Below are 56,500 nucleotides of genomic sequence, written 5' to 3'. Positions count from 1 at the left end.
TGCTCCCTGAACCGCGGCCGCGCCGAGGCGGCCATCAACGTCATACCGCCCATGGAGTGCCCCGCGAGCACGGCCTTCTCACCCGGCGCGAGCGTGGCCGCGAGCACCGCCTCCAGGTCGTCGGCGAGGGCTTCGGTGCTGCACGCGTCACTCGCGGGACTGCGCCCGTGTCCGCGCTGGTCGTACGCGATGACCCGGTGGTCGGCGGCGAGGTCCCGGATCTGGGCCGCCCAGAAGGCGGTCGAGCAGGTCCAGCCGTGCGCGAGGACGACGGCGGGCGCGTCCTCGGGGCCGTGCACCTCGACGTGCAGCCGCGCGCCGTCGGCGGAGTGCGCGATCAGTTCCCGGGCCGGCACGGGAGGCGCGTACGCCCCGTGCGCCTCATGCGTCAGTCGGCTCACGCGTCTGCCTCCACCTTCTTCTTGCGGGTGCTCTTCGTCCGCGGCTCGGGCGCGGCTCCGGGCTCGGCCCCTGGTGCGTTTTTCGGCGCGCGCAGCACGTCGTACTCCCCCAGGTCGACGCGGCGCGTGGCGCCCCGGAACTCGGTCGTCGTACCGGGCCACACGGTGGTGTTGACGCCGTTGGCGTCGAGGTACCAGCTGGTGCAGCCGCCGGTGTTCCACACCGTGCGCTTCATGCGCTCCTGGACCCGGCTGTTCCAGGCGTCCACGGCACCGGGGCGCGCGTCGAGCGCCGCGCGTCCCCCGAGGACGTCCAGCTGCCGCAGGAAGTCGGCCATGTAGTTCAGCTGGGACTCGATCATCAGGATCATCGAGGAGTTCCCGAGCCCGGTGTTCGGTCCGATGATCGTCATCCAGTTGGGGAAGCCGGCGGCGGTGGCGCCGCGGAGCGACTTCATGCCGGTCTCCCACGCCTGCGCGAGCGTCCTGCCGTCCGCCCCGACGACCCGCTCGGCGATCGGCATGTCGGTGACATGGAAGCCGGTCCCGAACACGATCGCGTCGACCTCCGCCCTGGTGCCGTCGGCGGCGACCAGCGTGGAACCGTCGATCTCGGCGAGTCCGGAGGCGACCACGTCCACATTCGGCCGGGTGAGCGCCGGGTAGTAGGCGTTCGACAGCAGGATCCGCTTGCAGCCGATCCGGTAGTCGGGCGTCAGCTTCTCCCGCAGCGCCGGATCCTTCACGGCGCGCGCGATGTTCCGCTTGGCCAGCCGCTCGACCACGCCCAGCTGATGGGGCCGCTTGGTGAACGCCTGCACCTGGAGTTCCCGGATGCCCCACAGGAGCCCTCGCCTGGCCTGCGTCGTGAACGGCAACTGCCGGTGCACCCACCGCTCTGCGCCGCCGATGGCCCGGTCGACCCGCGGCATCACCCACGGCGGGGTGCGCTGGAAAAGGGTCAGCCGGGCGACGTCCGGCTGGATCTCCGGGACGATCTGGATGGCCGAGGCCCCGGTGCCGACCATGGCCACCCGCTTGCCGCGCAGGTCGTAGTCGTGGTCCCAGCGGGCGGAGTGGAACACCTTCCCGGTGAAGGTGTCGATCCCCGGGATCCGCGGGATCTTGGGGTCGGAGAGCGGCCCGGTCGCGGACACCACGACATCCGCCGTCAGGAACCCGCTGCTCGTCTCGATCCGCCAGTGCAGCTTCTCCGCGTCCCAGGTCATCATCTTGACCTCGGAGTCGAACCGCAGATGCGGCCGAAGCCGGAAGACGTCCGCCACGTGCTCCAGGTACGCGCGAATGTGCTCCTGCCCGGAGAAGGTGCGCGGCCATTCGGGGTTGGGCGCGAACGAGAACGAGTACAGGTGCGACGGGACGTCACAGGCGCACCCGGGATAGCTGTTGTCGCGCCAGGTGCCGCCCACACCGCCGGCCCGCTCCAGGACCACGAAGTCGGTGATCCCTTCGCGGCGCAGCCGGACAGCGGCCCCCAGGCCGCCGAACCCGGACCCGATCACCGCCACCCGTACATGCTCGTGCTCGGTCATCCCGACGCCTCCCTAGCCCGCACGACCCCGCCAGTGAACACTGGCACAATCGGGAGAGTAGAACAGCTTCGTACTCATGGGTAGGGGTCGCGACCGGGAAAGTTACCGGGGGTACGACGTAGGGTGCCGACGTGGCGGAGAAGCGCGAGTACCGGATGGAGGAGCTGGCCGAGGAGGCCGGCATCACCGTGCGCACCCTGCGCTTCTACCGGGAGCGCAAACTCATACCGCCGCCCCGGCGGGAGGGCCGCATCGCCTGGTACGACGACACCCACCTGGCCCGCCTGCGCACCATCTCGGCGCTGCTGGAACGCGGCCACACCCTGAACGGCATCGCGGAACTCGCCGAGGCCTTCGACCACGGCCGTGACGTGGGCGAACTGCTCGGCCTCGGCGAGCCCACCGAGGAGACCCCGGTCCGGCTCTCCCCCGAGGAACTGGCCGACGTGTTCGCCGGCCAGGCGACCCCGGAGAACCTCGCCGCGGCGCTCGACCTCGGCTATCTCGGCACGGACGGCGGCGAGATCGTGCACATCAGCCGCCGCCTGCTCGACGTCTCGGCCGCCCTGGTCCGCGAGGGCATACCGCTCGCGGACGTCCTGACGGCGGCCCGCCGCGTACGCGACCACACCGAGGCACTCGCCGAACTCTTCACCACCCTGGTCCTCACCGAGAACCGCACCCCCGACGACCTCCAACGCCTGCGCCCCCTGGCGAAGAGCGTGGTGGAGGCAGAACTGTCGATGGCCCTGGACCGGCGGCTGCGGGACCCCCGGACATAGGGATCCCGTCACGGCGACCGGATCACCCGGAGGTGGTGGACGACGGGCTGCTCAGAGGTCGTAGACCACCGTGACCGGCGCGTGGTCGGACCAGCGCTCGTCGTGCGTCGCCGCGCGCTCCACGAATCCCTTGACCGCCTTGCCCGCGAGCCCGGGAGTGGTGATCTGGAGGTCGATCCTCCAACCTGAATCGTTGTCGAAGGCCCGTCCCCGGTACGACCACCACGAGTACGGGCCCTCGGCGTCCGGATGCAGGGCGCGTACGACGTCGACGTAACCGCCGTCGCCCGCGTCGAGGACGTGCCCCAGCCACTCCCGCTCCTCGGGCAGGAAGCCGGAGTTCTTCCGGTTGGCGCGCCAGTTCTTGAGGTCGGCCTCCTGGTGGGCGATGTTCCAGTCGCCGCAGACGACGACCTCGCGCCCGTCGGCGGCGGCCCGCTCCCTCAGCTCCTTGAGGTAGGTGAGGAACTCGTCCATGAACCGGACCTTCTCGTCCTGCCGCTCGGTCCCGACCTCGCCCGAGGGCAGATAGAGGCTCGCGACGGTGACACCGGGCAGGTCCGCCTCGACGTACCGCCCGGAGGAGTCGAACTCCTCGGACCCGAAGCCGATCCGGACGCGGTCGGGCTCACGGCGTGTGTAAAGGGACACACCCGCGCGGCCCTTGGCGGCGGCGGGGGCGTGCACGACATGCCACCCCTCCGGCGCGCCCGCCTCCGCGGGGAGCTGGCCCGGCTCGGCCCGCACCTCCTGGAGGCACAACACGTCCGCGGAGGTCTCCGCGAGCCACTCCACGAAACCCTTCTTCGCGGCGGCCCGGAGCCCGTTCACATTCACAGAGGTCACAGTCAGCACTGGGGCACGATACTTAATCGGTACGGTCTGCCAGAACTCGATCAACGAGAGCGACGCGGCCGCCCACTCGCCCGCTATCGCATAGATGTACGGTACTACGCATGAATTTCCGCCCGGTCCCCTTCGACCACCCCGACGCCATCAAGCTCAACGATCAGGTTCAGGCCGAATACGCCGTGCGATACGGCGACGACGGCGATGCCACGCATCTGGACGCGCGGATGTTCGCCCCGCCGCTCGGCCTCTATCTGATCGCGTACGACGAGCGGGACCGCCCGGTGGCCACGGGCGGCTGGCGCGCCCAGAACGAGAACGCCGAGGGCTACTCGGACGGAGACGCCGAGCTCAAGCGCATGTACGTGATCCCCGAGGCCCGCGGACTCGGCCTCGCCCGGCGCATCCTGGCCGCCCTGGAGGACGACGCCCGCGCGGCCGGCCGCGTCCGCCTGGTCCTGGAGACCGGCGCCAAGCAGCCCGAGGCGGTCGCCCTCTACGCGTCGAGCGGCTACGAGCCGTGCGTCAAATTCGGCTACTACCGCTTCCACGAACTGAGCCTCTGCTACGCCAAAGCCCTCTAGTCATCGGGGCGGTGTTCATCCGGCGGCGCCCCGGAGACCGAGCGCGCCTGGAGGCCGACCCGATGTCCACGACCCGACCCTTACGGAACGTACGGCTGAGAGCGAGCGCGGCGGCGGGAGGACTGGCCGTCGCGCTCGCCCTGGCCGGCTGCACCGGCGGCCGTGGCGGCTCCGCTCAGCCCGACCCCGAACTGTCGCCGGCTCCGGCTTCCTCGCCGGCTTCCGCCCCGCGGGAATCGCCGGTCTCCGACCGCATCCAGTACCTGCCCGGCGAGTCCGTCACCAAGGCTCCGGACATACCCGGCAGCAGGGTCGTCTCGAAGGTCGCGAACGCCCACGGCAACGCGGAGATCGACGTGCCCGCCGGAGTCGGGCCCGGATCCCTGTGGATCGCCGTGAACTGCGAGGGCCGGGGAACGATGAACGTGTCGGCGGAACCGACCGGATTGAGCTTCCCGGTCACGTGCGCCGCCGGAAAGGTCAGCGGCATCCTCAACCGAATGGATCTTGAGCACGGGCACAGCCACGACCACGCGACGGTGACCGTGACGGCCCCGTCCGGTATTCGCTGGGCCCTCACCCTCGGACACTGACCGAGGGGAACCGCCGGCCCCGGGACCACCGACGGGAGTGTCACCGTCGGCTCCAGGGCACGGCAAGAGGCCCGCTCCCACTGCTGGGAACGGGCCTCTTGGCTGCGGTGGACCTGTGGGGATTTGAACCCCAGACCCCCTCGATGCGAACGAGGTGCGCTACCAGACTGCGCCACAGGCCCTTGCAACGAGTGAAACTCTAGCATCCCGATCGAGGTGCTTGGAAATCCGTTCCGGGCTGGTCAGCCGGGCCCTCGAGAGCACCCGGCGACGCACCCGTCACTCGTTGGCCGCACGCGGCCGTTCCCCGTCCTCGTACTGGTCGAACAACGGCGTACGCCCGCGTTCGCGGGCGCGCCGCGCGGACGCCGCGCGCCGGGCGTCACTGCGCGTGCCGTCCGCGGCGTCGGCGTCGTCCGAACCGTCGGAGAGTTCCTCACCGACCTGCTCCGCCTCGGGCGCGCTCGGCTCGACCGCGCTGGACCGCGCCGAACTCCACGCGTCCGGCGCCCCCAGATCGACGCTGGACGTCGCCCGGGGCGCGACCGGTGCGGTCACATAGGTCGGCAGGGGAACCGGCACCGGGTCCCAGCTGTCCCCCTGGGCGGGACCGCACTGACGCTCGCGCTGCTGGTCGACCCACTCGGCGTGGTCGGTCTGCTCGACAAGGGCGCGACGGTCGGCGGCGAGTGCCGAGAGGCCGGGATCGGTGTCGGACCCGGGGCCCTCCGCCGGTTCGGCCGCCCCGGGTTCGGCGGACGTCCGCCGGCGAGGCTGTCGCTCCCTGAGCCGCTGCGCCGCGGCCTCCGCCCGGCGGCGGTCCATGGTGTAGGTGAAGCGCCGTCGCTCCTGGGCGCGCAGGTGCACGATGTACGAGCTCAGCATCACGGCCGGCACGCCGGGCGCCCACAGGAAGGCGAGCCCGCCGACTGCTGCCACGATCGCGCCGAGCGTGAAAGCGAGGAACAGCATGACCGTCGTACGCCGACGGCGCGCGAGGACCTTCGTACGCCGGGCCCGCGCCGCAGCCTCCGCCGAGACTGCCCGGCGTGCGCCCGGCGTGCGGTCCGCCGCGGACGGAGCGGCCTGCTGGGGCGCGGACTTGACCGAGGGTCTCGGCGCGGACGCGGATGTGCCCGACTGGTGCGGTACGGACCGGGCGGCGCCCGAGGTCTCGTACGTGCCGCTCTCCCTGCCGGCCGCGCGCCCGCCCGGCTTCGGCTCCGTCTGGACCGGCTCCGGCGCCTGAACCCGTTCCTCCACACGCGGACGGTGCTGGGCCGCCGCCTGGGGCCGGGCCGGAGGCACGGCGAAGGCCCGGACGTCCACCGAGTCGGTGACGTCGTCCGGGTCGGCGCTGGGCTCCTCCTCCTCGGCGGAGCGCGCGCGCAGGTCCTTGGCGTATCGACGCTCCATGCCCGCCCGTCCGGACAGCAGCCGGATGGCGGTGCTGAAGCGTTCCGTCGGACGGGCTTCGTTCAGCTCGTCCTGCCTACGGAGCCACATCGGCACCAAGTAGGCGGCCCAGGCCCCGACGATGACTGCGTAGATGAGGCCGCTGCTGCTCACGCCTCACACGGTAGAGGGGTTTGTGTGAGGCCATCTGCCAATTGAGCCGGTGTGTCGCACGATCCGGCTGATATTTCGAGCTTTTTTTGTGACCGATGCGATCAACGGGCCTCCGTGAGCGCGAATTTAATGCCCCGAGACGATCGTCCGCCGATCATTTTCGAACACCTATTTCATTTTCCGGCGTTGCCGGGCTTGCTCGAGTTCTGCGAGCCTGCCTGCTCCGATCCCATCCGACCGGACCGGTTCGGCGCCGAACGCGTCCGGCGCCAGCGCGCGAGCAGACCCTCGGGCACTTCCTCCGCGGTGAGCGCGAAGACGAGATGGTCCCGCCAGGCGCCGTCGATGTGGAGATAGCGCGGGCGCAGCCCTTCCTCGCGGAATCCGAGTTTTTCCACGACCCTGCGGCTGGGCCCGTTCTCGGGGCGAATACAGACTTCGATGCGGTGCAGTCCGACGGTACGGAAGCAGTGGTCGCTCACCAGCGCCACGGCCGTCGGCATCACTCCGCGCCCCGCCACCGACTGGTCCACCCAGTAGCCGACGTGCCCGGAGCACATCGAGCCCCAGGTGATTCCGGCCACGGTCAACTGACCGACCAGCCGCCCCTGGTACTCGATCACGAAGGGCAGCATCCGGCCCGCGTTGGCCTCGGCGCGCAGGTGGCGGACCATCTGCCGGTACGTCGGCCGGTGCGCGATGGGACCGCTCGGGGTGGGCGGCGGGATGGTCGCCTCCCAGGGACGCAGCCAGTCACGGTTGCGCCGGTTCACCTCACGCCAGGCCCGCTGGTCGCGCAGCCTTATCGGCCGGAGGACGACATCGCCGTCCACCAGCTCGACCGGCCAGGATGGGCTGTTCAGCTCACACCCCCACTGCCGCTGGGTCTCTGGTGGTCGCCGCCGCGGATCTGGTCGACGGCGTGGATCAGGAGGGGTTCCAGAACGGCCAGTCCGTCCTTCACCCCGCCGGTGGAGCCCGGCAGGTTGACGATCAGGGTCCCCGCGGCGACTCCGGCGAGCCCCCGGGAGAGCGCCGCCGTCGGCACCTTGTCCCTTCCGAACGCTCTGATGGCCTCCGGAATGCCCGGGATCTCGCGGTCGAGCACCCGCAGGGTCGCTTCGGGGGTGCGGTCGGTGGGCGAGATTCCCGTACCGCCGGTGGTCAGGATGACGTCGTAGCCCGCCTCGACTCCGGCGCGCAGCGCCGCCTCCACGGGGTCCCCGTCGGGGACGACCCGCGGCCCGTCGACCGCGAAGCCGAACTCCGCGAGGCCCGCGGCGATCAGGGGCCCACCCTTGTCCTCGTAGACGCCGGCGGCGGCCCGGTTGGAGGCCGTGACGACCAGAGCCCTGTAGAGCGCCGGGAGGGCCCCGCCGATGACGGTGCCGCCGCTCATGCCCGGCTCCAGTGGCCCGACTTCCCGCCTGTCTTCTCTTCCACCCGTACGTCCGTGATGACCGCCCCCTTGTCGACAGCCTTGACCATGTCGATCACGGTGAGGGCCGCCACGCTGACCGCGGTGAGGGCTTCCATCTCGACGCCCGTGCGGTCGGTCGTCTTCACGGTGGCGAGGATCTCGACGGCGTCGTCCGCGACCGACAGGTCAATCTTGACACCGGACACCGACAACGGGTGGCACAGCGGGATCAAATCCGGCGTGCGCTTGGCTCCCATGATCCCCGCGATGCGGGCGGTGGCGAGGGCGTCGCCCTTGGGGACTCCCTCGCCGCGCAGCAGCTCCACGACACGTGGCGAGACCAGGACACGGCCGCTCGCGCGCGCCGTGCGGGCGGTCACGTCCTTCCCGGACACGTCGACCATGCGGGCGGCGCCGACCTCGTCGATGTGCGTCAGTCGGTCCTGCACAGGGGGTCCGGAGGTCTCCCCCCGGGACGGAACAGTCATGTGCGTGGGCGCTCCCGGTCTGGGCCCGTCGCGGTACGGCGCGTGGGCCTGGTGTGCGCGACACGTTACCGCCCGCCAGTCCACCGTTCCGCCTCCGTAAGGAGCTGTGCGCCCCTTGCGTGATCCGGGCGCCCGGCGGTGGCCCTCTTCCCCCGTCCGGCCGCTCAGCCGAGCAGCACGACCTCGACCTCGGCGCCGGGCTCGACCGAGGTGTCGCCCTCGGGGACGACGATCAGCGCGTCGGCGTGCGCGAGGGCCGCGACCAGGTGGGATCCGGCGCCGCCGACGGGCGTCACGGCGCCGTCCGCGTACGTCCCGCGCAGGAACTGCCGACGGCCCTTCGGCGAGGTCAGCGCCTTGTCCGCGGAAAGGGTCGCCCTGGTCGTGGGCCGGTGGACGTCCTTCAGTCCCATCAGGGTGCGGATCGCGGGGCGCACGAAGAGTTCGAAGGAGACGTACGACGACACGGGGTTGCCCGGGAGCGCGAGCAGCGGTGTGTGGTCGGGGCCGATGGAGCCGAAGCCCTGGGGCTTGCCGGGCTGCATGGCGAGGGTGCGGAAGTCGATGCCGCTGCCCGCCTCGTCCTCGTCGCCGACCGACGACAGCGCCTCCTTGACGACGTCGTAGGCGCCGACGCTCACTCCGCCGGTCGTGACCAGCAGGTCCGCGCGGACGAGCTGGTCCTCGATGGTCGAGCGCAGCGTCTCGGCGTCGTCCGCGACCGCGCCGACCCGGTAGGCGATGGCTCCCGCGTCGCGGGCGGCCGCGCACAGGGCGAAGCTGTTGGAGTCGTAGATCTGGCCGGTGCTCAACTCCTCGTCGGGCTGGACGAGTTCGCTGCCGGTGGACAGGACGACCACGCGGGGGCGGGGGTGCACCCGCACGGTGCCGCGGCCGATCGCGGCGAGCAGCCCGATCTGCGGCGGGCCGAGGACGGTGCCCGCTTCGAGGGCGCGGTCGCCCGCCTTCACATCGCTGCCTTTCGCGCGTACGTGCGCGCGTGGCTCGGCCTGGCGGTGGACGTGCACCTGTCCGTAGGAACCCTCGGGGGACGCGCTGTGCGCGCGCATCCTGGAGACCGGGCCCTCGCCGAGGCCTCCGTCCGTCCACTCGACGGGGACGACGGCTTCGGCGCCGGGCGGCAGCGGGGCGCCGGTCATGATGCGGGCGGCCTGGCCGGGGCCCACGTAGGGCTGCTCGGCCTGGCCGGCCGCGACATCGCCGACGACCGTCAGGACCGCCGGGTATTCCTCGCTCGCGCCCGCCACATCCGCGACCCGGACCGCGTACCCGTCCATCGAGCTGTTGTCGAACGGCGGCAGGGAGACCGGCACCATGACGTCCTCGACCAGGACGCAGCCCTGGGCGTCGAGGAGTTGCAGCTCGATGGGTTCGAGGGGGCGGACGGTCGTGAGGATGTCCTCCAGGTGGTCGTCCACCGACCAGAGGTGATCCTGGCCGGTGGTGCGGGTCGCGGCGCTGCTCAAAGTCCCTACATCTCCTCGGCTACGTAACTGCGGAGCCAGGTCCGGAAGTCCGGGCCCAGGTCTTCACGTTCGCATGCGAGTCTGACAATGGCACGCAGGTAGTCGCCGCGGTCGCCGGTGTCATAGCGGCGGCCCTTGAAGACGACGCCGTGCACGGGGCCGCCGACCTTCTCGTCCTGGGCGAGCTGCTGGAGGGCGTCGGTGAGCTGGATCTCGCCGCCGCGGCCCGGCTCGGTCTTGCGGAGTATGTCGAAGATGTGCGGGTCCAGGACGTAGCGGCCGATGACGGCGTAGTTGCTGGGCGCGTCGGCCGGGTCCGGCTTCTCGACCAGTCCGGTCACCCTGACCAGGTCGCCCTTGCCGGTGGTCTCGACGGCGGCGCATCCGTAGAGGTGGATCTGCTCGGGCGCGACCTCCATGAGCGCGATGACGCTGCCGCCGTGCTGTTCCTGGACCTCGACCATGCGGGCGAGCAGGGGGTCGCGGGGGTCGATCAGGTCGTCGCCGAGGAGGACGGCGAAGGGCTCGTGGCCGACGTGCGGGGCGGCGCACAGGACGGCGTGGCCCAGGCCCTTGGGGTCGCCCTGGCGCACGTAGTGCATGGTCGCGAGGTCGCTGGACTCCTGGACCTTGGCGAGCCGGTCGGCGTCGCCCTTCTTCTGAAGGGCGGACTCCAGCTCGTAGTTGCGGTCGAAGTGGTCCTCCAGGGGCCGCTTGTTGCGGCCCGTGATCATCAGGACGTCGTCGAGACCCGCCGACGCGGCCTCTTCGACCACGTACTGGATCGCCGGCTTGTCGACGACCGGCAGCATCTCCTTGGGAGTGGCCTTGGTCGCCGGCAGGAACCGGGTGCCGAGGCCTGCCGCGGGGATGACAGCCTTACTGATCCTGGGGCGTGACTCAGTCATGTCCGCAACCATAACCGGTGACTTTGTGCAGAATCTGTGTCCCCGGTCAATTCGCTGTCATATGAGCGGATTGAGAGAACTGTGGAGTCACCTGTGAGCGACGTCCGACGTGAACCAGAGCCTGACAAGCGAATGTTGCGGCGAGGATTCCTGTTGGTGAGAAATGGGTTGACGGCCGATGACGTGCGGGAAACCGCCGCCTCCCTCGCCGCCCGCGCCCTGGACCTGCCCGAACTGGCGCACGCCGGCACGGTGGCGGCCTACGTCTCCGTGGGGAGCGAGCCGGGCACCCTCGCGCTCCTGGACGCGCTCCGCGCGCGGGGGGTGCGCGTCCTCCTGCCGGTCCTGCTGGCGGACAACGATCTGGACTGGGGGGCGTACACCGGAGCGGAGTCCCTCGAACCAGTCCGACACGGCGGGAAGATGGCCCTCTTGGAGCCCCTGGGCGAGCGGCTGGGGCCGGCGGCCGTCCAGGACGCGGACGCCGTTCTGCTGCCCGGTCTCGCCGTCGACGCGCGCGGAATGCGGCTGGGGCGCGGCGGAGGCTCGTACGACCGTGTACTGGCCCGCCTGGAGCGCTCGGGCGCCGATCCCGCACTGGTGGTGCTCCTGTACGACACCGAGGTCGTCGAGCGCATCCCGGAGGAGGCGCACGACCGGCCCGTCCACGCCGTGGTGACCCCCTCCGGTGTGCGCCGCTTCCGCTGACCGGCGACAGGCCGAAGAACGGCGGACGGCGGACGCGAAGTGGCCCTCCACGCACGCGTGGAGGGCCACTTTCGTCAGGCACCGCTTCAGGGCGTCAGGATCTCGACGCCCGTCGGAGCGTCACGGTTTCAGGACCAGGGTGTCGGTCGTCTTCTTGTCGACGGCGTTCTTGGTGAAGGCCCACGGCAGGAGTTCGCCCTTGGCCCACTTCTCCGTCTGGTCGGTGTAGTGGGCGCTGTAGGCGTGCCCCGAGGCGCCCGAGAGGTTTATCCACTTGGACTTGTCGAGGTCTTGGAGGTTGACGACCATCCGCATCGAGGGGACCCAGACCACTCCGTAGCCACCCGCCGCGTTCCAGCCGGTCGCGTTGACCGTCGCCTCGCCGCCGCTGAGTTTCCAGGGGCCCCGGTTGAGCATGTACTGCAGGAAGCTGGGGCCTTCGGTACCGAGGGTCTGGTTCTTCAGGAACAGGCGGTGCAGCCGGCCCCAGCTCCAGGTGTCCATGTCCTTGCCGAGCTTGGCGGTCAGCTCCCAGCGGGCGTCCTTCATGGCCCGGCCGAACAGGTCGTCCCGGGTTTCGGTCGCCTTGTCGGTGCGCGTCCTGGGCGACTTCCACCAGTCGTTGTTCTCGTCGTCGATGATCTTGCGGACGACCTCGAACCAGCGGTCGCCGCCGTCCGGCTGCGCCTGGTCCGCCTCGCGCTCGCCGCACTCGCGCACCGTCTGGTTCGCGTCCGCGGGACCGGTGGTGTCGATCCGGTCGACCCACAGGCACTGGCCCTTGACCCGCAGTTCCTTGGGCAGCTTGTTGCCGAAGGCGAGCTTCAGGATGTTGCGCCAGGTGGCGTTGAAGTAGGCGGCGGCAGCGGAGTCGGAGTCCTGGGTGTAGTCCCAGCCCTCCAGGAGCTTCTGCGCGTCACGGACGTTCTTGTCGGCCACGTCGATCTTGAGCAGCTTGGGCACGATCAGCTTGGCGATCTCGCTGCTGTTGTCGAGCTGCATCTGGCGCATGTCATCGGTCGAGATCTTGGCGCCGCCCCTGGTCTTCGACTCGATCAGGTCGGTGATCCGCTGGCTGCGGGTGCCGTAGCCCCAGTCCGTGGTGAGCGTGTAGGGGTACTTGTCCGGCTCGACGACCGCCTGGTTGGCGGTCACGATGTAGCCGCGCTTGGGGTTGTACTCGTACGGCAGGGCGGACTGCTTGATGTAGCCGGTCCAGCGGTACTTGGAGTCCCAGCCGGGCGAGGGCAGTGAGCCGTCGTCGCCCTTGGCGCGCGTGGGGATCTTGCCGGGCAACTGGTAGCCGATGTTGCCGCCGGCGCCGGCGCCGTCGGCGTAGACCAGGTTCTGGGACGGTACCTCGAAGGACGCGGCCGCCTTGCGGAAGTCGGTCCAGTTCGACGCCTTGTCCATCTCGAAGACGGCGTCCATGGTGTTGCCCGGATCCAGCGCGGTCCAGCGCAGCGCTATCGCGTAGCCGTCGCCGCGGTCGGGCGCCCCGGCTTCGACCGTGGCCTTCTTGCCGACCTGGACCAGTTCGTCGTCCCGGTCGGAGAGCAGCGGCATCCCGTCGTCGGTCTGCCGGACGACGATCGTCTTGGCGTCGCCGCCCGCGACCTTGATCGTTTCCTTGCGGGTCGTGAAGGGCAGCACCTTGCCGTCGTACGCGTAGCCCTCGCCGGTGATCTTCTCCAGGTAGAGGTCGGTGACGTCGACCCCGGAGTTGGTCATGCCCCAGGCCATGTGCGCGTTGTGGCCGATGACCACGCCGGGCATGCCCGCGAAGGTGTAGCCGGTGACGTCGTACTGGCAGGTGGCGGAGACGGCGGTGCAGTGCAGGCCCATCTGGTACCAGACCGAGGGCAGCGAGGCCGACAGGTGCGGGTCGTTGGCCAGCAGGGGCTTGCCGGTGATGGTGTGGCTTCCCGCGACGACCCAGGAGTTGGAGCCGATGCCGTTGCCGTTCACGCCGACGGCGGTGGGCAGGCCGTCGAGGACCTTGTAGAGCCCCGAGAGCTGGCTCTGGAACCCGGTGGGCGCCGCGGTGTTGCCGGTGAGCCCGGTGCCCGCCGTGGACGTCGAGGTGGTGTCGGTCTGGCTGTACGTCCCGGTGGCACTGTCGTACGAGCCCGTACGGACGATCGTCTTGTTCCGGCTGTACGGGTAGTCCGGGTACAGGTCCGCGATCTGCTTCGGGCCGAGCCGGCTCGTCATCAGGGAGCGGTCGATCTCTTCCTGCATGTTGCCGCGCAGGTCCCAGGCCATCGCCTTGAGCCAGGCCACCGAGTCGACCGGGGTCCACTCCGTCGGCTTGTAGTCGTTGGTGAAGCCGAGGGCCGCGTACTCCAGGGAGATGTCCTTGCCGTCCTTGCCCTTCAGGTAGGCGTTGACTCCCTTGGCGTACGACTGGAGGTACTTCTTCGTGGAGGCCGACAGCTTGGTGTCGTACTCCTTCTTCGCGACCCGGTCCCAGCCCAGCGTGCGCAGGAACTCGTCGTTCTTGACCTGGCCCTCGCCGAACATCTCGGACAGTCGGCCCGAGGTCATGTGGCGGCGCACGTCCATCTCGTAGAACCGGTCCTGCGCCTGGACGAAGCCCTGGGCCATGAACAGGTCCTCGTCGGACGAGGCGTAGATCTGCGGGATCCCGTTGCCGTCGCGCTGCACGGTCACGGGCCCCGACAGGCCGTCGAGCTGGATGGAGCCCTTGGTCTGCGGGAAGGAGGCACGCACAGTGCTGATGCTCCAGTACGCGCCGAAGGCGATGCCTCCGATGATGGCGAGAACCAGGACAATCAAGAACAGTCGGGCTTTGCGCCCCTTCTTCCTGCCGGACTTGCCGGGCTGTTGGCCGGAAGAGGCGGTGGTGTTGGGGGGCATCGCTGTCCTTGCTGTCCTAACGCGAGCGGCAGGCGGTCCTGGAGTGCTGGGGCAACCATAGGCGCAGGGCCAACCGCGCCTTGACGCGGAGTAGGAAACCGGGAAGCACGACCGTTCGATCTTGCCTCCGGGAACGTCAAGAAAGCGTCAAGAGTTAGGTAAGGTAACGAAGTACTTGCACTGAAGTGGCCGGCTTCCGGTGCTCAGATCCGGAGGCCGTCCGCGGCGGGACCGGATCGGCGAGAAAGGAACAGCCCCTGACTGTCCACCACCTCAACCAGCTCCTGCTCGTGTGCTCGCTCGTCCTGCTCTTCGCGGTCGCGGCGGTCCGGATCTCCTCACGCAGCGGGCTTCCCACGCTGCTCGTGTACCTGGGGATCGGCGTCGCGATCGGCCAGGACGGAGTCGGCGACGTCCACTTCAGCAACGCCGAGCTGACCCAGGTCATCGGGTACGCGGCCCTGGTCGTGATCCTGGCCGAAGGCGGTCTCGGCACGAAGTGGAAGGAGATCAGACCGGCCCTGCCGGCGGCCTCCTCGCTGGCGGTGGTGGGCGTCGCGGTGAGCGTCGGCGTCACGGCGACGGCCGCGCACTATCTGATCGGCCTGGAGTGGCGGCAGGCGCTCATCATCGGGGCGGTCGTCTCCTCGACGGACGCCGCGGCGGTCTTCTCGGTCCTGCGGAAAATCCCCCTCCCCGCGCGCGTGACGGGCATCCTGGAGGCCGAGTCGGGCTTCAACGACGCCCCGGTGGTCATCCTCGTCGTCGCGTTCTCCACCGCGGGACCGGTGGAGCACTGGTACGCGCTGCTCGGCGAGATAGCGCTGGAGCTGGCCATCGGCGCCGCCATCGGTCTCGCGGTCGGCTGGCTGGGCGCGTACGGCCTGCGGCACGTGGCGCTGCCGGCGTCCGGCCTCTACCCGATCGCGGTGATGGCGATCGCGGTCGTCGCGTACGCGGCCGGCGCGCTCGCCCACGGCAGCGGCTTCCTCGCCGTCTACCTCGCCTCCATGCTTCTCGGCAACGCGAAACTGCCCCACTCGCCCGCCACCCGCGGCTTCGCCGAGGGGCTCGGCTGGATCGCCCAGATCGGCATGTTCGTGCTGCTCGGCCTGCTGGTCACCCCGCACGAGATGGGCGACGACATCTGGCCCGCGCTCGTCATAGGCCTGGTCCTGACCATGGTGGCGCGGCCGCTGAGCGTCGTCGTCAGCCTGCTGCCGTTCCGCATCCCGTGGCAGGAGCAGACACTGCTGTCCTGGGCGGGGCTGCGCGGCGCGGTACCCATCATCCTGGCGACGATCCCGATGGTGAGCGGCATCGCCGAGAGCAAGCGGATCTTCAACATCGTCTTCGTCCTGGTCGTCGTCTACACCCTCATCCAGGGCCCGACCCTGCCCTGGCTGGCCCGCAAACTCCGCCTCGGGGAGTCCCCCGGGGCAGCCGACCTGGGCATCGAATCGGCGCCCCTGGAGCGACTGCGCGGCCATCTGCTGTCCGTCGCGATCCCCAAGGGGTCGCGTATGCACGGCGTCGAGGTGGGCGAGCTGCGGCTGCCCCCGGGCGCGGCGGTCACCCTCGTCGTCCGCGACGCGAAGTCCTTCGTACCGATGCCCACGACGGTGCTGCGGCTCGGCGACGAACTGCTGGTGGTGGCGACCGACCCGGTCCGGGACGCGGCCGAGAGGCGGCTGCGCGCGGTGGGCCAGGGCGGCAAGCTCGCCGACTGGCTGGGCATCGGCGACGGCGGGACGGAACACCGGACGAGGCACCGGACAGGCCTTTGACACGGCACCGGACGGACTCCTGCGGGACACCGGACGCGCTTCTTACGAGACACCGACCAGGGTTTTAAGAAGCGAGAGACATTCACAGGCGCACGAACCCGTGGTGCTCATTTTCACAGGCCCGGCGACACCCGCCCCCTGTACGATGAAGGCACACCTTGATCGAACCAACTCTGCCTGACGCAGAGCTGGCGCGACCGTATGGCGGCCGTGACGTCCTCCCGCAGGGGGCGCCGGTATCTACCGCAGATCCGCGCAAGAGGACAGCTCTCGGCGCCCCCGCACGGGCGCGCTACCAGGCGGCAGAAAGGCACGGGCCGTGGCATCCACGGTCACCTCCCGTCCTGGATACGGACAGCTGCTGCGCACCCGCGGCGCGTGGACGTTCCTGCTTCCCGGCTTCGCCGCTCGCCAGCCGTTCGCCATGCTGACGATCTCCATCGTGCTGCTCGTGCAGCACACCACCGGCTCGTACGGGGCGGCCGGCGCGGTCGCCGCCGTCACCGGTGTCGCCATGGCGCTCTTCGCGCCCTTCACCGGGCGTCTGGCCGACCGGCACGGACAGCGGGCCGTCCTGCTGCCCGGCGTCCTCGTGCACGCCGTGTCCGGCTTCTCCCTGACCGCGCTCGCGCTGGCGGACGCTCCCTTGTGGGCGCTTTTCGCGGCCGCCGTACCGACCGGCGCCTCGGTGCCGCAGGTCGGCCCCATGGTGCGGGCCCGCTGGGGCGTGAAGCTTCAGGGCTCGCCCCTGATGTCGACCGCGGCGGCCTTCGAGTCCGTCACGGACGAGCTGACCTTCGTCTTCGGCCCGCTGCTCGCCACAGCGCTGTGCACGGCCGTCGACCCCTCCGCGGGCCTGCTGACCGAGGCCTCGCTGACTCTGATCGGCGGTCTGCTGTTCGCCGCGCAGAGGAGCACACAGCCCTCGGTCGCCGTCGACGGGCACGCGCGCGCGGAGCACGGTTCCGCTCTGCGGATCCCCGGCGTACGCGTTCTGATCATGACCTTCCTCGGCATCGGCTCCGTCTTCGGCGGCATGCAGGTCTCGCTGGCCGCGTACAGCCAGTCGATCGGCGAGCCCGGCTTGAACGGTGTCCTGTACGGCGTCTTCGCGGCGGGCAACATGGTCTCCGGCATCGTCTGCGGCGCCATCGCCTGGAGGGTGGCCCCGCAGCGACGGCTCGTCCTCGGGTACGCCGCGCTCGCGCTGGCCGCCTCCGGACTGTGGGCGGCGAACTCGGTGATCGTGCTCGCCGGCCTCGGCCTTGTGGTCGGCATGTGCATCGCCCCGACCCTGATCACCGGCTACACCCTGGTCGAGAGCCTCGTTCCGCAGGGCGCCCGCACGGAGGCCTTCACGTGGCTCACCGGCGCCGTCGCGCTCGGCCAGGCGGCGGCCGTCACCGTCGCCGGACAGCTGGAGGACAGGCTCTGGGGCGGCGCCGGATTCCTGGTGCCGATGGCCGGTACGGCACTGGCTCTGGCGACCCTGGTGGCACTGCGTTCACGCCTCGCCACACAGGCCACGAGCCGTGCTGTCGCACGTGGCGTCGGTCACCGCGTGCCGGTGACAGTGGACTGATCTCGCGGAATACGTCAGTATGGACCGTCGTTAGCACTCACTGAGTGAGAGTGCCAGGAGGAAGACAAGTGCCGACCTACCAGTACCAGTGCACCGAGTGCGGCGAGGGCCTCGAGGCGGTGCAGAAGTTCACCGATGACGCCCTGACCGAATGCCCCAACTGCAGCGGCCGCCTGAAGAAGGTTTTCTCGGCCGTCGGCATTGTCTTCAAGGGCTCCGGCTTCTACCGCAATGACAGCCGCGGCTCCTCGTCGAGCAGCTCGCCGGCGTCGAAGCCGTCGACGTCCACGTCCGCGTCGGACTCGAAGTCCTCGTCGTCGACGTCCACGTCGTCGTCCTCGGACGCGAAGTCGTCGGGCACTGGCTCGTCCAGCAGCTCCGCCGCTTAAGGCCTCCTCGGTCCGCCGGGGCTGCCGTCCCGGCCCAGCCGTCTCCGCGAGGCCCCACAGGCTCGTTTCCACAGGACCCCGTCGTCGTACGACGACGGGGTCTTTGGCGTCCCCCCGGTCCCGGCTAGGGTGCCGTTCATGGCGAACACGGAGAACCCACAGAACCCGGCCGGGGAGCAGTCGACGGCCTTGGCCGAGATCGGTGTCATCGGCGGCTCGGGCTTCTACTCCTTCCTCGACGACGTGACCGAGCTGCAGGTGGACACCCCTTACGGACCACCCAGCGACTCCTTGTTCGTCGGCGAGATCGCCGGTCGGCGGGTCGCCTTCCTCCCCCGCCACGGCCGCGGGCACCATCTGCCGCCGCACCGCATCAACTACCGGGCCAACCTGTGGGCGCTGCGTTCCGTCGGTGCCCGCCAGATCCTCGGCCCGTGCGCCGTGGGCGGACTGCGTCCGGAGTACGGGCCCGGAACCCTGCTCGTTCCGGACCAGTTCGTGGACCGTACGAAGTCACGGCCGCAGTCCTACTTCGACGGGCTGCCGCTGCCGGACGGCTCGGTGCCGAACGTGGTGCACGTGTCGCTGGCCGACCCGTACTGCCCCGTCGGACGCGAGGTCGCCCTGCAGGCGGCGCGCGGGCGGGACTGGGAACCGGTGGACGGCGGCACGCTCGTGGTCATAGAGGGTCCGCGGTTCTCCACCCGGGCCGAATCGCTCTGGCACCAGGCGCAGGGCTGGTCGGTGGTCGGCATGACCGGGCACCCCGAGGCCGCGCTCGCCCGTGAACTGGAGCTCTGCTACACGTCGTTGACGCTGGTCACCGACCTCGACGCGGGGGCCGAGAGCGGCGAGGGCGTCTCGCACGACGAGGTGCTGAAGGTGTTCGCTGCGAATGTGGACCGGTTGCGGGGCGTGCTCTTCGACGCGGTCGCCGGACTGCCGGCCGGCGGAGCGCGGGACTGCCTGTGCACGACGGCCCTGGGCGGGATGGATCCCGGCTTCGAGCTGCCGTAGCGGCGGCGGCAGGCGGCAGGCGGCACCGCAGGGCGGTCGCCGTGGTCCCCGCCGCCTCGGTGGTCCTCACCATCTCGGCGACTCGGTGATGGTGATCCTCACCCTCGCGGTGACCCTCGCCGACGCCCTGGGCCCCACCGTCGCGACGGTGGCGATCCTCGGGCTCCTCGGGCCGGAACGCGGGCGGAACCTCCCATTCGGGTGAGGGAGTTGTCCACAATCCCTCGGTGATCCACGGGCTCCAGCGGACTTCGCCGCGAGACCTCATCGTGGGATCGCAAGCCGGTCCCTCGTCGCAGGTGGTGGTCACCATGGCACAGCTCTCTCAACTCATCCGCCCGCCCGGCGCGGACGCGCCTCCGACCTGCGAGGTGCCGCAGTTCGCGCCCGTGCGTATTCGGGGCGGACAGTATCGGCTGCGACTCCTCGCGCGGCACAGGAGGCGGGCGGTCGCCGCCGGCCTGGCGATGACGGCGGCCGCCCTCGTGGCGGCCGGCCCGGGTGACGCCGAGCGGGCGCGCGGACATCCGGCATCCACGCCCCCTGCCGCGTCCGCCTCCACCAAGGCTTCCGCGCCCGTACGCGGGCCGGCCGCGGTCGAGACGGTGAGGGCGCCGGTCCGGATCGCGGACGGAGCCACGGTCAGCCTGTTGCGCCCCGGCGACCGGGTCGACGTGGTCGCCGCGGACAGCGGCGGCGAGGCGCGGGTGGTCGCGACCGGGGCGCGGGTCACCGGGGTTCCGGACGTCGGGACCACCGACACCGGAGCGCTGGTCGTCCTCTCCGTCCCGCGCACGACGGCCGCACGGCTGGCCGGCGCCGGCACCACATCACGGCTGGCGGTGACGCTGCGATGAGTGACGAAATCGTGTCAAGTCCCTCGTTCGAGCTACCCAGTTGGACAGGCCCGGCACGCCCTGCCGTAGGTTGCGGAGCTGTTTGTTCCACAACCTGTGCGGAGGGGCCTCCCAGTGAGCGAAAACAAGCAGCCCAGCGTGTGGGAGGGCTTCAAGGCCTTTCTGATGCGTGGCAACGTCATCGACCTGGCCGTCGCCGTGGTCATCGGCGCGGCCTTCACCAACATCGTCAACTCCGTGGTGAAGGGCATCATCAGCCCGCTGGTCGGCGCTGTCGGCACGAAGAACCTCGACAACTACAGCTCCTGCCTGGAGAGCCCGTGCCAAGGCAGCGGGGCGACCGCCACGGGCATCCGCATCATGTGGGGCTCGGTGCTGGGCGCCACGCTCAGCTTCGTGATCACTGCCGCGGTCGTCTACTTCCTGATGGTTCTGCCGATGGCCAAGCTCCTGGCCCGGCAGGCCGCTCGCCAGAAGGCGAAGGAAGGCACGCGCGAGGTCATCGAGGTGTCCGAGCTGGAGGTGCTGAAGGAGATCCGCGACGCGCTGGTCGCCCAGCGCGGTCCGGGACGCCGCGAGTACTGACGGCGAAGCTGTGGGCCGGCGCCCGGAAACCCGGGGGACGCCGGCTCCGGAAGACCGGGGGCCGGGAATCCGGGGGCCACAAGGCCAGGGCCCGGGCTCAGATGTGGTGGGGCGGCTTCTCGTCGAGGAAGCGCTTCAGGTCGGCGGCACTGTCACCGGTGCTGTCGGCCCGCTCACCCCACCCACGGTCCGTATCGTCCGAGGACTGCTGGCTCAACGGATCGTCGAAGACCAGCGCCGGCTTCGGATCGCGCGGTTCGGGGGCGGGGGCGGGACTCATGCCCCAAGGGTACGCCGCGAGGGTGGCGGCCCACCCCGGCTCGGCCGGGCGCTTCGGCGCCGCGCCGGACGTGCGACCAGCAGGAGCGGTTGGGCGGCACTGGGCCCCGGTCGGGGACCCGGCACCGGATCGTCGCGAGCAGTCCCAAGGGTCCTCCGGCCTGGCGGGTTCGGAGCCCCATGACACCCCTGACCTGGCATCCCGTCGGACCTCCGCCCCCAAGACGCCTTGTGAACGCATTCACAAGAATTTCCGGGACTTTTCTGCTGTGCTTGGCCGTATGACGTCCCGTTCCACACCGGAGTCCCCGGCGACACCACGGCCCACAAGGCGCCGGCCGCTGCGCAGAATGACCGCTCGCGGCCGTGACGAGGCGCACCGGGTCGCGTCGCCGCTGGAGCTCCTGTTCGACCTGTGTTTCGTGGTGGCCATCGCCCAGGCGGGCGCCCAACTGGTGCGAGCCGTGGCGGAGGGTCACGCGGGTGAGGGCATCCTCAACTACGCGATGATCTTCTTTGCCATCTGGTGGGCGTGAACCAACGGAACAACAGGTTACCGCAGGGCAGTTGACCAGCGCAGATGAACGCGAAAGGCCCCGCCCATGCGCCACGGGGGAGGCACACGAACGGGGCCAGGACCCGCACCCCTCGCGCCGGTCGGTGGCAGTCACGAGAGGCACGGGAGATCAGCGGACGGGGCTATGCCCGTGCGTCTTGTGCACCCGCATAGCCGACAGCGTGGCCAGCGCGAGCAACGGATCATCCATGCGCGTGCTTGCGCTGATTCCGCCTCGGAGCGACGCGCAGACAACACAGGAGCTTGGATCAACCGGGCCGGGGCGCGGTTCCCTCAGCCATCGGTCAACGTCCTTCAATTCCGTCTCCCCTTGGCTTGGCAGCGCGCGCACTGAAACGGGCACGGGGGCGGCTCGGAATCCGGCGGGAAATAGATCACCCCGGAGCGGGTATCCAGCGCACCGCCGGAGTTCGTCCACCAACCCTCGGGAGAGTCCGCGTACGGCCCGTCAGGATCGCCCATGAGGCTGATTAGCTCAGGCTCGGGTAAGGCACTCAGACGGGCTCTGACGCGCTTTGCCGGGGCAGTCACGCCGGGCACTCCACATGCCGGTACTGAACAGCGGGACCGGCCGACGTTCGGTCATGGGCAATCCGGCGCACCCGCTCAAGGCTCTTGATCGGCCTCGCGCAATTCGCGCACCTCGAACCGGCCGGGGCGTAAGTCGTGTACTCGGTCTGTCGTGCGTCCGTGTCCGCCATGGTCGCTGTCCCCTCGCGTGGTCCGATGACATCCACGCTAGGAACGGCGAGACCTCAACTCACAGCCGATTGCACGAGATTGCACGGCAATCATGAGAGCCGGTCCATGGCATCCGTGATCAGCGCACGCGCGTTCGCCCCGTAAACGGCCAGCGCTGCCAACTCCGCGAACGCTTCCGCGTACATGGCTACCTCGCTGGGTTGGGTGAGCGTGAGATATCCAGAGATCAACTCGACGTTGACTTGTGCCGTGTCGTAGACCCAAAAACCCTCGGCGGGCCAGCGCTCACGATCCGGCCGCATAGGCACAACTCCCAAACTGACATTCGGAAGTGAAGCGACCGACACGAGGTGACCGAGCTGCCCGGCCATAACCTCAGCGCCACCGATTCCAGCGCGCAACACCGACTCTTCAACGAGGAATGCGAATCGCCGATCACCCTCGTACAACACACGTTGCCGTTCCATTCGGGCGGCCACCGCGTCGGCCACGTCGTCCACCAGGCCGCGCCGTCGCTGGATCGCTTGCAATGCCGCTGTCGTGTACGGCCGAGTCTGGATCATTCCGGGCACGAGCCACGAGGAATACGACCGGAACCGGCGGGTGCGCTGATACAGCGGTAGGCGTGCCTCCTGAGCCTGTTTGAGCCCGACCCTTTCCATGCGCCGCCAACCGACCCACATTCCCTCGGCCGTCCGCAGCGAGGCAATCAGATCTTCGGTTTGTTCCTCGGCCCCGCACGCGCGGCACCATGCCCGAATATCGTCAGCGGACGGGGGCGTGCGCGCATTCATGATCCGCGACGACTTGGACCGGCTCCATTCGCAGCGATCTGCGATATCGGCACCGGTCAGGCCAGCATCCCGGCAGAGTTCCGCGAGACGATCCGCGAGAGCCTGCCGGGCCTGCTGAGCACTGGAGTACGGAGAGACAGCCATGGTGCGTACCGATCAGACGGGCCGGTAATCCGCGTGGGGAATTGCTCGCTCCCACGCTGCCTCATACGCCGTGGCGTACTGCTTGGCTAGTGCCGGATCGTGCAGCACTTCCATACGCGGGCCGGTCCACTGCCCCTCTCCGCTGAAGTGGTGGAGGATCACTGTTTCCTCATCCATGACCCACCCGTCAAGCGTGGGCAGGAGCAATTCACGAGCCAGCGAGCGGGGCAACCAACGCACATTTTCGCCCGCCGCAACGTTGGTGAACGTGCCGTCATATTCGTACCGCACGTAGTCACTCAGCGGCTCGGAGACGACACGCAACCGACGCATGACAACCCCTCGGCCGGTCGTTTCGGCAACCACGTCCAGCCAGGAACGCCACCACGAATCACGGTCGGCCGGGTCGTACCGGTGCCCCTTCTGCCAGCGGATGAATTCCGGATCATCGCGCATGTAGCTGTCCCGCATTTCGAGGTGCATCGCCGAGCGCTGCGCTTTTGCCAGGCACTCACGTACCGCTGTTGCCACCGTTTACCTCACTGTCCGGGCGCGGGATGAACTGGAGCATGTTTGCGGGCAGCCGAATCACGGTCTCGTGGTCCGGGACGTCCGTTGAATGGCCGGGCACCGACCCAACTTCCTGCGCCTGCCGGACAGTCGCGTCATCGGCCTTCCATGACTGGATGATCAAGTCTCCGGTTTCCTCCTCTACCCAAATCGTGGGCGAACCGTCGTCCGGGGTGTTCGGCCAAATCCCCAGGAACCTTAGGGCCATTGGGCACTCCTCGACTGAGTCGGTTGCATCCTGTTGCATGAGCGTCACCCCTACGCGTGATCAGCGCAAGGGGGCGCGGGCGGCGGTCCGTCGGGCGAGACAAGATGATCTGATGACCCGTCAGAAACAGTCAGGTCTAGCGGCTCGCGGTCTGGAAGTGCCCGAAACCCCTTGGAATCGAAGGGGCCGAAAACCCTTGGGATTACTGGCCAGACGGCACATGACACCCTCAGCCGGCCGGAATCCACGCCTTTCTTTCGAAAGCCCTCCGGAAATACCGAAAGCCCCGCACCGGCCACCGATAAGGCAGCGGGTACGGGGCAGGCACCTAGTGACGTCACCTGGTGGTCAAGCGGCCATTGCGAGGTATCGGCGGCCGGTCCGTTCGGACACTCCGAAATGGTCGGCCATCATGCGGCCGGTCACGGGTCGGCCATCCCGCGAACCGAGAACGGCCAAGGCCGCGCGTACGTCCTCAGCAGTCGGCGGAGTGACCGGCAATTCCTCCTCGGCGTCCGCCTCGCTGTCGGCAAAGTCCTGCCATAGGTCAGCGTCCGGCCAGCTATCGGGCAGGCTCTCAGCGCCTCTCTGCGGCCCGTCCGGACCACGCCCCGAGGAATCGGCCAGCGTGACCGGCTCGGCGCCTCCAGTGACCGCAGGTGGCTTCCGGTGCATTCGCCAAACGGTCAGCGGGAACACGGCGTGCAGACCGGCGGACACCCACGTATCGACAGCGGACAGAGATTCCGTCGTAAGGACACCGGCCACATTCGCGGCCACGGCAACGGCCACAGCGAGGGCGACGTCACGGCCCGTCCGGACAGCCCAAATCATGAATAGGTCAACGGCCACGGGAACGGCCGGAGCAACGGTCTCGGGCACACCATGCGACAGAGCTAGGTCACGCTCCACAGCGAAGGAAATCACCATGGCCGCAGCAAGGGCGAGGCAGCGGACAACCCCGGTAATCGACAGTCTCTTAAACATGCTGCTCCTTCCGCGCCTCGGCGGTAAACGCATCCCATGCCGCAGCCATTTGGGAAGCGAAACGTACTCGGTCTATTCCCGCTCGCGCGGACTCGCGGCGGTATTCGGCGGCCTTGCGTTCGTGGATTCTCTGCAACGTCAACTCGTGACGGGAAACCATTTCGGCCACCTCGGCACGCCATCCGTCGTCAATCGCGTCAGTCCCAAACATCGTCCATGCCGTCATCCTCGCTCAGCGCAGTCACAGTGATTCGCGCGGCAGCGGACGGAGAAAGACCTAGCTCAACTCGCGCGGCACGCAGGATTCCCGCGTAAGTGTTAACCACCGTCGTAGCCGGATTCTTGACGAGCACGTTGTTTGCGCCGACGACGAGCAGGCCGTCACGGCTAATGAATCGCTCGGCCTCCCACATGCGAGCCTGCGCCGTGCAGAACGACACAACGACTTCCCGCTGTGCGTCAGTGATTCGAGTAGCGGCAGACAGCGCGGGAACGATCCGAGACCAGATATCCGACGCGTCCGCCTTCACCTTGTCGGCACCCGGGCCGTCACCAATCACGGTGGACCAATCCGGCTCGGTTAGGTCACTCGGCGAAAGGGCTAGCCGGTCGGAATGGCGGTCGGGGCGATACGTTCCCTCGCGCTTGTGCTGGTCGATTGGCTTAGCGAGCGTCATAGGGTCCCTCCAGGGGATGAAAGGCGCAGGTGGCGCCACAGAAAAGGCTTAGAACTGCCATCGCGTAAGTTCTCCTCCCTGTCGACTGTTTAGGGAGGCGGTAGGGGGACCCTCCCCAGGGGGTGGGGGGTGTCAGCGCGCGGGAACGTGCGCCTATCCGTCCCGCGAATGTGCAGGCACTCACCCGAGCCGCGCTCAACCTGTGCAGGCAAGCACTCATGCCCTTGCACACATCAACACCCCTTGAATGCAACGGCACTTGATGCGTATGCGTACTCCGGATGAGCAGCGGATGGATCGCCGACAACTCACGGCAAGACAGCGAGAGATGATCGGCCGAACGGCAAAGCCTCGCGCGGAATTCCGAACAGCATCACGCATCATGCGCTGTAGCTGTAGCTGTAGCTGTAGCTGTAGCTGTAGCTGTAGGCGCACGCGTTATGCCATGCGCATAGCTCAGCGAATACCGCAGGCATGCACTGTGCTCGGGCCAGGCAGCCGCGAGAGCACACGAGGTACCCACCTGCAAAGGGGGTGCTAACGCCGACGAGGGGGCATACCCACTGGTCAGATAGGGGGCCAGAAATCGCCGGCTCAGGCCCCCATCTAGCGACCGCAAACGATCACGCACACTCGGCGAGCCAGCGCGTCAGGCAGTCGCCACAGAGAGGCTTTCGCCATCCATCGGCGTCCGGGTCGTTGCCTCGCGCGATTAGTGCACGACGACTGATCGGGTAATGGGCGAGTCGTTGTGCAGGCTCCCCGCAGCGCTCACAGAATGGGCGCCACGAGGAACCGAGAATGCCTCGCCTCACGACGGGGGAATCGTCGGCGGGTCGATCGGGCGGCCCGCAGCGTCGAGAGGAGTCACGTCGCAACCGACTAGCTCACCGCTCCGCGCGCCGCCATAAACGCGCACGTAGTCGACGCCCCGCCGGACATGGACACCCTGATACCCAGCGGGGAGCCTGTCACTCCACGCAGGCGAACCATCGGCGAGCCGAGGGAACCAGGGGTAATCGCCGTTCGGCCCGGGGTCTAGGGAGTCGTGCATTACGCCTCGCCACCGTTCACGTACGCCTCGCGCTTCGCGTCCAGACCATCGGCGAACTCGGCCGCAATCTCCCGGGCGCGCTGTTCGGTCACGAGATCAAAGACTTCAACGATGGAATTTACGTAAGCGATGTTGTGCGAGATCTCCGCATTCTCGCCCAAGTGATGCTTGGCCCGTGACGCGGTATCCACGATGTGGCGCGTCTTGTAAGCGTGCGCCTGAAATTCAATGAATGCCGCGAACCATGGCTCCTCAGACAGGAGTGCAACAAGCCGCGCACGCGCCTCCCGTTCCGCCTTTTCGTTCGCGTTGGCCTCAGCAAGCCAATTCGCCTTGACCCCTAGGGCATACTCGCGGGCCCTTCCATCGCGCTCAGCGGCGATCTGCGCGGCTCTCGCCGACTCCTCGGCCTCCAGGGCAGCGAGTTCCTGCTGTGCCTTCTCAGCGGCCGCACGTGCCTTCTGAATCTTTGCGTCGGTCATCAGTTTCCCTTGAGGTTGTCGTAAGCGGCGGCGATACGGTCGGCACCCCTGGAATTGAAGGGGTCGGACACGTCGCGGCCGAGTGCGGCAGCAGCACGCTTACCGTTTTCATAGAAACTCAAGGACATTCGCGTGTTCGGGCTCAACTGCCCACCGCTAGCCGAAAGTTCGGCCGCCTTCTCTAGCTCCGCGCTGTAGTTCCAGGCTTCCGCGCGGTCACGCAGGACACGCGCAAGAGTCTGGTCGGTCATCCCGGAAAGCATCTGGTCGTCAGTGGTCATGAATCCTCCTTGATAGCTAGACCGGTGAAATACCTTCGCCGATCGGTTCGAAAGTGTCGGTATCCAGCGCTACGCACGAGCCGCACAAATGGGCTGAGCGGGACCGGGCCGACGCCGTTTTTGCCTGCCCACCGATTTACAGCGTTGATCAGGTCGATTTGGTCAACGGCTGAGCGGCGATCATCGGTCGTAACCGCGCGCAGGGCATCGAACACAACAGCGCGGAACGCAGCATCGTTGTGCATTACGAAACCTTCCTGGAGACGACAAAACCCCCTCGCCCACTCTCCGTTACAGAGTGAGCAAGGGGGTTTATCTAGCGAGCGCCACACCGCCTAAGCGCGCGTGGAATCTGACTCGCCAAGCATCATGGGAACGCGGGTAACGGCCGCGTACGACAGCACCTAGTAACGTCACTAGGTGATCAGCGAAGGGCCGGGCAATTGCTTACCCGGACCAACTCGATTCGCTGTCGAGTAGAGGTGTTTGCCTCTACTGGCCAGAGAGTGTGTTGGTTAACCACGAAACGACTTGAAGCGCACATAAGCTCAAGGGGCGTTACCGAGTTGTATCCCGATTCACCTCGGGCTCTCAGCGCCTCTCTACGGGCCCCCGAGGAATGCCTAGACGCGAGGGTGCAGCGGGCCAGAGATCGTCGCTCAGCGGGCCGCACAGAGCCTTTCAGCTAGGCCGCGCGCTTCCGCTGCCGGTACGCCTTCTTCCGATGCGCGTCCGAGCAATAGCGGCGGGCCCGGCCGGTCCCGTCCCAACCCGCGTTATCCCCGCATCCGTCGAGCTGGCACACAGCGTCCTCGCGCGCCTCGTATCCGGCGTCTCGTGCCTGCGCTGCGCAGTTCTCAGAGCAATACCGCTGGCCGCCGTTCCGGGGGTCGAATACGTCGCCGCAGCGCTCACAGTCCTTACCCATGCGCTTTGCTCGCTGCTCAGCGGCCGTGAGGCTCCTAGCGCGTCTGTGTGCTTGTCGGCACCGGTCGGAGCAATACCGCTTTTGTCGGCCGGATAGTGGGGTGTCGCAAACGTCGCAGCTTGGATCTTCAAAGATCACTGTTTATTACTCCTCCAAGGGGGTGGGACGAAGCTCGATGTAGACGACCGCGTTCGTCGTTTACTAGTAGAGGCTCTACAGGTATATCTAGAATGTAGTTCATTTCTACACAACTGCATTTATAGAGTTTCTGTATTAGCTCTCAGCCCCTCGCTGCTCCCGCTGTTTCCTCGCCTGATAGGCCGCCCGGTCCCGGCAACGCTTCCCGCAGTAGAGAGCGGCGCGGCCCGGCTGGCCCGGCTCCCTGTGAGGAATCGGGTTCTTACACGCGGGAAGTGCGCATTCCTGGCCGGTCAGAACAGACTCAACGATGCCTAGGGCTGTCGCTAGGTGCTCGTACGTGTAAGCAAGAGAGCGGGAAGGGGTGCGCGTAGCTTGGCCGCTTAGCCCCTCGCTCGCCTCGCGGTGCGCTGCTCGTAGGGCTGTAAGCAACTCGGTGTAGTTCGGAATTTCCATGCTTTCAATCTCCGTTCATTCGGCGGAATCACCGACCGGGTGTCCGCGCTTTCGGCGTAACTGGGTTTGGGCCGTCAGTGCTTTCGGCGCAACTGGGTGCGGCTCTCAGTGCTTTCGGCGTAATCAAGGCAAATGAAAACCCCGCCATCTCTGACGGGGTGCTCTTTAGGCAGCTTCCGCAATGAGCAGCGCGAGGCGGGCCGCTTGCCGATCCGTGGAGTTGCCACGGTTGGCCCGGAAAGCGCGTACGAGTCGGCCGCGCTGTGTGTCCCTCTCGCTCGCCCATGAGTCCATGCGGGCCGAAAGCGTCTCTAGGTCAAGGGTGTTTGTGATGGGCACCGCGCAACCTCCCTGTTGTCTCTCCTGTTGCGTGGGTTCCAGAGAGGGAGTTGGTTAAGTGATGGAATCTGACGCACCGTCAGATAATTGGGATGGACGCCCCGTGTGGCCACACGGGGCTCTCGCGGTGCTCCCGAGCAACAAAGCGGCGGGAACGGCTCAGACGGGCGCCAGCGGCTTTCCCTGGGGGCCGTGCGGCTAACCCTCGGCGCTGGCCAGTCGCTAAAGCCGCCGTGCGGCCATCTGCGGGTACGGGAAAGGCCCGGCGGGGAGTTATCCCACCGGGCCTCTCAGAGCCTCTCAGCGCTGCCTACAGGGGCTTACAATCCCTCGGCCTCACGGTGCTGCCGCGTCCGCTCAACCAACCCCATGGCGCTGTCTATCGCTGCCAGCGCGGCCGGGTCCTTTGCATCCCGCCATTCGACCTTGAGCCGGTCATGAATCGGCGTCCGATCACCCTTGTACTTGGCCGGGGTGATGGTCACCGACTTGATGGCAGCTTGCAGGAGCGCGCGCCGCCCCTCGATTCCCTCGCTGTCCCAAATCGCCGTCAGCGCCTCGGCATCCATCAGCGGGGAAAGGTCAGCTTCCTTGCTGAGTTCGGCCAACTCCGCTTTCAGCACCTCGATTTGGCTCCCGAGTTGCTGCATGAGGTAAGCGTAATCCTCCTCGCTCATCCTTCCGATTACGTGGAACTCTTTACGCAGCCGCATCTCACGGCCTACGGCGCTTTCCAGTGCTGCCGACACCTTCCGCTTGCGCGCTTCCTTGGCCGGGTCCTGGTAGCTGAGCCAGCGCCGGGCAATCTTCTGGATGGTTTCCGACTCGGGCGACAGGTTGAGAATGTGCCGAGTCCAGAGCTGCGTAACCGCGTCCTCGGCCCGCTCGCGCTGTGTCGCCGCACCGGTGCAGACAGATGGCCCCTGCATTGCACGAGTGCGGCAGTTGTAGTTACGGCCCCCGTTGCCCATGATTCCGGCGCAGTGCGGGCACTTGAAGAGATCCGTAAGGATCGTGACCGGCTGACGGATTCCTCGGCGCTTGTCTCCGATTGCAGAACCAGAGCCAGCGCGGGACCGGCCGGAGATCAGCGCGCGAATCTTCAGGAGTTCGTCATACGTGACGACGCCCTCCCCGCATTCCACGGGGTGCCCCTTGGCGTTCATGAGAGGTTCCGACTCGCGCCGGTATTTGTCCGTGGGGTTTCCGTCCTCGTCCAGCACGCGTTCCCGGTTCGGCACGAGACCGGCCCAGGAAACAGACATGGACATGTGGATGATGGTTTGCGCGCGCCACTTCTTACCGTGCCGCGTCGTGATCTTCTCGCTGTTCAGTTCCTCGGCAATGCTGGCAGGGGTACGGGCAGCGAGCAGGAGTTCAGCGATGCGGCGAGAGTGCTTGTATTCGGCGTTTCGCCGCAGCTTTCCGGAACCCTTGGGCGACTCCAGACCGAACGGCGTCACACCGCCCGGCCACCGCCCGTCAGCTTTGTGCGCTGCCGTACCCATTGCCGTGCGCACCGCGATTGACTTTGCCTCTTCCTCGGCCCGGTCGGCGAGGATGGAAAACACGATTTTCATTCCGGGCTGTGCCGAGTCCAGCCCTTCCGAGGTGACGACGATCCGTGCGTGCTTCACGTTGAATTCGTCGATGATCAGCACCACGGCACCGATACCCCGGCGCGAAAGTCGGTCGGTGCGCCACACGTAGAGCGTTTTCGACAAACCTTGCTTCACAGCGGATACGGCGCTTTCGAATTCCTCGCGCCGGACGTGCGCCTTACTCGCCGACTTCTGCTCGAACCAGACGTGCCGGATCTGCTTGCCTTCCTCGCGCGCCTTCCGGCAGATATCCCGCAGGTGGCCGCGCAGTGCCGACACGGTGTCCTTTGCTTTCGACCGCCTGATGTACGCCTCTGCCAGGTCGGACGGCTCGCCGGTAGCCGGTTCCCACAGCCCGAGGAGCTTGAGTTCGTCGTCCTCGAAACCGAGGGCACGCAGCGCGGGGAGGTCTTGCCGTTCCATCTGTCATCCGTTCGCCGAAGGTGACCGCCCTCGGCCTGCGGTGCCCGGGTCCCCTTGGGGTTTCCGAGCGATTCCGTTAAGAACCGCAGGTCAGAGCGGTGTTGCTCCGTTGGCTCACGGGTGGGCCTGGATGAACTTCAGCTGGTTCGCGTCGGCTTACGACAATGACGACGTGCTCTACCGGGTCGTCACGCTGGTGCAGATCGCAGGCGTCCTGGTGCTCGCGGCCGGGGTGTCCAGAGCGTTCGAGAGCCATGACTTCCTGGTCGTCTGGATCGGCTACGTGATCATGCGGTTCGCGATGATCGCGCAATGGCTACGGGTGGCACGGTCCGCCGAGGGAGCCGAGAGAACCATGGCGCTGCGGTACGCGGGCGGCGTGCTGCTGTGCCAGGTCGGCTGGCTGGGCCTGTTGTTCACGCCGGAGGCGGGCGTCCCGTGGGTGTTCCTGGTGGTGGCCGTCGCCGAGCTCTGCGTCCCGCTGTTCGCGGAGAAGGACTTCACCACGTCCTGGCATCCGCACCACATCTCCGAGCGGTACGGACTGTTCACGATCATCGTGCTGGGCGAGACGATCGCCGCCGCCACCGTCGCGGTGAAGTCGGCCGTCGACGAGCACGACGCGCTGGGCGAGCTGCTGCCCATCGCCGCGGGCGGACTGCTGATCGTGTTCTCCGCCTGGTGGATCTACTTCGTCGTGCCGATCCACGGCCATCTCCGATCCAACGGGCAGGCGTTCCTCTGGGGGTACGGCCACTATCTGATCTTCGCGTCGGCTGCCGCGATCGGCGCGGGTCTGGAGGTCGCGGTGGAGCAGACGGTCGGCACGGCACACATCTCGGCACTCTCGGCGTCCGCCGCGGTGACGCTGCCGACCGCGCTGTACTTCCTCGCCGTCTGGGCGCTGCACTCCCGCCACTTCAAGGTCGGCATCGCCCAGCAGCTCGTCCTGCCGACCACCGCGCTGCTCGTCATCCTGTGCACCTTCCTGGGCGACTGGGCGGTACTCGCCGCGGGCATCGTCTCGGCGCTGGCTGTGGCGGTCGGGGTGGTGATGACGACGCGGATGGTGACGCGGGAAGCGGCGGACGGCGCGGCAAGGGGCGCGTAGAGAGACGAGCAGGGGGCGGGCGCATGGGAGACGAGCAGGGGCGCACAGGGAGGACGGCGCGCCGCCGGAGTCGGCGCCCGATCCCGGTGCGGACGGCTGCCGCTCCGGGGCCCGTGGCCGGGGAACACTGGACGCATGACAGTTGACGCTCTGACAGATGTCGCGGGTCTGCGGGTGGGGCACGCGACGCGTACCGGGGACGGTTGGCTCACGGGGACGACGGTGGTGCTCGCTCCCGAGGGAGGCGTGATCGCCGCCGTGGACGTGCGCGGCGGCGGGCCCGGCACGAAGGAGACGGACGCGCTCGATCCGCGCAATCTCGTGCAGAAGATCGAGGCGGTCGTGCTGACCGGCGGCAGCGCGTACGGGCTGGACTCGGCGTCGGGCGTGATGGCGTGGCTGGAGGAGCGGGGACGCGGAGTGCGCGTGGGGCCGGACCCCACGCACGTCGTGCCCGTCGTGCCCGCCGCCTGCGTCTTCGATCTCGGGCGTGGCGGCGACTTCCGGTCACGGCCGGACGCTTCCACCGGACGCGCCGCGGTCGAGGCGGCCGACGCGAGTGCGCTGCGCGCGCCGGTGCGCGAGGGAGGCGTGGGCGCCGGCACCGGGGCGGTGGTCGGGCAGCTCAAGGGCGGGGTCGGGACGGCGAGCGCGGTGCTGGAGTCCGGCATCACGGTGGCCGCACTGGTGGTGGCCAACGCGGTGGGCTCGGTGGTGGAACCGGAAACGGGGGCACTGTACGGGGATTTGGCGCGAGGACGGACGGCGTGTCCGTCCGCCCCGGTGCGCGAGGCCGCCCGGCGACGGCTCGCGGGCGCCGCCGCGAGGAACGCGCCGCCTCCGTTGAACACCACGCTCGCCGTCGTCGCCACCGACGCCGGTCTGACCCGGGCGCAGGCGCAGAAGCTCGCGGGGACGGCCCACGACGGGATCGCGCGGGCCGTGCGGCCGGTGCATCTGCTGAACGACGGGGACACGGTGTTCGCGCTGGCCACGGGCGCGCGGCCGCTCGCCGCCGAGAACCCCCTGGCGCTCAACGAGATCCTCGCGGCGGGCGCGGACCTCGTGACGCGCGCGATCGTGCGCGCTGTGCGTGCCGCGGAGTCGGTGGACGGGCCGGGCGGTGCGTGGCCGTCGTACGAAGAGCTCTACGGAGAGAGCTAGTTGGGCGATCGCCCCGCCCGGTTCACTCGCGGAATGATGTTCGGCCCGGGTGATGGTGATCGGCTCGGGGTGACGGGAACCCGTTGAGTCGCCACTCGCGTCCTCTTCACGTAATGGTGCGGATCACGACTCGCTCGTCGGAACGTCGTAGCGGTCGGGAACTGTTCCGACAAGACCGTCGTGCCGGACAATGGGCTCAACGGCTTGAACCTTTCGTGGAGCGCGTGGACCGCGGGAAGTGCCGTCTGACGAGGGCCTTTTGACGTCCGTGCGGGCCGTGCGGGAACTTGCCGCGCGACCCGCCCGTTTTCCGTCCGTACGTTTTCTCGGTTCGCGGACATGATGTCCGACCGAGGGGCTACGGTATGCACCCACAAGGTGACATGCAGCAACGCCGGGAGAAACCTTGAGCGTTCCGTACGAGACAGCAGCGTACGAACCACCCGAGTCGCCCGAGTCTCCGGAGGAGCATCTCGCACGACTTCTGGGCCGCGCCCTGAACTCGTTCGAGCTGCCCGACGAGGCGATACGGCGACTCGACTGCGCGCTGGCGCACGACAGCTCGCTGCACTCCGCGCACCACAGCGCGGGGCTGCACCGGGAGACGTACCGGCACACATGGCTGCTCGCCGACGGTTCCGCCGTCACGCTGTGGGAACTCGTGCACAACACGGCGACCGGTCGCGACGCACAGCACGAGGTCTACGTCGACGAGGAGGAGTTGCGCGCCGCCACGGCCCGGCTCCCCCTCCCTCCGGACGCACCGGACTTCGAGCTGCCCGTGTTCGTGCAGTTGTCGGCGATCCCCGAGCCCCGTCACACCTACGTGCCCGACGACTCCGCCGATCACGCGCGCCGGCTTCTGCGGCGCGCGGAGAATCCGGACCGGCCGGGCGCCGACCTCACGACCCTCCTGCTCCGGGAGGCGTTCGCGCACCAGATCACGCAGGCCTTCGGGCGCCCCTGCCGCGCCGGTCAGGCGGGGCTGTGCTTCTCGCTCTACGAGCACGCGTTCCTGCTGCGCGACGGGCAGGAGATCTCCCTGTGGGAGGTCGAGCACACGGCGACGCCGGACCGGCGGCACATGTGCGAGGTGTACGCGACGGAGGACGCCGCCCGGGACGCGATGGAACGGCGCGCGGCACGACTGGGCTGAAGACGGAAGGGGCCCCGGCACCTGAGGTGCCGGGGCCCCTTCCGTCTTGGACCTCCGCGACGAGCGTGGTGGTGGCGGACCTCTGGTTGATTGCCCCTCAGGCCGGCACGGCAACGAGCCGCCGGGCGGGGCTCAGCCGATGAGTTCCGGCTTCCGGTCCTCGTCCTGATCCTGCTTCGGGTCCTCGTCCTGGTCCTGAATCCGGTCCTGGGCGTCCGTCCCGTCATCCGCGCCCTCCACATGCTGTGCCGGCCGCTTCGGCAGGGCGAACATCAGCAGGAAGATGACGGTCAGCACCGCGGCCACCCAACCCAGCGCGTGCTCGAAGGCGTTGGCGAAGGCCGGGCCCACCTGGGCGGGGGTCATACGGTCGCTGATCTCGCCGAAGAAGACGACTGAGACCAGGCCGAGGCCGAGCGCGTTGCCCATCTGCTGCACGGTGTTGATCAGCCCCGACGCCGAGCCCGCGTGCTCGCGCGGAACCTCCGAGAGCACCGCGTCCGTCAGCGGGGCGACGATGAAGCCCATGCCCGCGCCCATGACCACCAGCGGAAGGGCCATCTGCCAGGAGGCGATGGACATGCCGAACCGGTCGGACTCCCAGATGTAGAGCAGCACACCGAGCGCCATGAGCAGGGCGCCCGCCTGGAGTACCTTGCGCCCGAAGCGCGGAACCAGCAGCTGCACGGACATGCCCGCCGCGGCCGAGACGGCGATCGAGAACGGCACCCCGGTCAGCCCGGCCCGCAGCGCGCTCCAGCCCAGCCCGATCTGCATGTACAGCGTCCAGACCAGGAAGAAGATGCCGAGCGCGACACCGAAGACGGTCTGCACGGCGATGCCCGCCGCGAAGCTCTTGACCTTGAACAGCGACAGCTCGACCAGCGGCGAACCGTCCCGCGCCGTCTTCCACTTCTCGTACGCCACCAGCGCCGCGAAGACGACGAGGGAGCCGGCCATCGACGCGTACCCCCACAGCGGCCAGTGCAGCTCACGGCCGCGGGTCAGTGGGTAGAGCAGCATCAGCAGGCCGAGGGTGACGAGGGCGACGCCGACGAGGTCGAGCTTGAGGGCCTTCGGGGCCTTGGAGTCGCTGATGAAGCGGCGGCCCAGGATCAGCGCGACGATACCGACGGGCAGGTTGATGAGGAAGATCGGCCGCCACTCCAGGCCGAAGAGGTTCCACTCGGTGAGCAGCGCGCCGAGGAGCGGACCCGAGACCGCGCCCAGACCGACGATCGCGCCGAAGAGGCCGAAGACCTTGCCGCGCTCGTGCGCAGGGAAGGTGGCGTGCACGATCGACAGCACCTGCGGCACCATCATCGCGGCCATGGCGCCCTGCAGAATGCGCGAGGCGACGAGCATCTCCGGGTTCGCCGCGAAGCCGCACAGCGCCGACGCGATCGTGAAACCGGCGATGCCGATCAGGAACAACCGCTTGCGGCCGTGGATGTCGCCGAGCCGCCCACCGGTGATGAGTCCCGCGGCGAAGGCCAGCGCGTAGCCCGCGGTGATCCACTGGATCTGGCTGAACGTGGCGCCCGCGTCCCGCTGGATCGACGGGATCGCGATGTTGACGATCGTGACGTCGACCAGGTCCATGAAGGCCGCGGTCATCACGATGGCGAGAGCGAACCAGCGCCGTCGGTCGGCCGCCGCGCCGGGTTCCGGGCTGCTGAGAGCTGTCTCAGAGATGTCGGTGGAGGTCATGTCGTAAAGGTAGGCGCCGATTAGGTCAGATCATGTCCTAGTTCTGCGGCACCCTGGAAAACATGACGACCGACACACCGGCCAGGCTTCTCCAGCTCCTCTCCCTCCTCCAGACGCCCCGCGAGTGGCCCGGCGGCGAGCTGTCCGAGCGCCTCGGGGTGTCCCGTCGCACGGTCCGCCGCGACATCGACCGGCTCCGCGAGCTGGGCTATCCGGTGCAGGCGACCAAGGGCGCGGACGGCGGCTACCGGCTGGTGGCGGGCAAGGCGATGCCGCCGCTCGTCCTCGACGACGAGGAGGCCGTGGCCATCGCGGTGGGCCTGCGGGCCGGCGCCGGGCACGCCGTCGCGGGCGTGGACGAGGCCTCCGTACGGGCCCTCGCCAAGCTGGAGCAGGTGCTGCCGTCCCGGCTGCGCCATCGCGTGTCCACGCTTCAGGCCGCGACCACACCCCTGACCAGCGGAGACGGGGCGAGCATCGCACCCGAGACGCTGACCGTGATGGCGTCGAGCGTCGCGGGACAGGAGCGGCTGCGGTTCGCCTACCGTTCCGGGGACGGAACACCGTCGCGGCGGCTGACCGAGCCGTACCGGCTGGTCTCCACCGGCCGGCGCTGGTACCTCGTCGCGTACGACCTCGACCGCGAGGACTGGCGGACGTTCCGCGTCGACCGGGTCACCGAGCCCTTCCCGACGGGGGCGCGGTTCGCACCCCGCGAACTGCCGACCGGGAACGCCGCCGAATTCCTGCGGCAGTCGATGTACCGGCGGCAGGACACGTACACGTTCGACGTCACCTTCGCCGCGCCGGCCGACTTCGTCGCTGCGCGCGTGCCCGCGTGGGTCGGCGTGCCCGAGCCGATCGACGAGCACAGCTGCCGCCTGCGCGCCGCCGCCGGCGACTCGGTGGAATGGCTGGCAGTGCGCATCGCGATGGTCGACTGCGAGTTCACGGTCCGGGAGCCGAGAGAACTGGTGGAGTACATAAGGGCCTTGGGCGCACGGCTGAGCCGGGCGGGAGGAGTCCCGCAGACCGACGGCACTTGACGGCGCACTTGACGGTCGGCAGGGCGTGCGGGACCGGTGGCACCCGTCGGGCCGTCAGGGACGGCAGGTTATGCCGCTGTGGCAGAATCTGCCATCCGGGTCACCCCGGGGTTCAGGTTCGGGGTGGCCCGCCCCCATCCTGCCCGGAACCCCACCGCACGCACCCCGGTCCCGCCCCTTGGGACCCGGGCTCGGAGACCGGCCCTAAGGCACGGCTCGCCCTGATTCGGATCCCGGCGCGAATTCGGATCCCGGCGCGCGACCCCCGTTCGGGTCTCGGCTCAACCCCGGAGAAGAACCCGTCCCCCGAAACAAGATGGAGCCGAGCTTCGGCGCCAGGGGGGAGGCGCCGAAGCTCGGCTCTGGGAGAGTCCCGGCGCGGGGGGGTGTGCGTCGGGACTCGGCTCTCGGGGGCGGTGTGCATCCGCCCGGATGGGACCCTGAAGCGTGGACCCTGAAGTCTTGTTCCCAGAGCCCAGCAGGTTGAAGCGGCCTTACATGGCCATGTCTGGTCGACTTGTGGCCAACGTGGCGGGCGTGCCCGTGCGCGGACCGGGCAAGGCGGGTCTCGCACCCTCGCGGTGAATGAACCCGTACGGCCCACTCACCCCGCTCGCCCCGTACGCTGCGCGCGCCCCTCCGTCGCCCCTCCGTCGCCCCTCCGTCGCTACGCCGCCGCGTCGAATCCGGTGTCGCGCGCCAGCTTCTTCAGTTCGAGCAGGGCGTGCTTCTCGATCTGACGGATTCGCTCGCGCGTGAGTCCGTGCTCCTTGCCGACCTCCGTGAGCGTCCGCTCCCGGCCGTCCTCGATGCCGTACCGCATCTTGATGATGGAGGCGGTGCGCTGGTCGAGGTGGCCGATCAGGTCGTCCAGCTCCTCGCTGCGCAGCAGTGTGAGAACCGACTGCTCGGGCGACACGGCCGAGGTGTCCTCCAGCAGGTCGCCGAACTGGGTCTCGCCCTCGTCGTCCACCGCCATGTTCAGCGAGACCGGGTCGCGGGCCCAGTCCAGCACGTCGCCCACGCGCTCCGGCGTCGAACCGAGCTCGGCGGCTATCTCCGTGTGCTCGGGCTCCCGCCCGTTCTCACGGTTGAACTCGCGCTGCACGCGCCGGATCCTGCCCAGCTCCTCGACCAGGTGGACGGGGAGGCGGATCGTGCGCGACTGGTCGGCGATGGAACGGGTGATGGCCTGCCGGATCCACCAGGTGGCGTACGTCGAGAACTTGAAGCCCTTGCGGTAGTCGAACTTCTCGACCGCGCGGACCAGGCCGGCGTTCCCCTCCTGGATCAGGTCGAGCAGGGGCAGGCCGCTGCGCGGGTAACGGCGCGCCACGGCCACGACCAGCCGGAGGTTCGAGCGGATGAATACGTCCTTCGCGCGCTCGCTGTCGGCTACCAGCGCCTCCAGCTCCTCACGGGACGCGTCCGCCTTGGCCTCCGCCTCGCCGTCGAGGATCTGCCGCGCGAACACACCCGCCTCGATGACCTGGGACAACTCGACTTCCTTGGCGGCGTCGAGCAGCGGTGTTCGCGCGATCTCGTCGAGGTACATGCCGACCAGGTCGCGATCGGCGATTTCGCCGCCTCCGGCGCGAACACTGCGTGCCGCGTCGGCGGTCCCGCCGGTGGCGGACTTACGACGGGCGACGGCACGGGTTGCCATGCGTGCTCCCTTGCGTGGTGGGCTTGCGGGTGGTCCTGGACATCGGGTTTCACCCTCCCGGGTGCCCGGCATCTGATGGAAACAACGACTGGAATCAGGACAGAATTCCCAACCCGCACCTTGATTTTTCTGATCATGCAGTACCCTGTCGCACCACACGGGAGGGCTGATGCGGTCAGAACGTACAGATGTGCAGGTCAGGCCGGGAGTCGCAGCCGACCTCGGCGCACTCACGGACCTCTACAACCACTTCGTACGTGAGACGCCCATCACATTCGACACCGACGTCTTCACGCCGGAAGAACGTCGTCCGTGGCTGCTCTCCCACCCTGAAGACGGACCGCACCGCCTGATGGTTGCCACGGACACGGATTCACAGAAGATTCTCGGGTACGCCACATCCAGCGCTTTTCGCGTGAAGCCCGCCTACGCGACCTCGGTCGAGCTCACGGTCTACGTCGCCCCGGACGCCGCCCGCCGCGGCGTCGGCACGCTCCTCTACGAAGCCCTGTTCGCGGCGCTCGCCACCGAGGACCTGCACCGCGCGTACGCGGGCATCGCGCTGCCCAACGAAGCGTCCGTGCGTCTGCACGAACGCTTCGGGTTCCAGCACGTCGGGACCTACCGGGAGGTCGGCCGCAAGTTCGGCCGCTACTGGGACGTCGCCTGGTACGAGAAGGAACTCGCCCGCTAGAACTCGCCCTCCAGGGGGTGCCGTTCAGATCAGGTGCCGTTCGGGTCCCATGCCGTTCAGATCAGGCGCAGTCCAGTTCCCATTCCGTTCGGATCAGGCGCCGTCCGGGTCACCTGCGCTCGGGCCACCTGCCGCTCGGTCCCGGATCAGGAACACAGGCGCTCAGCCGACAGGAACACAGGCGCTCAGCCGAACTGCACCGACCGCTTCGCCATCCCCAGCCAGAATCCGTCGATCACGGACCGATGCCCGTCGAGCTCTCCGGAGGCGTCGGCCGCGCCCATGGTCACGAAGAGCGGGGCGAAGTGTTCGGTGCGCGGGTGGGCGAGACGGCCCGCCGGGGACTTGCGCTCGAAGTCGAGCAGCGCGTCCACGTCACCGGCCTCCAGCGCGCGGTGCCCCCAGTCGTCGAACTCGCTCGACCAGGTGGGGACGCCCCCGCCTGTGTGCCGCAGGGCCGCGAGATTGTGGGTGAAGAATCCGGAGCCGACGATCAGCACGCCCTCGTCACGCAGCGGCGCCAGCTTCCGGCCGATCTCGAACAGCCGGACCGGGTCGAGCGTCGGCATGGAGATCTGGAGCACCGGGATGTCCGCCTCGGGGAACATCTCCACCAGGGGGACGTACGCGCCGTGGTCGAGTCCGCGGTCCGGGATGTCCTGCACCGGCGTACCGGGCGCACGCAGCAGCTTCCGTACGGACTCGGCGAGCAGCGGAGCGCCCGGGGCCGCGTACGTCACCTGGTAGTAGTGCTCGGGGAAGCCCCAGAAGTCGTACACGAGGGGGATCGTCTCGATCGCGCCGAGCGCGAGCGGAGCCTCCTCCCAGTGGGCGGAGACCATGAGGATCGCCTTGGGGCGGGGCAGGCCGGCGGACCAGGCGGCGAGCTGGCCGGGCCAGACCGGGTCGTCGGCGAGCGGCGGCGCGCCATGGCTGAGATAGAGGGCGGGCATGCGCTCCGGTGCGGGGCGTTCCTCGGTGGCGGCGGACATGGCGGCTCCCTCCAGAGAGTTCCAGCGTACGGCGGCGATGCTTGATCTTTGAAGCAATTGCTTAAAGTCTCAAGTTCTTCGTCGAGACAAGACTACGGCGAGTTTGTTTAAGTTTCAAGAAGAGGCTCGTACAGTGGAGTACATGAACACGGCACCCGCTCCCGCTGAAGAGCCGCGCTGGCTCACCGACGAGGAACAGCGCATCTGGCGCGCGTACATGCACGCCACGACCCTCCTGGAGGACCACCTCGACCGCCAGCTCCAGCGCGACGCGGGCATGCCGCACATCTACTACGGCCTGCTCGTGCAGCTCGCCGAGGCACCACGCCGCCGGCTGCGGATGACCGAACTGGCCATGAACGCGAAGATCACCCGTTCCCGGCTCTCGCACGCCGTCGCGCGCCTGGAGAAGAGCGGCTGGGTACGCCGCGAGGACTGCCCGTCCGACAAGCGGGGGCAGTTCGCGGTCCTGACCGACGACGGCTACGAAGTGCTGCGGCGCACCGCGCCGGGCCATGTGGCCGCCGTACGCCAGGCCCTGTTCGACCGGCTCGGCCCGGACCAGCAGAAGGCCTTCGGCGAGGCCATGCGGATCATCGCCGAGGGACTCCAGCCGAAGGACGCGGGCGCGGATCTGCCCTGGCTGCGTTAGGGCCCTGCGCTCGCCCCGGCGACGACGTCGGGGGCGGCCGCCGGGGTGAATCCCGCCGTCGGCACCCCGGCGAGTGCCGGGAGCCCGGACAAGGGACTGCCCCGGCTCCCTGTACTGGAAGCCGGGGCAGTCCCCGGACTCGTACGAACGAGGCGTCCCCACCCCGCGTTCGTACGCGAAGGACCCGAAGTACCCGGAGTGAGCGAGTGCCGTCAGTGGGCGACGACCGGCACCTTCAGCTCGTCCTCCGCGCCTTCGCCCGCGCCGGAGCCGGCGACCACGGAGGCGTCCGGACGGCCGGTGTTGATCAGGGTGAAGGCGATTGCCGCGGCGACCACGAGGATGCCGACGGCGAACCAGATCGCGTTGCTGTAGCCGTGCACCATGCCCTCCGCCTGGACGAGCTGCTGCTGCGCCTTGGTGCCGGCGCCCGCCATGTGGTCCTTGATGTACGCGGTGGTCGCGGAGGCGGCGATCGTGTTCAGCAGCGCCGTACCGATCGCACCGCCGACCTGCTGCGAGGTGTTGACCATCGCCGAGGCGACACCGGCGTCACGCGGCTCGATGCCGTGCGTGGCCAGCGACATGGCGGGCATGAACGCCGTACCCATACCGAGGCCGAGCAGCAGCATCGCCGGCATCACCAGGGACGCGTACGACGAGCCGATCTCCAGCTGCGCCAGGAGCAGCATGCCGAGCGCGGCGACCAGGAAGCCGGGACCCATCAGCAGTCGCGGCGCGACCCTGGTCATCAGCCGGGCGCCGATCTGCGTGGAGCCCGTGATCATGCCCGCGATCATCGGCAGGAAGGCGAAGCCGGTCGAGATCGGCGAGTAGCCCTTCACGATCTGCAGGTAGTACGTGAGGAAGAGGAAGGTGCCGAACATCGCGATGATCGCGAGACCGAGGGAGAGGTAGACGCCGCCGCGGTTGCGCTCGGTGATGACACGCAGGGGCAGCAGCGGGGCCTTGACCTTGGACTCGGTGAGGACGAACGCGGCCAGCAGCAGGGCCGAGGCCACGAACAGGCCGACCGTCACGGAGTCGCCCCAGCCGTCGGACGCGGCGCGGGTGAAGCCGTAGACGAGGGAGACCAGACCGAGCGTGGACAGGACCACTCCGGGGATGTCGAGCGGCGAACGGTTGCGGCCGCCCTTGGGCTCACGGATGACGAAGTACGCGCCCGCGGCCGCGACGATCGCGAACGGGATGTTGACGAAGAAGGTCCAGCGCCAGTTCATGTACTCGGTGAGGACGCCGCCGAGGATGAAGCCGACGGCGCCACCGCCACCGGCGATCGCACCGTAGATGCCGAACGCCTTGGCGCGCTCCTTGGCGTCGGTGAACATCACGGCGAGCAGCGAGAGGGCCGCGGGCGCCAGCAGCGCGCCGAACACACCCTGCAGGGCACGGGCACCGAACATCATCGCGCCGCTCTGTGCGGCGCCACCGAGCGCGGAGGCCGCCGCGAAGCCGACCAGACCCACGACGAACGCCCGCTTGCGGCCCCACAGGTCGGCGATACGGCCGCCGAAGAGGAGCAGACCGCCGAAGGCGAGGGCATAGGCCGTGACGACCCACTGCCGGTTGCCGTCCGAAATACCCAGGTCCTGCTGGGCGGAGGGCAGCGCGATGTTCACGATCGTGGCGTCGAGCACCACCATCAGCTGGGCGAGCGCGATGAAGACGAGCGCCTTCCAGCGGTTGCTGTGCGCGTCGGACGCTGGGTCCGGGACTGCCTTGGACGTTCCTGTTTCAGACATGGGGGTACCCACTCCGGGACTTCGTAGCGAAAAATTCAGTGAAAAGGAACGGCTCGTCGACGGTGACGGCCGGAATCGGCTCGGCACGACTCGACCCTGATGACGAGCGCGCCTCGCGCGTGATGAGTACGGGCTTTACGGGCTATGGGTGGTTGTCGAGCAGGAGCACGGTCACGAGTTCTGACCGGCGGTCGGTGCCGGGCTCATCGGTCCCTGATCGACCGGTCGCTCAGCCTGTCGGTCGATCGGTCGGCCGAGGTGCCGGCAATCGGTCCAGCAGTCGTCGGTCGCCCGAGCCGTCGTCCGCCGATCGGTCACGGCACCTGACGCGTCGGTCACGCTCGTCGCAGTTCCTCCAGGTTGGCGGCCACTCCGGGCAGTTCGGAGCGGGCCGGGGCCCGCATACCGTCCAGGAGCAGCTGCAGATGACGGTGCACGAAGCGGTCGATGCCCTGGCACGCGGTGCCCGGCAACGGCCTGGTGAGCTGGCTGACAGCGATCATGAGATCGCCCAACTCGACGTCGGGGCGCAGCTGTCCGGCCTCACGGGCGCGGGCCATCAGCTGCTGGAGCAGCTCGGTGATCCGGTCGCGCGCGGCGACCAGGTCGGGATGGTTCTGGTCGAAGTTCTCGGAAAGCATCGGGCACAGCGCACCGATCCGCTCGTCGGCGGCGAAATGCACGAAGCCGCTCAGCGACTCGAAGGCGTCACCGCCCGCGGCGAGCGCCTCCTCGACCCACTCCGAGGTGCGGTCCATCACCGAGCACACGACCTCGCGGGCGAGGGCGTCGCGGTCGGGGAAGTTGCGGTACAGCGTGGCGTTGCCGACACCTGCCCGGCGAGCGATCTCATCGAACGGCACCTCGGCGCCGAACTCGACGAACATCTCGCGGGCGGCGGCGACGATCCGCTCCCGGTTGCGCAGGGCATCGGCACGGGGCCGCGCCACTCGACGCTGCACGGGGGTTGCGGTCTCCACGGCGTACTCCTCGAAGCATCTCGGAGCTTGAGTGCGATCCGGGGACTGGGTCCCCGTTTCGCTCGGACGTATGACTAAACGGGGAAACGATCCCCGGTTATTTCCCAGCCTGGAAGAGAAATATGTGACCTGTGTCACACCTCCGTCGAGAGCATTCGGCCGGTCGCCCTGCGCCTCTCCGGACGGTCGGCCCGGTCGGCCTCGACCCGGGATTCCGCCCGACGGCCCACGGTCTCCCCCGCCTCCCGCCGGGCCTCCCTCGTCTCCCACCCGGCCGCCCATCCGGCCTCCCATCCGCCCTCCCGGAGCTCCCGCAACCCCGCCGTGCCCTCCCGGACGGAATCCGATTCAGGTCCTCCCGGAGACGAACCCGATCGGGCCCACCCAGCGCGCGCCCGGCGCGTCGGCGACTCAGGGTGATCGAAAGGGTGCAGTCCGGGACCGGTGGCTGCCGTGGAGCGAAGGGCCCCCGCATGCAGCCGTCCAGCCGCCGGATACGCCCGCGCCGGGTGGCCGCGCTCGTCACGGTGACCGTACTGACGCTGGCGGTCAGCACCTCCGCCGGCACCGGACACCTGACGGCCGGCTCCGCCACGGCGGGCTCCACCGCGCTGGCCCGCTCCAGGGCGCTCGGCCCCTGCATGATCAACGGCCCGTCCGGCGTCCAGATGGGGGAAGGCATCCCGACCGCCCCCGGCTACGCCCGCTCCACCGGCACTCTCCGGGCCCTGACCCTGATGGTCGACTTCTCCGACGCGCCCGGCAGGGGCAGCGCTCTCGACCGGTACGACGAGTTCTTCCCGAAGACGCAGGAATGGTTCCGCACCGCCTCCTACGGCCGCCTCGACTACCGCCCCGAAGCCCCCGTCCGGCACTGGCTGCGCATGCCCAAGCCCTTCAAGGCGTACGGCATAGAACGCGGCGCGCCCTTCGACCCCGGGTACCGAGAACTGGTCCAGGACATCGTGGCCGCGGCCGATCCCGAGGTCGACTTCCGCTCGTACGACATCCTGAACGTGCTGGTCACACCGAACGCCGGACCCTCCGCGCTGGACACCGTGCTGTCCGTGACCTTCGCCGGCAACACCGAGGCGCCGGTCGCCGACGGCGTCCCGGTCGCCAACGCGTCCTTCGTCTACAGCCGCCAGGACGACGGCTCGGGCTCCTACGCCGACACCGGCTACCGCGTACTGCCGCACGAGAACGGCCACACCTTCGGCCTGCCCGACCTCTACACCCAGGACGGCGGCGGCGCGGTCGGGCACTGGGACATCATGAGCGAGGACTGGGGAGCCGACAACGACCTCCTGGGCTGGCACAAGTGGAAGCTCGGCTGGCTCGACGCCTCCCAGATCAGCTGCGCGGCGGCGCGCGGCACCAGCGAGTACAGGCTGACCCCGCTGGCCGTGCGCGGCGGCGCCAAACTGGTCGTCATACCCACCAGCGCCCGGAGCGGGTACGTCCTCGAACTGCGCACCCACGCGGGCAACGACTCGGCGGTCTGCCGTCCAGGCATCCTCGTCTACAAGGTCGACGCGGACGTGGACACCGGGAACGGACCCGTGACAGTGTCCGACTCCCACCGCGACAGCGGCGGCTGCACCCGTTCCCCCAACGTCCAGGCCGAACTGTCCGACGCGCCCTTCTCCCCCGGTGAGACCTTCAGGGACGCGAAGGCGGGGATCACCGTCCAGGTCGCGTCGCCGGACACCGCGAGGAAGTACCGGGTGTACGTGACGCGCCGCTGAACGCGGCCGAGCCGCCCGGCGTCCGGGCGGACAGCCGTGTCGGAAGCCGGACAGCCGGACGGCCGGACGGACAGTCGGAAAGAAGGCCGGACGGACAACCGGACGGGCGGGGGCGCACGGCGGTCCGGCGCCCGTGTCGGGAAGCGCCGGCCTGCTTCGGCAGCCGGGCAAGCACTACCGTGGCTCTTCTGAGATCCGCCACACGGTGGCTCATCTGAGGTCCGCCAAACGGTCACTCTTATGAGAGCCGCATCGGAGAGCCCATGCCATCGAGCCCCATGTCATCGAGCCCCTTTTCATCGAGCACCACGCCGTCGAACGTCACGCCGTCGAACGTCACACCCCCGAACGGCACGCCATCGGATGCCGGGCCGGCCACGGGGCCGCGCGACGGAGCGTCGGCCACCGGGTCCGCGACAGGCATTGGGTGCGCGACGGGCAACGGGTCCGGAGCGTCCGTCTCCGGGCCCGGGGCTGCCGGGGCTGCCGGGGCTGCCGGGGCTGCCGGGGCTGCCGGGGCTGCCGGGGCCAAGGTGCCCGACGAGGCGGTCACGCCGCTCATTCGCGGGATCGCCGTACTGCGGCGGCTGACCGAGGCGGACGGGGTGTCCAGTCTGAGCGGACTCGAACGGGCCACCGGGCTCGCACGGTCCACCGTCGACCGAATCACGGCGACCCTCGCACGCATGGGATACGTACGTCTCGACGGCCGGGACGCCGTACTGGCCCCCCGCCTGATGGAACTCGGCAACGCCTACCTCGCCGCTCTCCGGCTTCCCCGCCTCCTGGACGCGCACGCCGACGCGCTCGCCGACGAACTCGACGAGTCGGTGTCCCTCGCCGTCGGCGACCGGGACGGCGTCCGCTTCATCCATCAGGCGACCCGGCGTCGCGCGATGTCCCTGAGCTTCCGCATCGGCGACCTGCTCCCCGCCGAACGCACCGCGCCCGGCCCCCTGTTCGCCTCCGTGTGGAGCGAGGAGGAGTGGACACGCTGGCGCGAGCGCCGCGCGGCCGATCCGGAGGACCGCGGCTTTCCCGCCGTACCGGCACGGAGCAGACCGTACGAAGGTGGAGCGGACGCAACGGCGCTCCCGGCCGCCCAACTCCCCACCATCGGAGACGACTTCGCGCAGCGGGCGGCCGAAGACGGCCGGGCGGGCTGGGCGTTGGACGACCAGCTGATCGAACCGGGCCTTGTCGCCGTCTCGATGCCCGTACGGGAGGCGGGGCGGATCGCCTGCGTGGTGAACGTGGTGAGCCACACGAGCCGGCACAGCGCAGCCGACCTGCGGGACACACTGCTGCCGCGTCTGCGGACGGCTGTGGCCGAGATGGAACGGACGTTGGCCCTGAACCGGGAGCCCATGCCGGAACGGAGGGCGCCGCTCACGGAGAGCAACGGACGAGTCGACACGGGGACGGGCGGGAACGTCACCACCCCGTCCGGGCTGGCCGACTGGACCGGCGCCTCCAAGCACGAACTGGGGCGGGAGTTCATCGAGTCGCTGGCCCGCGGGCTGACCGTGATCACCGCCTTCGGTGAGGGCCGGGCCGAACTGACCCTCACCGCGGTGGCGCAGGCGACCGGACTCGCCCGCGCGACCGCCCGCCGCGCCCTGATCACGCTGGAACACCTCGGATACGTGACCACGCACGACCGCGTCTTCCGGCTCACCCCGCGCGTCCTGGGGCTCGGCTTCCCGCCACTCTCACGGACCTCGCTCCCCGAGATCGCGGCCCCGCATCTGACCGAACTCTCCCAGCGGCTGCACGACTCGGTGTCGCTCGCGGTGCTGACCGGCGACGAGATCCAGTACACCGCGCGGGTCTCCACCCGCCGCATCATGAGCGTCAACGTCACCGTCGGCACCCGGCTGCCCGCGTACGCCACCTCTCTGGGGCGAGTGATCCTGGCCGATCTTCCGGAGGCCCGCGCGACGGAGGTACTGAACGGCGGGATGCCCGAGCGGTTGCACCCGTTGACCCCATTGACCCCGTTGACCCCATTGACCGCCCGGACCATCACGGACCCGGAGCGGTTCAGGGCCGAACTGGACCGGGTGCGGCAGGCCGGATACGCCATGGTCGAGGAGGAGTTGGAGCAGGGCCTGCGGTCCATCGCGGTCCCGGTGCGCGACCGGGCCGGACGGCCCGTGGCCGCGGTGAACGTCGCCATGCACAGCAGTCGCCGTACCGCCGAGGCGTGCGTCAGTGACGTACTGCCCGAACTCCGTGCGACGGCGACCCGCATCGAGGCGGACCTGCACATCGCGGACCGCTTCAGCCGTGTCCAGTTGAGCTGAGAGGAACGCCAGAGCCACCGAGCGCGAGACTCCCCATTCCCCCTCCGCCGCCCCTTCCACTCCTCCAACTATCTCTTCCCATAGGGGAATTACCACCATGGCGTGAAGATGATCTGCGCGACCCGGCCCCGTTGACAGATCCAAAAGCAGGTTCCTAGCGTCGCTTGCGGCAGGACAAACAGCAGCCGAACGGCAAGGAGCGTCCGGGTGGTCGCGTCGTGGTGAAGCAGGAGAGGTCCGAGCGAACCAGGCACAACCTGATCCGGGCCGCCTCGACCGTGTTCGACCAGGCCGGTTACGAACGCGCCACCCTGTCGACGATCAGTGAACGCGCGCAGGTCACCAAGGGCGCCCTGTTCTTCCACTTCGCGGCCAAGTCCGATCTCGCCCGTGCCGTCCAGGCGGAGGCCTGCGCCACGTCGGGCGCCGCACTCGTGAAGCTGGCGCGGCGTGAGACCCCGGCCTTCGAGATCGCCACCGCCATGGCCCACACCCTCGTAGGCCTCCTCGAAGCCGACATGGTCGTCCGCGCGGGCGCGCGCCTGACCCAGGAGATCAGGACCCCCGACGACCCGTCACTCCACTGTCACCTCAACTGGCTCGGCGCCCTGCACAGAACCCTGACCCGGGCACGGAGCGACGGCTCCCTGCTCCCCGGCGTCGATGTCCGCGCGGCCGCCGTGCTGATGCTGTCCATGATCACCGGCACCACAGCCCTGCCCCGCCTCCCCTCCGACCCCTCCTCCCCGCCACTCCCCCACCCGCAGCGCGCTCCCGCCCCCCACCTCGCCCCCCACTCCCTGGGCGAAACAGGAGACCAGCGGCTGACCCGCATGCTCCACCTGACGCGCCCAGCCCTTTCGGACCTCCCGACAAGATGACCGACTTCGGACCTCCCGACGAGACGACCGGCCGGGACCACTCTCTCGCCTCACCCCACGGCAGGGCGCGCCCTCGCTCACCCACGGCACTGAGCCCTCGCCTGCGGCTTGGGCGCACCGCTCGACACCCCGCCGCACGGGCCACAGGAACACCCCGCGTCGTTCGGGACGCGAGGCCCGGCCCCCGGCCCCGGACCAGCGACCCAGCGCTGTCCCACCTGCACGAACGGGAACCTTCCCAGCCTCCATCCCGGATCCGCTACGCTAGCTACCGGATCGCACACGATCCGCACGCCTTGCCTTCGTAGCTCAGGGGATAGAGCACCGCTCTCCTAAAGCGGGTGTCGCAGGTTCGAATCCTGCCGGGGGCACCAGGGCAAAGGCCCCGGACCGATCATGGTCCGGGGCCTTTGACATCCAGTTCTGACATCAACGGGGACGGAACGGAGCGCATCCGGCGTGACAAGAGACGAGGCTCTCGACCGGTTGAGGCGACTGGCACAAGCTCAGGCATTCGGACGTCACGTCGGCTCGGACCGCCTCATCCAGGCCGGCCTCGACGCTCTTCTGGCCGACGTCGATGCCCCGTCGCTTGCCCTCCTCGCCGGCCTGGGCCGTCGTGAGGAGCATGAGGCACGGGAGCTCTTCGATCACGTCGTGGACGAGCTGGGGCTGGGATTCGAAGTGCCGGCGGACCCGATCGCTGCCAGGTGGGCCCTGGCTTACTGGTTGGCCGCTCAGATCGTCGACGGCTCCTTGGACCCGGCGACCGGTGCCAACCTCATATGGGTCGAAGCAGCGTCAGAACTCGGCTATCCCAACCGCCTGCAACCGATCGTCGACCGTGCCAGTGACCTGGACGACTGGAACGCCAACTGGAGCACTCCGCTGGAACAGCTCAAAGAAGAGGTCGTTGTCGCCGCCCGCGCACTCGTTGCACGCGGAGGACCCGCGTCCGCTCTCTGAAGACCACGGAGCCCCAGGACTGTTACGGCCCGGGGCTCCGCGTCTCGGATAGAGGGGAACGGCGTTGGTCAGCCTGGGCCGGGACGCCTCTTCAACAGCTTGTCCATGTGGCTCATGGCATCGCGCTGGGTGTCCTGCACGACGTGCGTGTACACGTCCATGGTGATGCTGATCTGAGAGTGGCCGAGGATCTCCATCACCACGTGGGGCGCAACCCCGGCCGCCGTGAGCAGGGTGGCTGTGCCGTGCCGAGCGTCGTGCAGCCGGACGACGCGGATGCCGGCGGACTCGGCGATGCGGGTGAAGGAGCGGTAGACGTTCCGCGGCTCGACCTGGCGACCGGTGCGGGTGGTGAAGACGTAGCCGGAGCCGGACTCGTGCCACTGCTCCCCCGCCTTGGCGCGTGCGGCGGCCTGCCGCATCCGGTGCCAGCGCAGTGGGGCGATACAGAGCGCGGGCAACGGGACGACACGGCGCCGACGGCTCTTGGGATCGTCGTCATAGAGGACACCGCGACGGCGCTGAGTCTGCTGACGGACGTAAAGGACCCGGTTGTCCAGGTCGAGATCCGACCACCGGAGGCCGATGATCTCTCCTCGCCGGAGCCCCATCGCGATGGCGAGCACGAAGGCCGCGTAGAGCGGATCTCTGCGGGAGGCGGCGAGGAAGTCGAGCGTCTCGTCGAGCGTCCAGGGCTTCAGCTCCCGGTTGTCCGTGCGGGGCGGCTCGACGAGCTTGGCGACGTTGCGCGCGATCAGCTCCTCGCGGCAGGCGGAGGAGAGGGCATCGCTGTCCTCTTCCGCTTCTACGCGAAGGCGATTCACCACAGCCAGCAGCGCGCAAACGAGCAGATCCAGCGTGCTCTCGAAGCTGCTGAGGAGTAGCAAGCCTACCTGCGGCTGCTGAGGCGTCACCCAGGTGCTCCGGCTCGGGTGCCGCTCGAAACACCGGCCAACTGGGAACCCACGCGTCCGCCCCTCCATCCTCCTAGTCACGAGTCCCGAAGCCGCACCGATCCGCGACCATGCGGCCGGGACCCATCACAGGGGGAAGGAACCCGACTCTTGCGCAACAGGCTCGGCCGTACGATCACCGGCGCAGCAGTGCTCGCCCTCACCGCCACCGGCGCCATCACAGGAACAGCGAACGCCACCACAGACGCTGCCGACAATGCCTCCGCAGACGTTGCCGACAGCACCTCCATAGATCTTCCCGACAGCATCTCCGCAGCCGTTCCCGACGCGGTGTGGACCGCAAGCGGTTGGCCCGCGCCTTCAGACGATCCGCACCTTCCTGACGCAAACGGCAACATCGCCGCCGACCAGGAGGAGGAGCCGCAGCCGCTCATCGATGAAGGCATCTACGGCCCCGACGCCGACCCGGCGTCCACGTCGGCAGATTCGGCAGCCGCAGCCGCAGCGATCGGCGGCAACGGAACGGCCAACTGGGCGTACAACAACCTGGACACCAGGTGGGAGTACAGGACCGACTGCGCGAACTTCGTCTCCAAGGCCCTATACCACGGGGGCGGAATGAAGATGCGCCCGGGCGGCCGCAAGGCGGACAATGCCTGGTGGCAGGGCAGGTACGGGTTCGGTAAGAGCTGGAGTTGGACGAGCGCGGACTACCTCCGGCGTCACGTGACCAAGTGGCGGAATTCCGCGATGATTCCGCACGAGTACAACGCCAAGGTGGGGGATCTCGTCTTCTTCAAGTGGAAGAGGGAGAGGATTTACAACCACGTGGCGATCGTCTCGGCCATGGTGCAAGGGCACGCGAGCATCGTGCAGCACGGCCTGAAGAATGAGGCCAAGCTCAACGAAGTGATCAATCGGTACAGTCGCACCTCGAACCCGATCGAGAAGGTCACGATCGTCAGGCCCAAGACCCGCAAGTAACAAGGATGTGAGATGCCCAGGTTGAAGCAGGGCCATACGGTGGCCGGATGGCTGGCAGCCGCAGTGGTGCTGACGTCTGGATGTGCTGTCCTCGACAGCAGCGCTGCTGATGCCAGAGGGCCGGGCTCGTCCTACGAGCAGGCGTACGCCGACCACGAGCCATTGCACGTGGTCGGCTACCCCTCCACCGGCTCTTTGCTGCTGATGCAAGAGCTCGTGTGGGACATCGCCGACGGCAAGACGGATGATCTCCGCAAGCTGGCGACCAGCGACAGCAGCGAGACGGAGGCCCGGAAGACCGCCGAGAACTGGGTCAAGGGCTTCGGCTCTGGCGCACGGGGAGAAGTGACAGGCGATTTCTATGACGGCGGTTCAGAACGCCAGGTCGTGGTCCTGTACTTTCACGACACCCGGCAGGTCATGGATTTCACCGTTCGACTCGATGGCGACGCGGGCAAGGCGAACTGGCGGATCCTGATGAAGTCGACTGATTTCAAGGACGCCACCCATGCTCCCAGCTGGGCGCCGAAGGAGCCGGGAGGAACCGACTCCAAGATGAACAACAACAACTGATCGCCTGAGCACCCGAGGCTCCGCCCTCCGCAACGAGCCGGAGGCGGGGCCTCGTCGTCTCCCCTGTCACGGCGCCCTGCGCCCCCTGGTCCGCGACAGCGCCCATCCTCCGGCCCGGGCGCTGACCTGCCGCTTGTCGCACGCTGTTGGCCCACGCCTGGTCCACACGCACTGATCCACAACGCGATACGGCCGGATCAAGGTGAGACAGCCCTCACGCAGAGGGGGCGCCTCTCACCGAGGGGCACCCCTCTGACCAGCGCGTCTCTGACTTGATTCCTGGTGGAACGTGAAAACAAGCGGTTGATCCGAACTGCCACCAGCGTCCCCGTGGCCCGTCAGATCGCCGGCTACGGACGCCGACTCCGACGCGAAGCGCACGCCCGGAACACGGCAGCGAAGCGAGCAGCGCAGCACCGCAACCCCAGCGACTGCCCCCGCCCCTTGCCGTCCCTCCGGGGCCTCGAAGCGACCGGAATGACCGTCGATGACCGATCCGGCTAGAGCTACGGATCAGAAGGTACCGCCACCATGAGACGGCTCGAGCTCTCGTCCCGGGCGGTCCGTGGGCAACGAGGGATTCGGCGCCGCGGAGTTCAGCGCAGAGCCCGACGCTCGTCCACACGGCGTGTCGGCACGCCCAGAAACACATCGGGTGCCGCAGAGCCATAAACGATGTTGAACGTTTCCAGTCGATAGGACCAAGCCCCTCACAACTACCGGCGAACCGGTAGTTGATCTGCCATTGCAGCCACTGGCCGGGAGCCAGGCGAACGGCAGGCGGGCGTCGACTGCGCCGTGGCATGGCAAACATGCTCACCTCTGGCAGGTCCACCTCGGGCGGCACCGAACGCACCTCCAGCGAGTCCCTGGCGGTCTCTTGGCTCACACCTGACGAGGTCAGCGAGCGCATGTCCGAGGCTTTCGCTGTGAGGCTCCTGGACGCCCTGGACGGCAACGGCCCCCACGTCCAAAGCCATGACGGACAGCGCCTCATCCCAGCGGGATAAAACCTTCTCTCCTTCATCAAGCCCCGGCTGCGCTCCGCTCCGCCGGGCGGGCTCCCGGCTCCGCTCGGGGCGCCGCTCCTGCCTTCGGCCCGCTCCGCCCCGGCTGCGCCGACGCCCGCCCACACGTGGATAGGCCCGGAGGTCATGAGTCAAGCATCCGACGACTTCGACCCACGGTCACAGACGATGCCTCCGGCGGGGGATCGGCCGGCACCGGGATGGAGGGGGCGCCGTTCCCGGCTGCGGGCACATCGTGGCGAGCGTGGTGGGCTCCCATCCCGTCCACCGTCGACCCAGGCAGAACCGAGCAGACGCGGCCCATGGCGTCCAGGTCGTTCGTCCAGTTGGGCGCTCCACCTGGACGCCATGAACCACGCCCGCTCCACGGTGTGTGGGTCGACGGCGGACGGGATGGGAGCTGGGGGCTGTGGTGGGTTCAGCAAGCCGTTGCCCGGATGCGGCGTCCAGTGGACGGCCCTAGATTCGTTGGACGGCCCGCTCTCCACGAAGCCGAGGAACAACCGGCGCAGGTGGGCTCCTGGAAGGAGGGGTCCCCAATGGCGCGTTTCTCGTGGGAGGGCTACCGCCGGCAGTGGCCGAGGGTCGGCGGTGTGTTGGCCATGGCCGTAGGCGGGGCCACCGCCTTGGCGGCCGGGCGTATGAGGAAGCCGCAGGCGCTGTCTGCCGCGAACTTCGGCGCCCTGCTGATCCACCAGTACGAGGAGTACCAGGACCCGGGGTGGTTCCCCGGCCAGTTCAACCACGGTGTGTTCAAGAGCGACACCCCGCGCAACTACCCGCTGAACACCAACACGGGTATGTGCATCAACACCGGGCTCGCCTACCCGTACTACATCGCCCCGATCGTGTTCCCGACGGTCCGGTGGCTGGGTCTGTCGCCAGTGCTGTTCGGCATGGCCCAGGCGCTCGGCCACGGGATCATCTTCCCGCGACTGGCGGGGGACAAGTACAGCCCGGGATTTCTCGCCTCCCTGCTGCTCCACGTTCCGATCGGTACCGCCTACATCAGGGCCGTGAACGCCGAACGCCCGCTGACAAAGGCTGAGTGGGCCGCCGCCGTCGCGTGCACCGTGGCCTTTGCCGCCAGCAGCGTCGGCGCCCCCAACTTCCTCATGCGGGACAAAGACAGCCCGCACGCCTTCACTGCCGCCCAGATGGGACACCACGACGTCCCACACACCGTCTGACCCGTTCGGCGCCGGGCTGGAGGAAGCTGGGGGTCTTCTATGCCGTAATCACTCTGATGCTCGCCGGGCTGCTCGCCGTCTAGCGAGGGCCAATCGACGTGCCCTTTGAGGCGCCCGTTCGGTCGGGAAACAGCGGGGAACAGCGGTCACTGGCGGACAACGCTGACGTGAACGGCCCCTAGAAAGCGCCTTACATGGTCAGGGGCCGCTCATCTGCGGTGGGTGTGGGATTTGAACCCACGGTGACTCGCGCCACGACGGTTTTCAAGACCGTTCGTGTGGTCGCTTCCTGACTCGCCCACTTCCAGCCCGATGGCCGCCTCTGTCAAGGAGGTTCGAGCTGGAGGAGCAAGCCCCCCTCATCAAGGAGCGCCACACCTCTGCTCTCATCGAACAGACTTCATCATGCCTGCGACGTCACGCCGAATTTGAGCCGACTCCAGGCGACTCTTCTTCAGCTGCCTCGCCTCGACCAATGGTCATGGACCAGCGCACGCCTGAAGGCGCCTGGACGGACACGACTCCGCTGCGGTCCACCCCTTTGACCGCCACCTCGTTGTACGTGGTGTTCACCTTGCCGGCGACGCAGTCCAACGGAAAGGAGACGTGGACAGACTGCACCGCGACCTTGATCTTCCCCGTGCCCTGACAGTTCACCGCGACAATGAGCGCATCGCTCTTCTTGCCCTTGCTGAACGCGATACTGGCACTCCCGCTGGTCACCTTCTGCCGGCCGGCGAGTGTTTCGCCTCTGTCCAGCGTCGGGGGCGTCTGTACGGGGGGTTGAGTGGCGCTGGGTGTGGTGGTGATCTTCGCCGAGCCCGGATCGGACGAGCGCGTGGGCTGGCTGGACTGCTTGGCGTCGGTGTGATCTGACGTGCAGGCAGCGACCGGGAGGAGCGCAGCGGCGCACATGACGCTCAGCCCGACAAAGGTTCGGTGCGACATGTCACGACTCCCAGATGGCCCAGCCGACGCGGTGCGGCGTGTAGATGGTCACGTTCTTCTTGGCGCCCTTGCCGCAGTCGACGTACGTGTACCGGCTGTACCCATAGGTCTTCAGTCGGTAGACGCCATAGCTGGCATATGTGGTCTTATGCGCCGGCGTGTCCGCACTGATGGTGTTGCCGATCTTGGCGGTTAGCGAGGCGGAGACGGTCACCCCGAACTTGCCCGAGATCTCGACGACCGCCACGCTGGCCTTCACGTTAAGTTCGCCGCTGACGGCGACGCCGACCGTGCCGGCCACCTCAGAAGTGAAGCTCGATTTGGCCACATGCGAAGTGCCGTTGTAGTTGGCCTGACTGGCCCCTACACCTCTGTGGTAGTCCTTGTTCTTGCTCGTGGGGTAGTAGTACCAGCCCTGGTCGCAGCCCGGCCTGTCAGGCGAGTTCGCCGGGTGGTTGGCGGCGTCGGACGGTGCAGGCGCAGTGGTGTCCGGAGCGTCTTCGGCGAGGTCCGACTCTTCAGGCTGGTCAGGTGGGGCGGTGGCAGTGGTCTCGGTCGCGGTGGGGGTGGTGTCGTCCGCGAAGGCGGGGCCAGTGCCCGCCAAGATGGCCACCGCGAGAGCGGGGGCAAGCAGAACCTTCATGGATGTGCGCATGACATTGCTCCTTGGTCAAGGGAGTGGCGTCGCGTGCGATCGATTGCCCCTTTGGCAACTGACGAGATCATGTCAGTGGGGCAAGGCGGACGACCAGCTTCCTCTGGGTTTTCTGAGCAAGACATGAGGTCGGCTCGCGAAAATCTGCCAATTCCCACGGAAGATTTCAAGTCCAGTGAGACGGTCGTGACGCTATGAGTGAGGCGCCCCGAGGTTCTCGGACAGCGGTCCCCATAGGATTGAAGTCCAGAACGGTGGAGAGAGCACGTGGCACAGAAGCGTAGGAAGTTCAGT

General features: G+C 68.5%; 50 protein-coding genes, 3 tRNA genes and 3 pseudogenes (1 of these 56 cut by a window edge). 26 read left to right on the top strand and 30 right to left on the bottom strand.

What is annotated here, in order from left to right; translation table 11 throughout:
- Together ACFYR3_RS17220 and ACFYR3_RS17215 are read right to left on the bottom strand one after the other, a co-directional pair.
- Positions 1-401 carry the 5' portion of an alpha/beta hydrolase gene (locus tag ACFYR3_RS17220; protein ID WP_355857594.1) on the bottom strand. The gene continues 619 nt to the left of window position 1, outside the view, so the window shows 401 of its 1,020 coding nt (coding positions 1-401); its start codon is at positions 399-401; its stop codon lies off the left edge, out of view.
- On the bottom strand, positions 398-1,954 hold the full coding sequence (locus tag ACFYR3_RS17215) for an NAD(P)/FAD-dependent oxidoreductase (protein WP_355857597.1): 1,557 nt from the start codon (positions 1,952-1,954) through the stop codon (positions 398-400). The genes ACFYR3_RS17220 and ACFYR3_RS17215 overlap by 4 nt, the downstream gene beginning before the upstream one ends.
- 155 nt (positions 1,955-2,109) lie before the next feature.
- Between ACFYR3_RS17215 and ACFYR3_RS17210 the strand changes: the two genes are divergently transcribed.
- Positions 2,110-2,736, top strand: coding sequence for a MerR family transcriptional regulator (locus ACFYR3_RS17210; RefSeq protein ID WP_355857621.1), 627 nt, complete (start codon positions 2,110-2,112; stop codon positions 2,734-2,736).
- 51 nt (positions 2,737-2,787) lie between these two features.
- Here ACFYR3_RS17210 and ACFYR3_RS17205 read toward each other — a convergent pair whose 3' ends face one another.
- Positions 2,788-3,591, bottom strand: a complete 804-nt coding sequence (locus ACFYR3_RS17205) for an exodeoxyribonuclease III (protein WP_355857600.1) — start codon at positions 3,589-3,591, stop codon at positions 2,788-2,790.
- 101 nt (positions 3,592-3,692) lie between these two features.
- On the opposite strand from ACFYR3_RS17205, the gene ACFYR3_RS17200 reads away from it, so the two are divergent.
- A complete protein-coding gene (locus tag ACFYR3_RS17200) occupies positions 3,693-4,169 on the top strand; it encodes a GNAT family N-acetyltransferase (protein WP_355857603.1) in 477 nt (158 codons plus the stop codon).
- 62 nt (positions 4,170-4,231) lie between these two features.
- Entirely contained in the window at positions 4,232-4,762 is a 531-nt protein-coding gene (locus ACFYR3_RS17195) for a hypothetical protein (protein WP_355857606.1), read from the top strand.
- Between the two features lie 108 nt (positions 4,763-4,870).
- On the opposite strand, the gene ACFYR3_RS17190 is transcribed toward ACFYR3_RS17195, so the two are convergent.
- The 7 genes from ACFYR3_RS17190 to galU all read right to left on the bottom strand — a co-directional run bounded on the left by ACFYR3_RS17190 (position 4,871) and on the right by galU (position 10,634).
- Positions 4,871-4,944: transfer RNA gene (locus ACFYR3_RS17190), tRNA-Ala, on the bottom strand.
- 97 nt (positions 4,945-5,041) lie between these two features.
- A complete protein-coding gene (glpR, locus tag ACFYR3_RS17185) occupies positions 5,042-6,331 on the bottom strand; it encodes a gephyrin-like molybdotransferase receptor GlpR (RefSeq protein ID WP_355857609.1) in 1,290 nt (429 codons plus the stop codon).
- Positions 6,332-6,504: 173 nt separating this feature from the next.
- Positions 6,505-7,167: a GNAT family N-acetyltransferase gene (locus tag ACFYR3_RS17180; protein ID WP_389283805.1), complete on the bottom strand. Its 663-nt coding sequence runs from the start codon at positions 7,165-7,167 to the stop codon at positions 6,505-6,507.
- Positions 7,168-7,190: 23 nt separating this feature from the next.
- A complete protein-coding gene (locus ACFYR3_RS17175; RefSeq protein WP_355857612.1) occupies positions 7,191-7,730 on the bottom strand; it encodes a MogA/MoaB family molybdenum cofactor biosynthesis protein in 540 nt (179 codons plus the stop codon).
- A complete protein-coding gene (gene moaC, locus ACFYR3_RS17170) occupies positions 7,727-8,239 on the bottom strand; it encodes a cyclic pyranopterin monophosphate synthase MoaC (protein ID WP_355857614.1) in 513 nt (170 codons plus the stop codon). Before moaC ends, ACFYR3_RS17175 begins: the two co-directional genes overlap by 4 nt.
- A gap of 164 nt (positions 8,240-8,403) precedes the next feature.
- The gene (gene glp, locus ACFYR3_RS17165; RefSeq protein ID WP_389283653.1) at positions 8,404-9,726 is read right to left on the bottom strand and encodes a gephyrin-like molybdotransferase Glp; all 1,323 of its coding nucleotides are present in this window, start codon (positions 9,724-9,726) and stop codon (positions 8,404-8,406) included.
- 5 nt (positions 9,727-9,731) lie between these two features.
- A complete protein-coding gene (galU, locus tag ACFYR3_RS17160; protein WP_389283651.1) occupies positions 9,732-10,634 on the bottom strand; it encodes a UTP--glucose-1-phosphate uridylyltransferase GalU in 903 nt (300 codons plus the stop codon).
- 132 nt (positions 10,635-10,766) lie between these two features.
- On the opposite strand from galU, the gene ACFYR3_RS17155 reads away from it, so the two are divergent.
- A complete protein-coding gene (locus tag ACFYR3_RS17155; RefSeq protein WP_389283649.1) occupies positions 10,767-11,342 on the top strand; it encodes a 5-formyltetrahydrofolate cyclo-ligase in 576 nt (191 codons plus the stop codon).
- 120 nt (positions 11,343-11,462) lie between these two features.
- Here the strand turns inward: ACFYR3_RS17155 and ACFYR3_RS17150 are convergent, their stop codons facing one another.
- On the bottom strand, positions 11,463-14,222 hold the full coding sequence (locus tag ACFYR3_RS17150; RefSeq protein WP_355856537.1) for a penicillin acylase family protein: 2,760 nt from the start codon (positions 14,220-14,222) through the stop codon (positions 11,463-11,465).
- 185 nt (positions 14,223-14,407) lie between these two features.
- Between ACFYR3_RS17150 and ACFYR3_RS17145 the strand changes: the two genes are divergently transcribed.
- The 6 genes from ACFYR3_RS17145 to mscL all read left to right on the top strand — a co-directional run bounded on the left by ACFYR3_RS17145 (position 14,408) and on the right by mscL (position 20,439).
- On the top strand, positions 14,408-16,009 hold the full coding sequence (locus tag ACFYR3_RS17145) for a potassium/proton antiporter (protein WP_389283647.1): 1,602 nt from the start codon (positions 14,408-14,410) through the stop codon (positions 16,007-16,009).
- Positions 16,010-16,328: 319 nt separating this feature from the next.
- Entirely contained in the window at positions 16,329-17,591 is a 1,263-nt protein-coding gene (locus tag ACFYR3_RS17140; protein WP_355856543.1) for an MFS transporter, read from the top strand.
- Between the two features lie 68 nt (positions 17,592-17,659).
- The gene (locus ACFYR3_RS17135; RefSeq protein WP_355856546.1) at positions 17,660-17,980 is read left to right on the top strand and encodes an FmdB family zinc ribbon protein; all 321 of its coding nucleotides are present in this window, start codon (positions 17,660-17,662) and stop codon (positions 17,978-17,980) included.
- 138 nt (positions 17,981-18,118) lie between these two features.
- On the top strand, positions 18,119-18,997 hold the full coding sequence (locus ACFYR3_RS17130) for an S-methyl-5'-thioadenosine phosphorylase (protein ID WP_355856549.1): 879 nt from the start codon (positions 18,119-18,121) through the stop codon (positions 18,995-18,997).
- A gap of 311 nt (positions 18,998-19,308) precedes the next feature.
- Positions 19,309-19,854, top strand: coding sequence for a hypothetical protein (locus tag ACFYR3_RS17125; RefSeq protein ID WP_389283644.1), 546 nt, complete (start codon positions 19,309-19,311; stop codon positions 19,852-19,854).
- Between the two features lie 114 nt (positions 19,855-19,968).
- Positions 19,969-20,439: a large conductance mechanosensitive channel protein MscL gene (gene mscL, locus ACFYR3_RS17120; RefSeq protein WP_355856555.1), complete on the top strand. Its 471-nt coding sequence runs from the start codon at positions 19,969-19,971 to the stop codon at positions 20,437-20,439.
- A gap of 97 nt (positions 20,440-20,536) precedes the next feature.
- On the opposite strand, the gene ACFYR3_RS17115 is transcribed toward mscL, so the two are convergent.
- Positions 20,537-20,719, bottom strand: coding sequence for a hypothetical protein (locus ACFYR3_RS17115; RefSeq protein ID WP_261709245.1), 183 nt, complete (start codon positions 20,717-20,719; stop codon positions 20,537-20,539).
- 280 nt (positions 20,720-20,999) lie between these two features.
- Between ACFYR3_RS17115 and ACFYR3_RS17110 the strand changes: the two are divergent.
- Positions 21,000-21,251 (top strand): annotated as a pseudogene (locus ACFYR3_RS17110) (low temperature requirement protein A); the annotation flags it as partial.
- 835 nt (positions 21,252-22,086) lie between these two features.
- Here ACFYR3_RS17110 and ACFYR3_RS17105 read toward each other — a convergent pair.
- The 8 genes from ACFYR3_RS17105 to ACFYR3_RS17070 all read right to left on the bottom strand — a co-directional run bounded on the left by ACFYR3_RS17105 (position 22,087) and on the right by ACFYR3_RS17070 (position 31,079).
- On the bottom strand, positions 22,087-22,935 hold the full coding sequence (locus tag ACFYR3_RS17105) for a helix-turn-helix domain-containing protein (protein ID WP_389283641.1): 849 nt from the start codon (positions 22,933-22,935) through the stop codon (positions 22,087-22,089).
- A gap of 12 nt (positions 22,936-22,947) precedes the next feature.
- Positions 22,948-23,466, bottom strand: coding sequence for a DUF6879 family protein (locus ACFYR3_RS17100; protein ID WP_389283639.1), 519 nt, complete (start codon positions 23,464-23,466; stop codon positions 22,948-22,950).
- Positions 23,447-23,713 (bottom strand): hypothetical protein, encoded by a 267-nt coding sequence (locus ACFYR3_RS17095; RefSeq protein WP_389283637.1) that lies wholly within the window; start codon positions 23,711-23,713, stop codon positions 23,447-23,449. Before ACFYR3_RS17095 ends, ACFYR3_RS17100 begins: the two co-directional genes overlap by 20 nt.
- A 348-nt stretch (positions 23,714-24,061) precedes the next feature.
- Positions 24,062-24,700 carry a transfer protein spdA gene (locus ACFYR3_RS17090; RefSeq protein ID WP_389283635.1) on the bottom strand — a complete coding sequence of 213 codons (639 nt, stop codon included), beginning with the start codon at positions 24,698-24,700 and terminating at the stop codon, positions 24,062-24,064.
- A gap of 197 nt (positions 24,701-24,897) precedes the next feature.
- A complete protein-coding gene (locus ACFYR3_RS17085; RefSeq protein WP_389283633.1) occupies positions 24,898-25,377 on the bottom strand; it encodes a phage terminase small subunit P27 family in 480 nt (159 codons plus the stop codon).
- Between the two features lie 1,053 nt (positions 25,378-26,430).
- Entirely contained in the window at positions 26,431-26,913 is a 483-nt protein-coding gene (locus ACFYR3_RS17080; protein ID WP_389283631.1) for a hypothetical protein, read from the bottom strand.
- A complete protein-coding gene (locus ACFYR3_RS17075) occupies positions 26,913-27,194 on the bottom strand; it encodes a hypothetical protein (protein WP_389283629.1) in 282 nt (93 codons plus the stop codon). Before ACFYR3_RS17075 ends, ACFYR3_RS17080 begins: the two co-directional genes overlap by 1 nt.
- A gap of 2,181 nt (positions 27,195-29,375) precedes the next feature.
- Positions 29,376-31,079, bottom strand: a complete 1,704-nt coding sequence (locus tag ACFYR3_RS17070; RefSeq protein WP_389283627.1) for a recombinase family protein — start codon at positions 31,077-31,079, stop codon at positions 29,376-29,378.
- On the opposite strand from ACFYR3_RS17070, the gene ACFYR3_RS17065 reads away from it, so the two are divergent.
- From ACFYR3_RS17065 to ACFYR3_RS17055, 3 genes are all read left to right on the top strand, one after another.
- The gene (locus tag ACFYR3_RS17065; protein ID WP_389283625.1) at positions 30,961-32,190 is read left to right on the top strand and encodes a low temperature requirement protein A; all 1,230 of its coding nucleotides are present in this window, start codon (positions 30,961-30,963) and stop codon (positions 32,188-32,190) included. The genes ACFYR3_RS17070 and ACFYR3_RS17065 overlap by 119 nt on opposite strands.
- Positions 32,191-32,325: 135 nt before the next feature.
- Positions 32,326-33,354: a P1 family peptidase gene (locus ACFYR3_RS17060; RefSeq protein WP_355856561.1), complete on the top strand. Its 1,029-nt coding sequence runs from the start codon at positions 32,326-32,328 to the stop codon at positions 33,352-33,354.
- Positions 33,355-33,760: 406 nt separating this feature from the next.
- Positions 33,761-34,510 (top strand): DUF6227 family protein, encoded by a 750-nt coding sequence (locus ACFYR3_RS17055; RefSeq protein WP_355856563.1) that lies wholly within the window; start codon positions 33,761-33,763, stop codon positions 34,508-34,510.
- 132 nt (positions 34,511-34,642) lie between these two features.
- Here the strand turns inward: ACFYR3_RS17055 and ACFYR3_RS17050 are convergent, their stop codons facing one another.
- Positions 34,643-36,220 carry an MFS transporter gene (locus tag ACFYR3_RS17050; RefSeq protein ID WP_389283623.1) on the bottom strand — a complete coding sequence of 526 codons (1,578 nt, stop codon included), beginning with the start codon at positions 36,218-36,220 and terminating at the stop codon, positions 34,643-34,645.
- A gap of 62 nt (positions 36,221-36,282) precedes the next feature.
- Here ACFYR3_RS17050 and ACFYR3_RS17045 point away from each other — a divergent pair, with 62 nt between their 5' ends.
- Positions 36,283-37,266: a YafY family protein gene (locus ACFYR3_RS17045; protein WP_355856569.1), complete on the top strand. Its 984-nt coding sequence runs from the start codon at positions 36,283-36,285 to the stop codon at positions 37,264-37,266.
- A gap of 667 nt (positions 37,267-37,933) precedes the next feature.
- Here ACFYR3_RS17045 and ACFYR3_RS17040 read toward each other — a convergent pair.
- Entirely contained in the window at positions 37,934-38,932 is a 999-nt protein-coding gene (locus tag ACFYR3_RS17040) for a sigma-70 family RNA polymerase sigma factor (protein ID WP_355856572.1), read from the bottom strand.
- Between the two features lie 169 nt (positions 38,933-39,101).
- Between ACFYR3_RS17040 and ACFYR3_RS17035 the strand changes: the two genes are divergently transcribed.
- A complete protein-coding gene (locus ACFYR3_RS17035) occupies positions 39,102-39,626 on the top strand; it encodes an N-acetyltransferase family protein (protein WP_355856574.1) in 525 nt (174 codons plus the stop codon).
- Positions 39,627-39,811: 185 nt separating this feature from the next.
- Here ACFYR3_RS17035 and ACFYR3_RS17030 read toward each other — a convergent pair whose 3' ends face one another.
- On the bottom strand, positions 39,812-40,618 hold the full coding sequence (locus ACFYR3_RS17030; protein ID WP_389283620.1) for a dioxygenase: 807 nt from the start codon (positions 40,616-40,618) through the stop codon (positions 39,812-39,814).
- A 142-nt stretch (positions 40,619-40,760) separates the two neighbouring features.
- Between ACFYR3_RS17030 and ACFYR3_RS17025 the strand changes: the two genes are divergently transcribed.
- Positions 40,761-41,270, top strand: coding sequence for a MarR family winged helix-turn-helix transcriptional regulator (locus ACFYR3_RS17025; protein ID WP_389283618.1), 510 nt, complete (start codon positions 40,761-40,763; stop codon positions 41,268-41,270).
- 212 nt (positions 41,271-41,482) lie between these two features.
- Here ACFYR3_RS17025 and ACFYR3_RS17020 read toward each other — a convergent pair whose 3' ends face one another.
- On the bottom strand, positions 41,483-43,033 hold the full coding sequence (locus ACFYR3_RS17020; RefSeq protein WP_355856579.1) for an MFS transporter: 1,551 nt from the start codon (positions 43,031-43,033) through the stop codon (positions 41,483-41,485).
- Positions 43,034-43,368: 335 nt separating this feature from the next.
- On the bottom strand, positions 43,369-44,013 hold the full coding sequence (locus tag ACFYR3_RS17015) for a helix-turn-helix domain-containing protein (protein ID WP_355856582.1): 645 nt from the start codon (positions 44,011-44,013) through the stop codon (positions 43,369-43,371).
- A gap of 473 nt (positions 44,014-44,486) precedes the next feature.
- Between ACFYR3_RS17015 and ACFYR3_RS17010 the strand changes: the two genes are divergently transcribed.
- The gene (locus ACFYR3_RS17010; RefSeq protein ID WP_389283615.1) at positions 44,487-45,761 is read left to right on the top strand and encodes a M6 family metalloprotease domain-containing protein; all 1,275 of its coding nucleotides are present in this window, start codon (positions 44,487-44,489) and stop codon (positions 45,759-45,761) included.
- A 238-nt stretch (positions 45,762-45,999) separates the two neighbouring features.
- Here the strand turns inward: ACFYR3_RS17010 and ACFYR3_RS17005 are convergent, their stop codons facing one another.
- A complete protein-coding gene (locus tag ACFYR3_RS17005) occupies positions 46,000-46,167 on the bottom strand; it encodes a hypothetical protein (protein WP_355856588.1) in 168 nt (55 codons plus the stop codon).
- 127 nt (positions 46,168-46,294) lie between these two features.
- On the opposite strand from ACFYR3_RS17005, the gene ACFYR3_RS17000 reads away from it, so the two are divergent.
- The 4 genes from ACFYR3_RS17000 to ACFYR3_RS16985 all read left to right on the top strand — a co-directional run bounded on the left by ACFYR3_RS17000 (position 46,295) and on the right by ACFYR3_RS16985 (position 49,914).
- On the top strand, positions 46,295-48,067 hold the full coding sequence (locus ACFYR3_RS17000; protein ID WP_389283613.1) for an IclR family transcriptional regulator C-terminal domain-containing protein: 1,773 nt from the start codon (positions 46,295-46,297) through the stop codon (positions 48,065-48,067).
- Positions 48,068-48,231: 164 nt separating this feature from the next.
- Positions 48,232-48,948, top strand: a complete 717-nt coding sequence (locus ACFYR3_RS16995) for a ScbR family autoregulator-binding transcription factor (protein WP_355856593.1) — start codon at positions 48,232-48,234, stop codon at positions 48,946-48,948.
- 298 nt (positions 48,949-49,246) lie between these two features.
- Positions 49,247-49,322 (top strand) — tRNA-Arg (locus tag ACFYR3_RS16990).
- 85 nt (positions 49,323-49,407) lie between these two features.
- The gene (locus tag ACFYR3_RS16985) at positions 49,408-49,914 is read left to right on the top strand and encodes a hypothetical protein (RefSeq protein ID WP_355856596.1); all 507 of its coding nucleotides are present in this window, start codon (positions 49,408-49,410) and stop codon (positions 49,912-49,914) included.
- 68 nt (positions 49,915-49,982) lie between these two features.
- Here the strand turns inward: ACFYR3_RS16985 and ACFYR3_RS16980 are convergent.
- Positions 49,983-50,699, bottom strand: a pseudogene (locus ACFYR3_RS16980) (tyrosine-type recombinase/integrase); the annotation flags it as partial.
- A gap of 279 nt (positions 50,700-50,978) precedes the next feature.
- Here ACFYR3_RS16980 and ACFYR3_RS16975 point away from each other — a divergent pair.
- The 4 genes and pseudogenes from ACFYR3_RS16975 (at position 50,979) to ACFYR3_RS16960 (ending at position 54,603) form a co-directional block, all read left to right on the top strand.
- Complete coding sequence (locus ACFYR3_RS16975; RefSeq protein WP_355856599.1) at positions 50,979-51,812, top strand: amidase domain-containing protein; 834 nt, start codon at positions 50,979-50,981, stop codon at positions 51,810-51,812.
- Between the two features lie 12 nt (positions 51,813-51,824).
- Positions 51,825-52,385, top strand: coding sequence for a hypothetical protein (locus tag ACFYR3_RS16970; RefSeq protein WP_355856602.1), 561 nt, complete (start codon positions 51,825-51,827; stop codon positions 52,383-52,385).
- Positions 52,386-53,221: 836 nt separating this feature from the next.
- Positions 53,222-53,395: pseudogene (locus ACFYR3_RS16965) on the top strand (NUDIX hydrolase); the annotation flags it as partial.
- 557 nt (positions 53,396-53,952) lie between these two features.
- Positions 53,953-54,603 (top strand): HXXEE domain-containing protein, encoded by a 651-nt coding sequence (locus tag ACFYR3_RS16960; protein WP_355856605.1) that lies wholly within the window; start codon positions 53,953-53,955, stop codon positions 54,601-54,603.
- Positions 54,604-54,821: 218 nt separating this feature from the next.
- Here ACFYR3_RS16960 and ACFYR3_RS16955 read toward each other — a convergent pair.
- From ACFYR3_RS16955 to ACFYR3_RS16945, 3 genes are all read right to left on the bottom strand, one after another.
- Positions 54,822-54,907, bottom strand: a tRNA-OTHER gene (locus ACFYR3_RS16955).
- Between the two features lie 113 nt (positions 54,908-55,020).
- A complete protein-coding gene (locus ACFYR3_RS16950) occupies positions 55,021-55,551 on the bottom strand; it encodes a hypothetical protein (RefSeq protein ID WP_355856608.1) in 531 nt (176 codons plus the stop codon).
- 1 nt (position 55,552) lies between these two features.
- Complete coding sequence (locus tag ACFYR3_RS16945) at positions 55,553-56,206, bottom strand: hypothetical protein (protein WP_389283609.1); 654 nt, start codon at positions 56,204-56,206, stop codon at positions 55,553-55,555.
- Positions 56,207-56,500: the final 294 nt, after the last annotated feature.

It is taken from the genome of Streptomyces sp. NPDC005784, assembly GCF_042871525.1.
Taxonomy (GTDB): Bacteria; Actinomycetota; Actinomycetes; order Streptomycetales; family Streptomycetaceae; genus Streptomyces.
This window is presented reverse-complemented; position numbering and strand designations above follow the sequence as displayed.

What these genes read in the sequence shown, in the direction of transcription:
- ACFYR3_RS17215 (WP_355857597.1), bottom strand. Translation starts at nt 1,954, where the DNA reads ATGACCGAGCACGAGCATGTACGGGTGGCGGTGATCGGGTCCGGGTTC.
- ACFYR3_RS17210 (WP_355857621.1), top strand. Translation starts at nt 2,110, where the DNA reads ATGGAGGAGCTGGCCGAGGAGGCCGGCATCACCGTGCGCACCCTGCGC.
- ACFYR3_RS17200 (WP_355857603.1), top strand. Translation starts at nt 3,693, where the DNA reads ATGAATTTCCGCCCGGTCCCCTTCGACCACCCCGACGCCATCAAGCTC.
- ACFYR3_RS17195 (WP_355857606.1), top strand. Translation starts at nt 4,232, where the DNA reads ATGTCCACGACCCGACCCTTACGGAACGTACGGCTGAGAGCGAGCGCG.
- ACFYR3_RS17175 (WP_355857612.1), bottom strand. Translation starts at nt 7,730, where the DNA reads ATGAGCGGCGGCACCGTCATCGGCGGGGCCCTCCCGGCGCTCTACAGG.
- moaC (WP_355857614.1), bottom strand. Translation starts at nt 8,239, where the DNA reads ATGACTGTTCCGTCCCGGGGGGAGACCTCCGGACCCCCTGTGCAGGAC.
- galU (WP_389283651.1), bottom strand. Translation starts at nt 10,634, where the DNA reads ATGACTGAGTCACGCCCCAGGATCAGTAAGGCTGTCATCCCCGCGGCA.
- ACFYR3_RS17155 (WP_389283649.1), top strand. Translation starts at nt 10,767, where the DNA reads ATGTTGCGGCGAGGATTCCTGTTGGTGAGAAATGGGTTGACGGCCGAT.
- ACFYR3_RS17150 (WP_355856537.1), bottom strand. Translation starts at nt 14,222, where the DNA reads ATGCCCCCCAACACCACCGCCTCTTCCGGCCAACAGCCCGGCAAGTCC.
- ACFYR3_RS17130 (WP_355856549.1), top strand. Translation starts at nt 18,119, where the DNA reads ATGGCGAACACGGAGAACCCACAGAACCCGGCCGGGGAGCAGTCGACG.
- ACFYR3_RS17125 (WP_389283644.1), top strand. Translation starts at nt 19,309, where the DNA reads ATGGCACAGCTCTCTCAACTCATCCGCCCGCCCGGCGCGGACGCGCCT.
- ACFYR3_RS17115 (WP_261709245.1), bottom strand. Translation starts at nt 20,719, where the DNA reads ATGAGTCCCGCCCCCGCCCCCGAACCGCGCGATCCGAAGCCGGCGCTG.
- ACFYR3_RS17105 (WP_389283641.1), bottom strand. Translation starts at nt 22,935, where the DNA reads ATGGCTGTCTCTCCGTACTCCAGTGCTCAGCAGGCCCGGCAGGCTCTC.
- ACFYR3_RS17095 (WP_389283637.1), bottom strand. Translation starts at nt 23,713, where the DNA reads ATGGCCCTAAGGTTCCTGGGGATTTGGCCGAACACCCCGGACGACGGT.
- ACFYR3_RS17090 (WP_389283635.1), bottom strand. Translation starts at nt 24,700, where the DNA reads ATGTTTAAGAGACTGTCGATTACCGGGGTTGTCCGCTGCCTCGCCCTT.
- ACFYR3_RS17085 (WP_389283633.1), bottom strand. Translation starts at nt 25,377, where the DNA reads ATGACGCTCGCTAAGCCAATCGACCAGCACAAGCGCGAGGGAACGTAT.
- ACFYR3_RS17080 (WP_389283631.1), bottom strand. Translation starts at nt 26,913, where the DNA reads ATGACCGACGCAAAGATTCAGAAGGCACGTGCGGCCGCTGAGAAGGCA.
- ACFYR3_RS17075 (WP_389283629.1), bottom strand. Translation starts at nt 27,194, where the DNA reads ATGACCACTGACGACCAGATGCTTTCCGGGATGACCGACCAGACTCTT.
- ACFYR3_RS17065 (WP_389283625.1), top strand. Translation starts at nt 30,961, where the DNA reads ATGTACGCCTCTGCCAGGTCGGACGGCTCGCCGGTAGCCGGTTCCCAC.
- ACFYR3_RS17070 (WP_389283627.1), bottom strand. Translation starts at nt 31,079, where the DNA reads ATGGAACGGCAAGACCTCCCCGCGCTGCGTGCCCTCGGTTTCGAGGAC.
- ACFYR3_RS17060 (WP_355856561.1), top strand. Translation starts at nt 32,326, where the DNA reads ATGACAGTTGACGCTCTGACAGATGTCGCGGGTCTGCGGGTGGGGCAC.
- ACFYR3_RS17050 (WP_389283623.1), bottom strand. Translation starts at nt 36,220, where the DNA reads ATGACCTCCACCGACATCTCTGAGACAGCTCTCAGCAGCCCGGAACCC.
- ACFYR3_RS17045 (WP_355856569.1), top strand. Translation starts at nt 36,283, where the DNA reads ATGACGACCGACACACCGGCCAGGCTTCTCCAGCTCCTCTCCCTCCTC.
- ACFYR3_RS17040 (WP_355856572.1), bottom strand. Translation starts at nt 38,932, where the DNA reads ATGGCAACCCGTGCCGTCGCCCGTCGTAAGTCCGCCACCGGCGGGACC.
- ACFYR3_RS17035 (WP_355856574.1), top strand. Translation starts at nt 39,102, where the DNA reads ATGCGGTCAGAACGTACAGATGTGCAGGTCAGGCCGGGAGTCGCAGCC.
- ACFYR3_RS17030 (WP_389283620.1), bottom strand. Translation starts at nt 40,618, where the DNA reads ATGTCCGCCGCCACCGAGGAACGCCCCGCACCGGAGCGCATGCCCGCC.
- ACFYR3_RS17025 (WP_389283618.1), top strand. Translation starts at nt 40,761, where the DNA reads ATGAACACGGCACCCGCTCCCGCTGAAGAGCCGCGCTGGCTCACCGAC.
- ACFYR3_RS17020 (WP_355856579.1), bottom strand. Translation starts at nt 43,033, where the DNA reads ATGTCTGAAACAGGAACGTCCAAGGCAGTCCCGGACCCAGCGTCCGAC.
- ACFYR3_RS17010 (WP_389283615.1), top strand. Translation starts at nt 44,487, where the DNA reads ATGCAGCCGTCCAGCCGCCGGATACGCCCGCGCCGGGTGGCCGCGCTC.
- ACFYR3_RS16970 (WP_355856602.1), top strand. Translation starts at nt 51,825, where the DNA reads ATGCCCAGGTTGAAGCAGGGCCATACGGTGGCCGGATGGCTGGCAGCC.
- ACFYR3_RS16960 (WP_355856605.1), top strand. Translation starts at nt 53,953, where the DNA reads ATGGCGCGTTTCTCGTGGGAGGGCTACCGCCGGCAGTGGCCGAGGGTC.
- ACFYR3_RS16950 (WP_355856608.1), bottom strand. Translation starts at nt 55,551, where the DNA reads ATGTCGCACCGAACCTTTGTCGGGCTGAGCGTCATGTGCGCCGCTGCG.
- ACFYR3_RS16945 (WP_389283609.1), bottom strand. Translation starts at nt 56,206, where the DNA reads ATGCGCACATCCATGAAGGTTCTGCTTGCCCCCGCTCTCGCGGTGGCC.